Source organism: Enterobacter sp. RIT418, from assembly GCF_003057745.1.
GTDB lineage: Bacteria > Pseudomonadota > Gammaproteobacteria > Enterobacterales > Enterobacteriaceae > Enterobacter.
On record NZ_QBJD02000020.1, the window covers coordinates 1 to 57,671 of the forward strand.

Sequence of the window (57,671 nt, forward strand, 5' to 3'; positions counted from 1 at the left end):
ACTGCCAGGCATCAAACAAGTGAAGAGGCCATCCGGAAGGATGGCCTTTTTGCGTTTTTGAACCTCCAGGCTTTGTAGAGCGTATAAGCCGGCACTGCCGTCCTGCAAGTCAGATCGCACGCCACTTCACAATAAACTCCGCAATCTCATCCACATCATTCAAATCCAGCATTGGAACTTCAAGCGGCAACACGACATCGCTGGCCACTGCAATCACATGCTCATCAAGCGTTAACTCGCAAGCGTCATGCCCTGCATCGCTTCTGAATAGCAGGATCTTAGGCACGGTCTCATGCTTAAACCCCTCAACCAGCACCAGATCCAGCGTGGAATGATCCATCCTGCTAACCAAATAATTAAGATCTAAAGGCATCTCGTCCGGTGTCTCGGTCATTAATGCCCAGCGCTGGCTGCTCGCTACCATCGTTTGAGCAGCGCCCGCCTTACGAAGCTCAAAGCTGTCCTTACCCGGCTTATCGACATCCATATTATGATGAGTGTGCTTTATCAACCCAGGACGTAGGCCTCTGACGCAAAGTGCGGGTATCAGTTTTTTGAGAAGCGTTGTCTTACCAGTGCCGCTCCAGGCGGAAATCGCTAAAACGGGCGTCATTGTTTCTCCTGCATCATTTGCAAATCTTCAGTGGTATTCACATTCAAAAATGCTGATTTTAGATCGCTAAAATCTACGGAATGACCGCCAGACCGGCGCATAAATACCATCACGCGCCGTTCGCCGGATGTAAGATAGTCTTGTAAACCCTGTATTAACGAGTTATGCACTAAAGCAATCGTCGGATGGTCGCGTTCGCCGTCATGCACCCAGACGGCAGGCGCATCACCACGCTGCTCTATCAGACGTCCTACCAGACACGATGGAATAAACGGCGTATCGCATGAACAAAAGAGAAACCACTCTCCCTGGGACTGCTGCATGACCGAGAGCATTCCAGCCAGTGGACCTGGAAAATCAGCAAGACTGTCGTGATAAACGGGATACCCGCTTTGCTGATAAACGTGAATGTGACGATTGGCGCTGATGGCCATTTCCGATACCTGATCTGCAAGTTTATCAGCGACATGCTGCCATAACGGCTTACCGTTCAATATCTGCAGACCCTTATCTTTTCCGCCCATACGCGTTGCTCTTCCACCTGCCAACACGACGCCGATGATTTCCCGGTGCTGATTCACGAATATCGCCTCTTTTATTGTGGGATTGACCCTGCTAACGTGTCTCTCTAAATGAAAGGAGCACTACCATGAAATGTAAACGTCTGAATGAAGTTATTGAACTCCTCCAGCCCGCCTGGCAAAAAGAGCCAGAGCTGAATCTGGTGCAATTTTTACAGAAACTGGCGAAAGAGTCAGGTTTTGACGGTGAACTGGCAGACCTTTCTGACGACATTCTGATCTATCACCTGAAAATGCGCGATTCTGCCAAAGATGCCGTCATTCCGGGTATTCAGAAAGATTATGAGGAAGATTTCAAAACCGCGTTGCTGCGGGCGCGTGGCGTAATTAAAGAGTAAAAGCTTGTAAGCGGAGCCACCGATATCGCCACAAAATGATATCCTGAATCATTCGTATAATTTCCGGATGATCGGATGAACGACCAGGCTTTCACTTTCCAGACATTACACCCGGATACCATCATGGACGCTCTGTTCGAGCAGGGTATTCGGGTGGACTCCGGACTAACACCGTTAAATAGCTACGAAAACCGCGTCTATCAGTTTCAGGACGAGGAGCGTCAGCGTTTTGTTGTAAAATTCTATCGCCCTGAGCGCTGGACAGCAGAACAAATTCAGGAAGAACATCAGTTTGCCCATGATTTGCTGGATGACGATGTGCCCGTTGCTGCGCCCCTGAAATTTAATAACCAAACGTTGCTTACGCACGAAGGTTTTTTCTACGCCGTATTTCCAAGTCTGGGCGGCCGCCAGTTTGAAGCCGATAATATCGATCAGATGGAATGGGTTGCTCGCTATCTGGGGCGCATTCACCAGACGGGACGTAAAAAAAGCTTTATTGCCCGCCCGACTATCGGTATTCAGGAATACCTCACCGAACCACGACAGATATTCGAAACGTCGACGCTTATCCCGAAAGGGTTAAAGGTTAATTTCCTCAATGCGACTGACAAGCTTATCAGTGCGGTAAAGGCCTGCTGGCGCGACGATATTTCCACGCTACGCCTGCACGGCGATTGTCACGCGGGTAATATTTTATGGCGCGATGGCCCCTTGTTTATCGATCTGGATGATGCCCGCATGGGGCCGGCCGTTCAGGATCTGTGGATGCTGCTCAATGGTGATAAAGCCGAGCAACGCATGCAGCTTGAAACTATCATTGAAGCGTATGAAGAGTTTAGCCCCTTTAATTCAGACGAAATTGCACTGATTGAACCTTTACGCGCGATGCGTTTTGTTTATTATCTCGCATGGCTAATCAGACGTTGGGATGACCCCGCATTTCCCCGTAATTTCCCGTGGCTTACCGGGGAGGATTACTGGCGCAACCAGATATCCACATTTACCGAGCAGGTAAAGGTTCTACAGGAACCGCCTTTGCAATTAACGCCAATGTATTAATAGGACACACCAGGAGAGAGTTAATCATGAAAAAAGTATGGCTGGCGCTGGCAGGTATGATTCTGGCATTTAGCGCTTCCGCTGCGCAGTTTACCGACGGCAAACAGTATACCACGCTGGAGAAGCCCGTTGCTGGCGAGCCTCAGGTGCTGGAGTTCTTCTCGTTCTATTGCCCGCACTGCTATCAGTTCGAGGAAGTTCTTCATGTTTCTGATAACGTGAAGAAGAAGCTGCCTGAAGGCACCAAAATGACTAAATACCACGTCGAGTTCCTTGGCCCATTGGGCAAAGACCTGACCCAAGCGTGGGCGGTTGCGATCGCGCTGGGCGTGGAAGATAAAATCACTGCACCAATGTTTGAAGCTGTACAGAAAACTCAGACTGTGCAGACCACCGCAGACATCCGTAAAGTGTTCGTAGATGCTGGTATCAAGGGTGAAGACTACGACGCGGCCTGGAACAGCTTTGTCGTAAAATCCCTGGTTGCTCAGCAGGAAAAAGCCGCTGCCGATCTGCAGCTGCAGGGCGTACCGGCGATGTTTGTTAACGGTAAATACCAGCTGAATATGCAGGGTATGGACACCAGCAGCATGGATATCTTCGTACAACAGTACGCTGATACCGTGAAATACCTGGTTGAGAAGAAGTAAGTTGCCCTAAATAAAAGAAAACGCCGGTCACTGACCGGCGTTTTTGCATGAAGATTTTATGTGGTCTATCTGTTCGTCTTTATCTTTCCAGAGCGTATTGAGCCAAAGCTGGAAACGACGTTTAAAATGTTTATCGTTAACGTAATCGCCATGCAGTTCGCTAGCAATTGGCACGAGATTAACCCGTACCACAATACGCGTCAGCTTTCCGCGAAGCATATCGTAGAAGGGCGTCTTATCATTCTCCGGATAGCAGAGCGTCACGTTCAATAATTTATCGAACTGCTCCCCCAACACATTTAGCGCCATGGCGATACCGGCAGCCTTCGGAGGCAAAAGATTCTGATAAGGGGAACGCGTCTGACGGTGCTTCTCTTCAGTAAAGCGAGAACCTTCGACAAAATTGACGATCGTCGTTGGATGTACGCGAAACTTCTCACAGGAGCGGCGCGTGGTTTCAACGTCTTTCCCGCGACGCTCAGGATGACGAAGAAGATACCCGCGTGAATAGCGTTTCATAAACGGCATATCCAGCGCCCAGCAGGCGAGACCGATAAAAGGCACCCAGGCGAGCTGCTGTTTCAGAAAATACTTATTCATCGGGATATGTTTGCGAAACAGCACGCATAAAACCACGATATCTGCCCAGCTATGGTGATTGCAAATCAGCAAATACCAGTTCTTCTTGTTCAATCCTTCCAGGCCTTCAACATCCCATTTGAGATGAGGATTCAGGCAAAGCAGAAGCGCGAGCCCCTCACACCAGCAGTACATCATGAAATTACAAAATGCAGAGACGGCGCGCCACACTGTAGGGATGGGAAGCAGCAGTTTAAATATCCCGGCGATAATGATCGGCACTGAACAGGCGATGGTAACCAGGATCGTTAAAATGATGCTTAAAGGTAGGGTAAATACAGCGAGCAGTCTCGACATGATGAGCTTTTTCAGATAGTTAGCTATAAATGAGCGACCCAGGAGACGCCGCAGGGCGCTGATTTTATCAGAAATAAGACAAAAAAATGGCGGTTTAAACCTGTTAATCGACGCTTTTCACGTTCACTTGACATTTCAACTCTTCAAATTGAGGGCGTAAGGCTTATATCCACACAGACTAAATAGCGAACAAGAGGCAATATTAAGATTGTTGAATTGTTAATTCATTGATTTATATTAATAATTTAATGGTGGGCTGACACGATGCTTACGTATTATTCTTCCGTATTGAAATTATTCACAAACTTATCCACAGTTTCAATTTTGCGATCGATCCTCACGATCGCAAAATCTTTTCCTGTAAAGGGCGCTAAAAACTGATGTTTTTATGCTTCTGTGGCATCCTTTACCCATAAATTGATTAAAGGCACGGACATTATGGTTCAGATCCCAGAAAACCCTCTTATTCTCGTCGACGGCTCCTCTTACCTGTATCGGGCGTATCATGCGTTTCCTCCTCTGACCAACAGCGCGGGAGAACCTACCGGCGCGATGTACGGCGTACTCAACATGCTGCGCAGCCTTATTCTCCAGTATAAGCCTACGCATGCGGCAGTTGTTTTTGATGCGAAGGGCAAAACCTTCCGCGACGAGCTGTTTGAGCATTACAAGTCCCACCGTCCACCGATGCCTGATGATTTGCGAGCGCAAATTGAACCGTTGCATGCCATGGTGAAAGCAATGGGTCTTCCGCTGATGGCGGTCTCTGGCGTAGAAGCTGATGACGTCATTGGTACGCTGGCGCGAGAGGCCGAAAAGCTGGGGCGTCCAGTGCTGATCAGTACCGGTGATAAAGATATGGCGCAGCTGGTGACGCCGGGAATCACCCTGATTAACACCATGACCAACACCATTCTGGGTCCGGAAGAAGTGGTGGCTAAATATGGCGTACCGCCAGAACTGATCATCGACTTCCTTGCCCTGATGGGCGACTCCTCAGATAACATCCCCGGCGTACCGGGCGTGGGCGAAAAGACGGCGCAGGCGTTGCTGCAAGGTCTGGGTGGCCTCAATACGCTGTATGCCGAATCGGACAAAATCGCCGGGCTCTCTTTCCGCGGTGCGAAAACCATGGCGGGAAAACTGGAAGAGAACAAAGAGGTGGCGTACCTCTCCTACCAGCTGGCCACCATTAAAACCGACGTGGAGCTGGAATTGACCTGCGAACAGCTTGAAGTCCAGGAGCCCGCCGCGGATGACCTGCTTGGCCTGTTTAAAAAATACGAATTTAAACGCTGGATCGCGGATGTGGAAGCCGGCAAATGGCTGCAGGCAAAAGGGGCAAAACCTGCTGCAAAGCCTAAAAACACCATTGTGATTGATGCTGAAGAGCTGGTTGAAGAAGACGCGACGGAGCTTTCGTTCGACAACTATGAAACCATCCTCGAAGAGCCGCAGCTGCTCGCATGGATCGAGAAGCTGAAAAAAGCGCCGGTGTTTGCTTTCGACACGGAAACCGACAGCCTTGATAATATTTCGGCCAATATGGTGGGCCTGTCGTTTGCGACAGAGCCTGGCGTTGCGGCGTATGTTCCCGTCGCGCATGACTACCTTGATGCGCCGGATCAGCTCTCACGCGACCGCGTATTAGAACTGATGAAGCCTCTGCTTGAAGATGAAAAGGCGTTGAAGGTAGGTCAAAACCTCAAATACGATCGCGGTATCCTTCAGAACTACGGCATTGAGCTTCGCGGGATCGCTTTCGACACGATGCTGGAATCCTACATTCTGGACAGCGTGGCGGGCCGTCACGATATGGACTCTCTCTCCGATCGCTGGCTGAAGCATAAAACTATCACTTTTGAAGAGATTGCAGGCAAAGGCAAAAATCAGCTGACCTTTAACCAGATAGCCCTGGAAGAAGCGGGCCGCTATGCGGCGGAAGATGCTGACGTTACGCTTCAGCTGCACCTTAAAATGTGGCCAAAGCTGCAAAAGAACGAAGGTCCGTTAAACGTATTCCAGCATATCGAAATGCCGCTTGTTCCGGTGCTTTCCCGCATCGAACGTAACGGCGTAAAAATCGATCCAACGGTACTGCATAACCACTCCGGCGAACTTGCGCAGCGTCTGACCGAGCTGGAGCAAAAAGCGCACGAGCTTGCCGGTGAGCCGTTTAACCTTTCATCACCAAAACAGCTGCAGACTATTCTGTTTGAAAAACAGGGCATCAAGCCGCTGAAGAAAACCCCTGGCGGTGCGCCGTCAACGTCTGAAGAGGTGCTGGAAGAGCTGGCGCTGGACTACCCGCTGCCAAAGGTTATCCTCCAGTACCGAGGCCTGGCGAAGCTAAAATCGACCTACACCGACAAGCTGCCGCTGATGATTAACCCGAAAACCGGGCGCGTTCATACCTCCTACCATCAGGCCGTTGCGGCCACGGGGCGGCTTTCATCCACCGATCCTAACCTGCAAAACATCCCGGTACGTAATGAGGAAGGCCGTCGTATTCGCCAGGCGTTTATCGCTCCGGATGACTACCTGATTGTCTCAGCGGACTACTCGCAAATCGAGCTGCGCATCATGGCGCATCTGTCTCGCGACAAAGGTTTGCTGACGGCGTTTGCCGAAGGGAAAGACATCCACCGTGCGACCGCGGCGGAAGTTTTCGGGCTGCCGCTTGAGAGCGTGACGAACGAACAGCGCCGCAGCGCTAAAGCCATCAACTTTGGCCTGATCTACGGGATGAGCGCCTTTGGCCTGTCGCGCCAGCTCAACATTCCGCGTAAAGAGTCGCAAAAATACATGGATCTCTACTTTGAACGCTACCCTGGCGTGCTGGAGTATATGGAGCGCACCCGTGCGCAGGCGAAAGAGAAAGGCTATGTCGAAACGCTGGATGGTCGTCGTCTCTATCTGCCGGATATTACGTCCAGCAACGCTGCACGCCGTGCAGGGGCGGAACGCGCGGCGATTAACGCGCCGATGCAAGGTACGGCTGCGGACATCATTAAACGCGCGATGATCGCCGTGGACGCCTGGCTGGAAAAGGAAAAGCCTCGCGTGCGCATGATCATGCAGGTTCACGATGAACTGGTGTTTGAAGTACATAAAGACGATCTGGAACCTGTCTCTAAAAAGATCCACGAACTGATGGAAAGCAGCATGAAACTGGACGTGCCGTTGCTGGTGGAAGTTGGCAGCGGTGAAAACTGGGATCAGGCTCACTAGAGGTTATAGGAATAACGCCCTTTTTATGTAAGTTAGCAACATAACTTAGGGCGTTTTGTGACGATCATTAGATTTCCCTATGTAAAGAGTGAAAAAAAACTACAAAAAGTGCTTTTTCTGCGGTTAAAAAAGCGGTAGAGTTAACGACGTAGGGTACAGAGGTAAGATGTTCTATCTTTCAGACCTTTTACTTCACGTAATCGGATTTGGCTGAATATTTTAGCCGCCCCAGTCAGTAATGACTGGGGCGTTTTTTATTGCGGCAAAGAAAAAAAACGCGGTCATTGCCGCGCTTGGTATTACTCTTCTTCCGCTTCCGTCGCGGGTTCAAGCTCATTAAACCAGCTGTCGAGCTTCTGGCGAAGCTTATCCACACCCTGCTTTTTCAGTGAGGAAAAAGGCTCGACCTGCACATCACCATTAAAGGCCAGCACCGCTTCGCGAACCATATTCACCTGCGCTTTACGTGCGCCGCTTGCCAGCTTATCGGCTTTTGTCAGCAGCACCAGAACCGCGATATCGCTCGACACGGCCCAGTCAATCATCTGCTGATCGAGATCTTTCAGCGGGTGGCGAATATCCATCAGCACCACCAGACCTTTCAGGCACTGGCGCTTTTCAAGGTATTCACCCAGCGCGCGCTGCCATTTGATCTTCATCTCTTCGGGCACCTGCGCGTAGCCATAGCCCGGCAGGTCGACGAGACGTTTGCCGTCTGCCACTTCAAACAGGTTGATCAGCTGCGTGCGGCCAGGGGTTTTTGAGGTGCGCGCCAGGTTTTTCTGGTTTGTCAGCGTGTTAAGGGCACTGGATTTCCCCGCATTGGAGCGGCCAGCAAATGCCACTTCAATACCCGTATCGGAAGGTAAGTGGCGAATATCAGGCGCACTGGTGACAAAATGCGTCTGTTGATAGTTCCAGGTAGTCACGTGGTCGTCTCCAAAATCGTAAGCTGTGGGGGATTATACCTGAATGCGGGCAAAAGGCTTTTCCCATCGTAACGGGCCTGTAGGTTAAAACCCTTCTGTCTGTAAGAGATCTGCCATAAAGTCTATGGGAGATTTAAGAGAAATCGCAGGCGTTAAATACAGCAATGTATTTAAAATCAAAAGGTTGATTTAGGGTAATTATCTGAAAATTGATTTTTGTTCCTTTTGGTTGCTTGTTACTTTAACGGAAAAAGGTAAAGTGTGCGTCAAGGCGAGGATGCCACAGGATAACGACTTAAGGACAAGGGTCAGGAGCGCCAGGAGGCGAAGACTCAGGATTGTCAGGATGACAAGCGCCTGGAGGCGTTAAAACAGGAAATGGAACCGTATCACGGACGGTATCAGCCAAGGGATAAACAGGGTTTGTTGTTGGCAAACATGGAATGTCTGGCCCGTTAAGGGTTGTGAGTCAGGAAAAAAGGCGACAGATTGCTCTGTCGCCTTTTTTCTTTGCTTGCTTTCTGCTAGATTTCGCCGCAATTCTATACTGAAGAAAACGACTTAAAGATAAAACATCATGAAAAAACCGACTACCGCAGCGGGCGCTAAACGTCCTGCAAAAGCACGCCGCAAAACGCGCGAAGAACTGAACCAGGAAGCGCGCGATCGCAAACGCGATAAAAAGCATCGTGGTCATGCTCCGGGCAGCCGTGCAGGCGGTAGCGGTGCTGAAGGCGCGTCTGCAAAAAACAAAGCGCAGAAAGATCCGCGCATCGGCAGTAAAACTCCCATTCCTCTGGGCGTGACAGACACCCCGGTCACTAAGCAGCACAAACCAAAGAGCGAGAAACCTATGCTTTCACCGCAGGCTGAGCTGGATTTGCTGGAGAACGATGAGCGCCTGGATGCGCTGCTGGAACGTCTTGAAGAGGGCGAGACCCTCACCGCAGAAGAGCAGTCATGGGTTGATGCCAAGCTGGATCGCATTGACGAGCTGATGCAGAAGCTGGGCCTGTCTTACGACGATGAAGACGACGAAGAAGAAGACGAAAAGCAGGAAGATATGATGCGTCTTCTGAAGGGTGGAAACTAACGTTTGCATCCGGCAGGCACGCTCGTCCTGCTTATAACCCTTCCGGTTATATGTTATCTGGTGTGGTTATTCGTTAAACTACGGCGGTTGTCGCGGCGACAGAAGTGGCTGCGCACCCGAATGATGGCCCGCAATGGGGCCAGAAAGGGCCGCCGTATACGAACGCGACACCAACGGAAGGAGTGAGCATGTCTGTACCATCTATCGACTGGGATTTGGCCTTAATCCAGAAATATAACTATTCCGGGCCGCGTTATACCTCATACCCCACCGCGCTAGAGTTTTCTGATACCTTCGGCGAGGCGGATTTTCAGCAGGCCGTTGCGCGCTATCCCGAGCGCCCGCTATCGCTCTACGTCCACATTCCGTTCTGCCACAAGCTCTGCTACTTCTGCGGCTGCAATAAAATTGTGACCCGCCAGCAGCACAAGGCCGATCAATATCTGGATGCGCTCGAGCAGGAAATTCTTCACCGCGCGCCGCTGTTTACGGGCCGTCACGTCACCCAGCTTCACTGGGGCGGCGGTACGCCGACCTATCTCAATAAAGCGCAAATCAGCCGTTTGATGACGCTGCTGCGCGGGAACTTCACGTTTAACGACGACGCCGAAATCTCGATCGAAGTCGATCCGCGGGAAATTGAGCTGGACGTACTGGATCACTTACGCATCGAAGGCTTCAACCGCCTGAGCATGGGCGTGCAGGACTTCAACAAAGAGGTGCAGCGCCTGGTGAATCGCGAGCAGGACGAAGAATTTATCTTCGCCTTACTCAACCGCGCGCGCGACATTGGATTTACCTCGACCAACATCGATCTTATCTACGGCCTGCCGAAGCAGACGCCGGAGAGCTTCGCCTTCACGCTGAAGCGCGTGGCGGAGCTTAATCCCGATCGCCTGAGCGTCTTTAACTACGCGCACCTGCCGACGCTGTTTGCGGCACAGCGCAAAATCAAGGATGCGGACCTGCCGTCTGCCCAGCAAAAGCTGGATATCCTGCAGGAAACCATTACTTCCCTGACCGAAACCGGCTATCAGTTTATCGGTATGGATCACTTTGCCCGCCCGGACGACGAGCTGGCGATCGCCCAGCGTGAAGGCATGCTGCACCGCAATTTCCAGGGTTACACCACCCAGGGCGACACGGATCTGCTCGGCATGGGTGTTTCCGCTATCAGCATGATCGGCGACTGCTATGCGCAGAACCAGAAAGAGCTTAAGCAGTATTATCAGCAGGTTGATGACTGCGGTAACGCCCTGTGGCGCGGGATCGCATTGACCCGCGACGACTGCATTCGTCGCGACGTGATAAAAGCCTTAATCTGCAACTTCCGCCTCGATTTCAGCGACGTGGAAATGCAGTGGGATCTGCACTTCAGCGATTACTTTGCGGAAGATATGAAGCTGCTGGCGCCGCTGGCAAAAGATGGGCTGGTGGATATTGCTGACGGTGCAATTGAGGTGACGCCAAAAGGGCGCCTGTTGATTCGTAACATCTGCATGTGCTTCGATGCTTACCTGCGCCAGAAAGCGCGTCTGCAGCAGTTCTCGCGGGTGATTTAAGCGGTTTTGCCGGGTAAAGCTAAGCCTTCACCCGGCACAGAAAAATTACTCCATCCCCAGCTCTTTCAGCTTGCGCGTCAGGGTATTGCGCCCCCAACCGAGCAGGCGCGCGGCTTCCTGCTTGTGGCCCTGCGTATGGCGCAGCGCGGTGGTCAGCAGCGTCCGTTCCAGCTCCGGCTGGGCCTCCGAAAGCAGGTTTTGATGACCGGAACGCAGCGCGCGGTCGGCCCACTGCGCCAGCAGCGTCGCCCAGCTGTCCGGCAGCGCGTGGCCGGTGCTGCTTTCAGGCACGGTCGCTTCAAACAGCTCACTCGGTAAATCCTGAATCAGCACCTCCTGTCCGGCGGCCATCACGGTCAGCCAGCGGCAGGTATTCTCAAGCTGACGCACGTTGCCCGGCCATGCCAGGCGGGTGAGGGCGGCGTCGGTTTCCGGATGCAGCTGTTTCGCTTCGACGCCCAGCTCGCGGGCAGCCACCTGCAGGAAGTGGCGCGCCAGGCGCGGAATGTCTTCGCGACGCTCGCGCAGCGGCGGCAGATGCACGCGGATAACGTTCAGGCGGTGGAATAAGTCTTCACGAAATTTTCCCTCCTGCACGCGCAGCTCCAGGTTCTGGTGCGTCGCGGCGATAATGCGCACATCCACCTTAACGGGCGCGTAGCCGCCCACGCGGTAAAACTGCCCGTCGGCCAGCACGCGAAGCAGGCGCGTCTGCACGTCCAGCGGCATATCGCCAATTTCATCCAGAAAAAGGGTGCCGCCATCGGCCTGCTCGAAACGCCCCTGACGTATGGTATTCGCCCCGGTAAACGCCCCTTTCTCATGGCCAAACAGCTCGGACTCAATCAAATCCTTCGGGATCGCCGCCATATTCAGGGCGATAAACGGCGACTTTGCGCGCGGGCTATGGCGATGCAGCGCGTGCGCAACCAGCTCTTTACCGGTACCCGACTCACCGTTTATCAATACGCTGATCGACGAGCGCGACAGGCGGCCAATAATGCGAAAAACGTCCTGCATCGCGGGCGCTTCGCCGATAATGTCCGTCGTGGGCCCAAACTCCGGCGCGTTGCGCGGCTGCTGCTGTTCCTGATAGTGGCTAATGGCGCGCTCGACCAGGGCAACCGCCTCGTCGATATCAAACGGCTTAGGCAGGTAATCAAACGCGCCCTGCTGGTACGCGCTCACGGCGGCATCCAGGTCTGAGTGGGCGGTCATTATGATGACCGGAAGCATAGGATGACGCTGTTTGATCTGCTTGAGCAGCGCCAGCCCGTCCATGCCCGGCATACGAATGTCTGACAGCAGCACGTCCGGCGTTTTGGTGGTGAGTGCGTCGAGCACCTCGCTGCCGCTCTCAAACGTTGTGCAGCTTAATCCGGCCCCCGTAAGCGCGCGTTCAAGCACCCAACGGATGGAGCTATCGTCATCGACTACCCAGACTATCCCTCGTTGCATACTCGTCACCTTTATTTTTTAATCGGCAGGAAAACCGAGAACTCGGTATGTCCCGGCCAACTGGTAAATTCAATTTTGCCTGAGTGTTGGTCAATCAGGCTGCGGGCAATGGATAATCCCAGACCAGTACCGCCTTCGCGCCCGCTCACCATCGGGTAGAACAGCGTGTCCTGCAAATGCGGTGGAATGCCCGGCCCGTTATCCTCAACGTCGATGCGCGCCGCCAGGCGGTAGCGCACGCCGTGCAGCGTGAGCTGGAACGCCGTGCGGGTGCGCAGAATAATTTCGCCCCCTTCCGGCCCCAGCGCCTGCAGCGCGTTACGCACGATGTTCAGCAGCACCTGTTCAATCTGGTCAGGATCGTGCGCCAGCTCCGGCAGGCTGGGATCGTAGTCGCGCACCAGGGTGACGTTTTCCGGCAGCTCCATCGACACGAGCTTCACCACGCGCTCCGCCACCTTGTGAATGCTTTCTGAGACATGCATACCGGGGTGCTGCGGCCCTAACAGTCGGTCTACCAGGTTACGCAGTCGATCCGCCTGCTCGATGATGACGTTGGTGTATTCCGCCAGCGAGGGGTCGGGCAGCGCTTTGGTTAACAGCTGCGCCGCGCCGCGCAGGCCACCCAGCGGATTTTTGATTTCGTGGGCCAGGCCGCGCACCAGGTCGCGAGCGGCTATTTGCTGCGCATGCTGAAGCTGTTCCTGGCTCAGGCGGCGCTGGTTGTCCATCGGCGCCATCTCCAGCAGGATCATACCGTCAGGAAGACGTTGCGCCGTCAGGGAGAGAATGTGCGAGCGCCCGTCAATCACCAGCGTCACTTCGTTGTCGGTAAACCCCTGACCGGCGAGCAGGCTTTCGCGCATCAGCTCAACGTTCAGCGAGAAATAGCTCAGCAGCTCCGGGAGCGGGGTGCCAAACAGCTTGCGCGCGCTCTGCGCCAGCAGCTGCTGTGCCGCCGGGTTGGCGTAATGCACGGCCAGCTCGTCATCGACAAGCAAAATGCTGGTAATCAGGGAATTGAGGATCTGCCCAGCATCGGGCAGCGTGCCGGTTGCCATTCAGCAGTCTCCTGGAGTTGATTGCACTAATTTAGTGCAGTATAGCTTTTTGTCGTCAAAAAGCGCGAGGAATCAGGCCGTTGGCGGAGAAAAAAGCCCATCCGAAGATGGGCCAAAAAGTTTCCACGGCAACTAAAACCTGCGTCTTTCTCGCTACAGCCGCGTTGCTGTAGCAAGAAATCCATTGGTTTTTAACACTCTCACGATGCATCGTGCAGAGTTTTCATTCTGCTTTAAACGCTGTAGTAAAGCTCGAACTCAACCGGGTGCGGCGTCATGCGTACGCGGTCGTTTTCTTCGGTGCGCAGCGCGATGTAGGCGTCGATCGCTTCATCGGTGAACACGCCGCCCGCGGTCAGGAACTCACGGTCTGCGTCCAGCGCCTGCAGGGCTTCTTCCAGAGAGCCTGCAACCTGTGGGATCTCTTTCGCTTCTTCTGGCGGCAGGTCATACAGGTTTTTATCCATGGCTTCGCCTGGGTGGATCTTGTTCTTGATACCGTCCAGGCCGGCCATCAGCAGCGCGGCGAAGCACAGGTATGGGTTAGCCGCCGGGTCCGGGAAGCGCACTTCGATACGACGCGCTTTCGGAGAGGCAACCACCGGGATACGGATAGAAGCAGAACGGTTACGGGCAGAGTAGGCCAGCATGACCGGCGCTTCGTAGCCTGGGACCAGACGCTTATAGGAGTTGGTGGTTGGGTTCGCCAGGGCATTGATCGCTTTCGCGTGCTTAATCACACCGCCGATGTAGTGCAGCGCCTGCTCGGACAGACCGGCATACTTGTCGCCAGAGAACAGGTTGGTGCCGTTCTTGGACAGGGACATGTGGCAGTGCATACCGGAACCGTTGTCGCCAAACATTGGTTTTGGCATGAAGGTCGCGGTTTTACCGAAACGGTGCGCCACGTTGTGCACAACGTATTTGTAGATCTGAATCTCATCCGCTTTCTTGGTCATGGTGTTGAAGCGGGTTGCGATTTCGTTCTGACCAGCGGTCGCGACTTCGTGGTGATGCGCTTCAACGACCAGGCCCATCTCTTCCATGATCAGACACATGGTGGAACGGATGTCCTGTGAAGAATCGACCGGAGGAACCGGGAAGTAACCGCCTTTCACGCCAGGACGGTGACCTTTGTTACCACCTTCGTATTTGGTGGAGGAGTTCCATGCGCCTTCGATGTCATCGATAGCCACGTGGGAACCGGAAATCGTCGCGCCGAAGCGGATGTCGTCAAACAGGAAGAATTCTGGCTCTGGCCCGAACAGCACGGTGTCCGCGATGCCGGTAGAACGCAGGTACTCTTCAGCGCGTTTCGCGATGGAGCGCGGGTCGCGGTCGTAGCCCTGCAGCGTGCCTGGCTCAAGGATATCGCAGCGGATGATCAGCGTAGACTCTTCGAAGAACGGGTCAATGAGCGCGGTAGAGGCATCTGGCATCAGAACCATGTCGGATTCGTTAATGCCTTTCCAGCCGCCGATGGAGGAGCCGTCAAACATTTTGCCTTCTTCAAAGAATTCGGCGTTCACCTGATGAGCAGGAATTGTGACGTGCTGTTCTTTACCTTTGGTATCGGTGAAGCGCAGATCAACAAACTTCACTTCATGTTCGTTCAGCATCGTCAAAACGTGTTCAGCGGACATACTTACTCTCCAGATTGGTCATTGTCGTCGTGGTAACGAGGTCTTCAAATCGGCCGTGCTGCCATTTTTTTACTGTATTTCTGTAAAGCGAAAACTGTGCCAACTTTTAAAACACCCCAAAAAGGCGTTATCATGCGCACCATAGTGCAAAAGTGCTGCACTACAATGGATTTGTTGCACCAGTATAGTGCTTCAATGTGAACATTGAGCACCATATTGGTGCAATTTACGTTAAAGTGCCCTTTTACCGCTCCGTGAAAGCGATCACAAAGCATCTCTGCAATACTTGTTTGCGGGGGATGTTTGTGATCCTGTTTTGTAGTGCGATTAATCCGTGTACAATAACGCGCTATTTCTAAATGCCTGAGGCAAAGTTGTGATCGAAAAATTGCGTAACATCGCCATCATCGCGCACGTCGACCATGGTAAAACTACCCTGGTTGATAAGCTGCTGCAGCAGTCCGGTACGTTTGATGCTCGTGCCGAAACTCAAGAACGCGTGATGGACTCCAACGATTTGGAGAAAGAGCGTGGGATTACCATCCTCGCCAAAAACACCGCCATCAAATGGAATGACTACCGTATCAACATCGTTGATACCCCAGGCCACGCCGACTTCGGTGGTGAAGTTGAACGTGTAATGTCCATGGTAGACTCCGTTCTGCTGGTCGTTGACGCAATGGATGGCCCAATGCCGCAGACGCGCTTTGTGACCAAAAAGGCGTTTGCCCATGGTCTGAAGCCAATTGTTGTTATCAACAAAGTTGACCGTCCTGGCGCGCGTCCTGACTGGGTTGTTGATCAGGTATTTGACCTGTTCGTTAACCTTGACGCGACCGACGAGCAGCTGGACTTCCCTATCGTTTACGCTTCTGCGCTGAACGGTATCGCCGGTCTGGACCACGAAGACATGGCTGAAGACATGACCCCGCTGTATCAGGCGATTGTTGACCGTGTACCGGCTCCAAACGTCGATCTCGACGGCACCCTGCAGATGCAGATCTCTCAGCTGGACTACAACAACTACGTTGGTGTTATCGGCATTGGTCGTATCAAGCGCGGTAAAGTTAAGCCTAACCAGCAGGTTACTATCATCGATAGCGAAGGCAAAACCCGTAACGGTAAAGTCGGTAAAGTCCTGACTCACCTGGGTCTTGAGCGTATCGAGAGCGACATCGCTGAAGCGGGCGACATCATTGCCATCACCGGTCTGGGTGAGCTGAATATCTCCGACACCATCTGCGACCCGCAGAACGTCGAAGCGCTGCCGGCCCTGTCCGTTGATGAACCAACCGTATCCATGTTCTTCAACGTCAACACCTCTCCGTTCTGCGGTAAAGAAGGTAAGTTCGTTACCTCTCGTCAGATCCTTGACCGCCTGAACAAAGAGCTGGTACACAACGTTGCGCTGCGCGTTGAAGAAACCCCAGATGCGGACGCCTTCCGCGTTTCCGGTCGTGGTGAGCTGCACCTGTCAGTTCTGATCGAAAACATGCGTCGTGAAGGTTTCGAGATGGCGGTTTCCCGTCCGAAAGTTATCTTCCGCGAAATCGACGGCCGTAAACAAGAGCCGTTCGAAAACGTGACGCTGGACGTTGAAGAGCAGCATCAGGGTTCTGTGATGCAGGCTCTGGGCGAGCGTAAAGGCGACCTGAAAAACATGAATCCAGACGGCAAAGGCCGCGTACGTCTCGACTACGTGATCCCAAGCCGCGGTCTGATCGGCTTCCGTTCAGAGTTCATGACCATGACCTCTGGTACCGGTCTGCTGTACTCCACCTTCAGCCACTACGACGATGTTCGTCCTGGCGACGTGGGCCAGCGTAACAACGGCGTTCTGATCTCTAACGGTCAGGGTAAAGCGGTTGCGTTTGCACTGTTCAGCCTGCAGGACCGCGGTAAGCTGTTCCTGGGTCACGGTGCAGAAGTGTACGAAGGCCAGATCATCGGTATTCACAGCCGTTCTAACGACCTGACCGTAAACTGCCTGACCGGTAAGAAACTGACCAACATGCGTGCGTCCGGTACGGACGAAGCAACGGTTCTGGTTCCACCGATCAAGATGACCCTGGAGCAAGCTCTGGAATTCATCGATGACGACGAACTGGTAGAAGTGACTCCACAGTCAATTCGTATCCGTAAACGTCACTTGACCGAAAACGATCGTAAACGCGCTATGCGCGGTGCGAAAGAAGAGTAATACGGTCAATCCGTAGGCCGGGTAAGCGCTTGCGCCACCCGGCAGGTAAAAAGCCGCTGATTTCTCAGCGGCTTTTTTATTAGAACGAATACCGTAATCCCAAGCGAATACGGTACTGCTCGCGGTTGTAGTCATTCCATCTGTCCAGCCACTGCAGTTCGAGGTACGGCAGCCAGTTTTTGTCGATCTTATAGCTGAACTTATTGGTGATTTCCCAGTGGTGGTCTTTGCCATTTTTACTGTGGTAATCATTCGCGCGCTGGAAAAAGTGTGGTTCAAAAGTGTAGAAAAACGCATCCGTCACTTTGAAGTTCCAGTAGTTGGCAAATTCGTGCGTGTCGTTCTTATCCATCTGCCCGTTATAGTCCGGCGTATCGTAATTGTTATGGTTATAGCGATAGCGAAACGTCAGGTTAAACCAGTCGATAAATTTATAGTTGGTATCCAGGTAAACGGCCCCGCCGGAGCCCGCGCTGCTGTCGTTAATTAACCCACCGGGCTGGAACGTCAGTTTGTCAGTGGGCTTAAAGAGCGGATACCACCCCTCAATTTCGTTATAGCTGTGCTTTAGCTCATCCCATTTCCCAACGTTATAGGCGTTGGTGAACATCAGCCCCGCGCCCATATCGAAGTTATAGCCCGCGCGAAGGATCACTTCGTGCAGCTCAGAGGCCGTGTTGTAGGCTTCACGGGTTTCCACATACGCACCGGCAAATGCGGTGCAGGACACAGACGACACGATAAGTGTAGTAATGATTCTTTTCATAATTTGTCCATGTATCAGGTACAGAAGGGCCGCCCTTCCTGTAGACAGGAAGGGCGAGGTGGCCAGATTTATAGTTATAAAGTGACTGCTGACGCTTTATTGTGGGTAGTTATCTCAGGGGTATTTGCTGAATCTCTTTTCCGTTGTCCAATCTCCTCGATAATAAAGGCGAAGCGCGCTTCGTTGAGTTTATAAAAGAGTCCCATCGTGATGGCGGCAATAATGGCCAGGCCGCACGGCCAGAGGAAAATTAGCTGGCGCAAGCCCAGCAGCGTGCTGGCGCTCTGTACCGCGTGGGGAATATAGCCTATCTGGGTCAGCATAATTCCCGGCAGGAATCCGGCGAGCGCGGCGGAGATTTTGCGCGAGAAGGTATAGCCGGTATACACCGATCCTTCGGCGCGGATACCCGTTTTCCACTCGCCGTAGTCGACGGTATCCGGCACCAGCGCCCAGTTGAGGCTATTCACAAACGCCGTGCCAAAGAAGGCCATGCAGGAAAAGAGCACGAACAGCAGGGAGCTGGTTCCCCAAAAGAAGTTCAGCACGTCGCCTACCGCCCACAGCGCCAGCCCGCCCAGATAAACTGGCTTCTTGCCAAAGCGCTTCACCGCGCCCGGCACCAGAAACACGCCTACCAGAATGCAGCCCATGCTGAAAAAGCCCATCCACGACAGCAGATGAAGATCGTTCAGCACGTACTGGGTGTAATAGACCTGAATCGCCAGCTTGATGTTAAACGCGGCGAGGGTACAGAGATTAGCGATGCACAGCACCAGCAGCGGCGGATTGCGAAAAATCGCGCAGAACGATTTCAGGATGCCGGGCTTGTGGTGATCGGGCGTGACCTCAACGTAGCGCTCCTTCACGCCGCTGTAGCACCACCACATGCAGAACAGTCCGCCCGTGACGAAAATCAGCGCGGCAACCAGATAGCCGAGAGAGGGCTGGTGGACGAACAGCGCCTGAATGGGCATAAAGCCAACGGTGCAGAGCAACAGCCCGACCGTTGCACCGCCCTGACGCCACGCCGCCAGCTGCGCGCGCTCGTTGGGGTTTTTGGTGATAGCGGGCACCATCGCGCCATACGCGCAGTTCATCAGGCTATAGCACAGCCCGAACAGCATAAAGAGCGCGGTGGCAAGCGCGGTTTTTACCGTCAGGCTAAAGTCGTTGGCCATAAACTGCGCCGTCGCGACCAGCGCGACCGGAACGGAGGCGTAAAGAATAAACGGCCTGAATTTTCCCCTCGCACCGATGTTGCGCCGGGAGTCCAGCAGCACGCCGGTCAGCATGTCGGTAAACGCGGTAAAGAATTTCGCGACCAGGAAAATAATGCCGCCATAGAACGCGGGCATGCCCAGCTCGTCCGTGTAAAACTTCAGCAGATACAGCGTGCCAATACACAGCATCAGGTTCGAGCCAAAATCGCCCATCCCGTAGGCGCACTTCTCGCGCAGGCTCAATTTCAGGGTTAACGGATCAGTATTGTGTGTCATGGTCGATCCCCGGAGCGCCCCGAAGAGCGCTCGCTCAAATCATTCAGGCCGTACGTTTGCGCAGCTCAATCTCTTCGACGATGCGCACATACATCTTCTCGTTGAGGTTGTAGAAGCAGCCCATCGCCACGATGGTGATGACCGCCAGCAGGCTTGGGTAGATAAAAATCAGCTGCCGCAGCCCCTCAACCGTGCCGGCGGATTGCACCACGTTGGGCACATAGCCGATCTGCGTCAGCATAATGCCGGGGAAGAAGCCCGCTAGCGCCTGGGAAACCTTTCTGAAGAAGGTGAACCCGGTATAGACCGTCCCCTCGGAGCGCACGCCGGTGCGCCACTCGCCGTACTCCACGGTATCGGAGACCAGCGCCCAGTTCAGGCTGTTCACAAACGCGGAACCGAAGAACGCCAAGCAGGAGAACGCCACGAAGCTCACCGAGCCGCCGCCGAAGAAATAGTTAAGCAGATCGCCCGCCACCCAAATGGCCAGTCCGCTGATATAGACTTTCTTCTTGCCGAAGCGTCGCACCGCCCCCGGCATCATAAAGACGCCGATAAAAATGCAGCCCATGCTGAAGAAGCCCATATACGACAGCAGGATCGGGTCGTTCAGCACGTACTGCGTGTAGTAAACCTGAATGGCGAGCTTGACGTTAAACGCGCCCAGCGTGCACAGGTTAGCGATGCAGAGGATAAACAGCGGGCGGTTCCCGGCGATGGCGCGAAACGACTGCAGCAGCCCCGGCTTTTGCGCCGGATTAGCGGGCTGTGCCTCAACGTAACGCTCGGTCACCCCTTTGTAGCACCACCACATAAAGAACAGCCCGAACAGCGAAAACAGGGTCGCGGCAAAGATGTAGCCAAGCTGGTCGTTGCCCTCAATCAGGTTCATCACCGGCACAAAGCCGACGGTGCACAGCAGCAGGCCGAGCGTGGCACCGCCCTGGCGCCAGGCGGCCAGCGAGGCGCGCTCGTCCGGGTTTTTAGTAATCGCGGGCACCATCGCGCCGTAAGAGCAGTTCATCATGCTGAAGAACAGGCCGTACAGCATAAACAGCACGGTTGCCATCACCGTTTTGCCGGTCACTTCGAACGGCGTGCCGACGAAGTTGGCAATCGCCAGCAGGGTCACCGGGAACGCCGCGTACAGCACGAACGGCCGGAACTTCCCTTTCGGGCCAATCTTGCGCCGGGAGTCGAGCATGATCCCGGTGCCCATATCGGTGAAGGCGGTAAAGAACTTGGCAATCAGGAAGATGATCCCGCCGTAGGTGCCCGGCAGCCCCAGCACGTCGGTATAAAATTTCAGCAGGTACAGGGTGCCGATATCCAGCAGGATATTAGAGCCGAGGTCGCCCATTCCGTAGGCGAGTTTTTCTTTAAACGGCAGGCGTAGGGTTGCCGGATCGGAAGTATGTTGACTCATTATTGTTCTCCGTCTGCCCGCAGGTTTCCCCGCGGGCGAGCCTTATCAGATATGACGTAAGGTGCTAAACAGATCTGCCCATTCGCTGTGCTGGCGATAGAAGACCGGCGGCTTGCCGAGCGGAGCATCAACGGTCACGTCGCCGCCCTGGCAGCACTCCCCGGTCCACGCATTCACCCAGCTGTCCTGCGGCAGATAGAGCGTCCAGTCCGTGCGCCCCTCTTCGTGAACGGGTGCCACCAGCAGATCGCGGCCAAACAGGTACTGATATTTCAGCGTGTAGGCGCGCGCGTCGTCCTCGTAGTGCAGGAACAGCGGGCGCATTACCGGCAGGCCGCTTTTGGCGTTCTGCGCGACGGCGGCTTTGATATACGGCTTCAGCGTGGTGAACACGGTGGTCATGCGCGCGAAGTGGGCGATGGTTTCCGCGTCGCCGTCGAACTGCCAGTTATCGCCAGGGCGGTTGCCTTCGTGCGTGCGCATCATTGGCGTGAAGGCGCTGAAATCGCACCAGCGCAGCAGCAGCTCTTTGCTGCGCTTCATCTCGAATAGAGTGGTATAACCGCCGATGTCGCTGTGGTGCAGGCCGTGGCCGGTCATCGCCAGAGACAGCGCCGCGGGTATGACCGAGGCCAGGCCGTCGTCGAGGCTCCAGTCGACGTTCTGATCCCCCGCCCACATCATCACGGAATGCTTCTGGCTGCCGGTGTAGCCTGCACGCATAAAGAACAGGATCTCGCCGAGCTTGCCGGTCTCCTCCAGCGCCTCGTAGTTACATTTGGCCCACAGGGCTGGCCACGCGTTGTGCATGATCTCCGCGCTGACGCCGTTGTGCAGGAAGGTATCGGTCGGCAGATATTCACCGAAGTCGGCCATCCATCCGCCGCAGCCCAGTTCGATCAGGTTCTTTTTGATGACCTCTTTGTACCAGTCGTAGGCTTCAGGGTTGGTCAGGTCGATAACGCCCGCATAGAACTCGCCGAACTCGACGTGGTAGTCCTCGCCGTCGGCATTTTTGGTCAGATAGCCGCGCTTCGCCGCCTCTTCGCAGAGATCTCTGTCGCTGGCGACGTACGGGTTGATGTAGGAGAGGAACTGCACGCCCTCCTGCTTCCACTGCTGAATACGCTCATCAAGCTGCGGATACAGCTCGCTGTTCCACTTCCAGTTCCACATCACGCGCTTGCCGAAGGAGGTCATGCGGATGCCGGACCAGTCCTGCGCCCAGATGCCGTTCACCTTCACGCCGCCTTTGCGCATAACGTCGAGCTTCTGCTGACAGACCTCGGTGCCGCCCTGAATACCCAGCGTCACGCCGTCGTAAACCCAGTCAGGCAGTTCAGGCTGGCGCCCCAGCAGTCCGGTGAGTTTTTCCAGCAGATCGATGTAGGTTTCCGCACAGTCGAAGCGCAGCGTGGCGTTATCTTCCCAGAACGCCAGCTCGTGGAAGTCCGGCGCGCTGAAGTCAAAATTCATGTAGCAGCTGTTGTCCACGTGGCAGTAGTACTTCTGCGTGCTCACGAAGGTGGGCTGTGGGAAGAAGGTCCAATAGTAATCGCCGCCCGCGTTCTCCTTGCAGTCGGCCTGCCAGGTCACGTAGGTTTGCTTGTTGCGGCCCACGCCCTGCTCGCTGGTCCACAGCGGGAACGGCTTGCCGCGCAGATCGAAATAAGAGAACTGCTCGCCGCAGCCGTAAATGTGATCTTCAGGCTGGGCCGCCAGCCGCAGCCAGATGCGGTTATGGCGGTGGGCATCGTTTTTAAGCTTCAGCTCCAGACGGCCTTCCGCATCCACGCCCACCAGCAGCGTGGCGCTGACCGCATCGCCGCGGGTAAAGCGGATCGCCCAGCCCGCGCTTTGCTGCGTGACGGTCGCGTCCGTCAGCGCGATCTTTTCGTTCAGTTTGTCCTTGATGCTGAAATTGCCGCGAAACATCTCAATATCAGCCTCACCTGCGCCGATCCACAGGCAGGGCGCATCCGCGGTGTGGGACAAAATCAGGCGGTTCTCCCAGCTGAGGGTGAAACCATTTTCATTATTTTCCAGATTTATATTGTGTAGGGTACGCATAAAAACTCCGTCTTTATTATTCGGCAAGGCTATCCAGTAATCCGGCGGCTACGGCAGGGGCTAAGCCCGGTGCCAGCGGCAGGCGGGGGATCACCAGGCAGTGCAGCAGATGGTAAATATCCTGCTTGCCGTCCCAGACTTTGGTGGTCACTTCGTTATTGGTATCCAGCTCCTGCCACCAGGAACCGTTCTCGTAGTCCATCAGGTACTTGATGCAGTAATCCCACCACGTCTGATACCAGGCTTCGTACTGCGCCTCGCCGGTGACCGTATACAGCGCATAGGCCGTGCCCATGGCCTCGACGATCGGCCAGCGCACGCGCTCGCGCACGATGGGCTTGCCGTCCCAGCCCACGGAGTAGACAAACCCGTCTGCGCCGTCCGGTGCCCAGGCGTCGCGAATGGTGGCGTGGAACAGCCCTTTGGCATCTTCCAGCAGCCACTCCGGCGGGGTTTCAAAACGGGCTTCCAGCGCGGCGCGCAGGTGCAGCATCAGGCGGCCCCACTCGATCCAGTGGCCCGGCGTGCCGCCGTAGGCGCGGAAGCGGTGGGCAGGATTGTCGATGTTGTAATCGCGGATCGGGTTCCAGTCAGTGTCGAAATGCTCGTTAACGCGGTACTCACCCTTGCGCGCCACGTCGTGAATAATCACCGAGGCGATGCGCAGGGCGCGGTCGAGCCACTTGCGGTCGTGCGTGACGTCGTAAACGATCAGGAAGGCTTCCACGGCATGCATATTGGCGTTGCCGCCGCGGTAATCCTCGGTTTTGCTGAAGGCCTCATCCCAGGATTCGAGGCACATTTGTTCCTCTTCGCTCCAGAAATAGCGCTCGATCACCTCAATCGCATCGTCCAGCAGCTGGCGCGCCTGCGGGTGGCCGGTGGTCACGGCGCTTGCCGCGCCCAGCAGCACGAAGAAGTGCTGATAGCCCTGCTTGGAGGCGTCAATCACCCCTTCATCGTTCACGCAGGCGTACCAGCCGCCGTGCCGCTTGTCGCGCAGCGGGCCGTTGAGGGCGTTAATGCCGTGCTCAACCAGGGCGTACGCGCCGGGGCGACCCATGTTTGCCGCCACCGCGTGCACGTGCAGCATGCGGGCGGTGATCCACAGGTGCGTGCCCATGTCGCTGCGCACCTGCCCGTTATTGCCCAGCCAGCCAAAGCCGGTCGGTACGGCGGCGTTTTTGCCGAAGTCGAAAATGCGGTCAGTCTCGTGTTCGAGCCAGCGGTTGTGGCTCAGCGTGTTAAACCATTTCATGTTCAGATCCTTTCTTAACGGCGAGCCATCATTTCGTCGACGATCTCACCCAAACGCTGCAGTTTCGGCACGGAGACGTCGCGCAGCATCATGTCGGTATCCGGCAGGCCCACCACGGACGACCATACGGCGCGACCGGCTAAAAAGCCTGACGCCCCCGCCTGCATGGCAACCTGCACCGCGCGCGGGAAGAGCTTGTCGTCCACGCCGGAGGAGAGGATCACCCACGGCATGTTGATTTCCGCGTTCAGCTTCTGCGAGGCGGCCAGCAGCGCCTGCTGCGTGCCTTTGCCATAGAGCGGCATTTCCACTTTGTAGAGGTCCGCGCCGCTGTCGCCTAGCTCTTTTGCCGCGTCGATAATCGCCTGCTCGCGGTCAAAGGCGGCACCGCGACGCGGCGGGCGTACCACCGGCTCAATGATGCTAAGCAGCCCGTTGCTGTGGCACAGCGTATTGAACGCCTTCACCATCTCCAGGCGCTGCTGCGGATCTTCGTCGCTGCGCCACAGCACCAGCAGCTTCAGCGCCTTGCCGCCGTCGCGTTTGACCGCCTGCGCGTCGATGTTCTTGTCAATCACCACGCTGTCCACCGGAATACCGTTCCCCGGGATAAACTCGTCGGCCGCGACAATCATCGCGCAGCTTTTGGCAACGGCCTGCTGTTCCACAATCTGGCGGTAGCAGAACTGCTGGTCAACGAGGATCGCAGAGGCGTACGGAGACAAAATTTTCGCCGCGCTGACCTTAAAATCCGTCAGGTGCTGGTCGGTTACCGGCACCTGCGCGCCCGCAGCGGCAAACATCAGGCGCATCGCTTCGCGCTGGTCCACGGCCAGCATCGCAAAACCGCCGGAAGGTCGGGTGATATCTTTCAGGGTGTACATCGTCATTCCTCAGTCCTTTTCGTATCAGTGTGATTTTTTCAGCCCGGCGGATGCGCGAACCTGTTCAAGAATGGCCGTCCAGTCTTCGCGACCGCGCCCGGCGGCGCGGGCCTGGTTGTAAACTTCGCGGGAAGCCGCGCCCAGCGGCATCGGAACGTGGAGCTGGTTGGCCACGTCGAGCGCGATCCCCAGATCCTTATGCGCCAGGTCGATCATGAAGGCGGGTGAGAGATCCCCTTTCAGCACCTTGTTCGGCCACGAGGTCGTGAAGTGGCCTTTGCCCGCGGGCGTGCCGCTCATCACCTTCAGCGCCACGTCGAAGGAGAGGCCGAGCGCTTCGCACAGCACGGCGGCTTCGGCGGAAAGCGCATTCAGGGCAATGCTCATATAGTTATTGATAAGCTTCACGCGGATGCCCATGCCCGGCCCGCCGGCGTTAATCAGCTCGTTGCCCATCGCCATGAGCACCGGCGTGGCGCGCTCAACCTGCTGGGCCGTGCCGCCCGCCAGCAGAAGCAGGGTTCCGGCGATGGCGTGATCGGACGTACGCCCGACAGGCACGTCCATCATGCTGAAGCCTTGCTCTGCCATGTCGCGGATCAGCGCGTCGGTTTGCAGCGGATGAATGGTGGACATATCTATCACCAGCGCGTCGCGGGATAGCCCTTCGCACACGCCGTGCTCGCCGAAGAGCACGCGGCGCACCAGATCACCGTTTGGCAGCATGGTAATGACGAATTCGGCGTCCGTTGCGGCCTGAGCGGGCGTAGCCGCCGCCCGTGCGCCGCTCTCCACCAGCGCCTGAACCGCCTGCGGGTTCACGTCAAAAACCTGTAGCCGGTGGCCGTGCTTCAACAGATTCTTCGCCATTGGCGCGCCCATCTGCCCTAAACCGATAAATGCGATTGCTGACATGCTTCTCTCCTGTCACATCGTGTCAATTTCTGCGCGTTTTTGTTGTCTGTTTTTGATCGTATTTGTAATTTATAGTCAAAAAATAGACATGGGTCACTTTTTAAACATTTGGTGAAATTAAAATGAGCACATCAGAAAACGCAGAAGGAATTACCATGACTCGCATCGTTTGTGTCGGCATTACCGTGCTGGATCGCATCTGGTATCTCGATGATTTACCAAAGGAAGGTGGGAAATATGTCGCGAAAGACTATACGGAGGTGGGCGGCGGCCCGGCGGCAACTGCGGCGGTGGCGGCGGCTAAACTGGGCGCAAGCGTGGATTTTATTGGCCGCGTGGGGGACGATGAGACCGGCAGAAGGCTGCTCGCGGAGCTGGAATCCCTGGGGGTGAACACCCGCTACACGCGCGTATTCAAAGGTGCCCGCTCGTCACAATCCGCGGTGCTGGTGGACGCAGGCGGAGAACGAGTGATTGCCAACTACCCCAGTCCCGATCTGCCCGCCGGGGCAGACTGGCTGCATGAAATCGACTTCTCCCAGTGGGATATTGTCTTAGCAGACGTGCGCTGGCATGACGGGGCAAAACAGGCATTTACCCTGGCCCGTCAGCAGGGCGTACCGACGTTGCTTGATGCGGATGTCACCCCGCAGGACATTGGGGATCTGATTGCCTTAAGCGATCACGCGGCGTTCTCCGCGCCCGGGCTACGGCGCCTTACGCAGCTGGATGAAACAGAAGAGGCGCTGAAAAGAGCACAAACGCTCACAAATGGACATGTGTATGTCACGCAGGGACGAGACGGGTGCTTCTGGCTTGAAAACGGCGCGGTGTGTCATCAGCCCGGTTTTGAGGTCGACGTCGTTGATACCACCGGTGCGGGCGATGTTTTCCACGGCGCGCTGGCGGTCAGTCTGGGGCAGCAAACGCCCGCCGCCGACGCCGTGCGCTTTGCCAGCGCCGTTGCCGCCCTGAAATGCACAAGGCCCGGCGGACGCGCGGGGATACCTGACTGTGATCAAACCCGCTCTTTTTTGTCACTTTTTGTATAAAATGCGGGGCGTGATGGTTTTCAGAGGACAGCCCATGAGCCTTACCGAACTGACCGGTAACCCGCGTCACGATCAGCTGCTGACGCTGATTGCCGATCGTGGCTATATGAATATTGATGAACTGGCGCAGCTGCTGGACGTGTCGACGCAGACGGTGCGCCGGGATATTCGCAAGCTGAGCGAGCAGGGGCTGATCACGCGTCATCACGGCGGCGCGGGCAGGGCATCCAGCGTGGTGAACACGGCATTTGAGCAGCGTGAGGTTTCACTGACCGAAGAGAAGCGGGCGATTGCCGAAGCGATTGCGGATTATATTCCCGATGGCTCAACCATTTTTATCACTATCGGGACGACCGTGGAGCACGTGGCCCGGGCGCTGCTGAACCACAACCATCTGCGCATCATCACCAACAGCCTGCGGGTGGCGCATATTCTTTATAAAAATCCGCGTTTCGAAGTGATGGTGCCCGGCGGCACGCTGCGCGCGCATAACGGCGGGATTATCGGCCCGGCGGCGACGGCCTTTGTGTCCGGCTTCCGGGCGGACTACCTCGTGACCAGCGTCGGGGCGATTGAACACGACGGCGCGATGATGGAATTTGACGTCAACGAAGCCAGCGTGGTGAAAACCATGATCGCCCACTCGCGCCACATTTTACTGGCGGCCGATCATACGAAATACCATGCCTCCGCGGCGGTTGAAATTGGTAACGTGGCGCAGGCCACCGCGCTCTTCACCGATGAACTGCCGGGCTCGGCGCTGCAAAATCACCTCAAATCCAGCAAGGTCGAAGTGGTTGAAGTCCATTCCGGAGAAGAACAGCAGGCGGGTTGACCTACCTTTGGCCCGTTTTTTTCAGTCGGGCCTTTCCTTTCTTTAAGCTGAATCTGGCGCATAGCCAAACCTTCTCTTTCCCGCTACAGTTAATTTTCCACGGCGAAAGGAGATAAACATGCTTTATATCTTTGACTTAGGAAATGTCATCGTCGACATCGATTTTAACCGGGTACTGGGCGCATGGAGCGATTTTAGCCGTGTTCCGCTGGCGACGTTAAAACAGAATTTCGCAATGAGTGACACCTTCCATCAGCACGAACGCGGTGAAATTAGCGATGAAGCGTTTGCAGAACGCTTCTGCCAGGAAATGGGGCTCTCGTTAAGCTACGAGCAGTTTTCCCACGGCTGGCAGGCGGTATTTGTCGCGATCCGCCCGGAAGTCATCGACATTATGCAGAAACTGCGCGAACAGGGGCATCGGGTTGTGGTGCTGTCGAATACCAACCGCCTGCATACGACGTTCTGGCCTGACGAGTATCCCGAAGTCCGGGCGGCGGCGGATAAGATCTACCTCTCTCAGGAGATGGGGATGCGTAAACCCGAAGCGCGGATTTATCAGGCCGTACTCCAGGCTGAAGGATTTAGCGCGGCCGATGCGGTCTTTTTCGACGATAACGCCGATAATATAGAGGGAGCTAACCAGTTAGGTATCACGTCAATTCTGGTGACCGGGAAAGAGACGATACCGAACTACTTTGCGAAGCAGCTATGCTAAAAACCGTTCATCAAAAAGCCACGCACCACACTCGACCGCTGCGTGCGTGGCTGAAACTCCTCTGGCACCGTATTGACGAAGACAACATGACCACGCTGGCGGGGAACCTCGCCTACGTGTCGCTGCTTTCGCTGGTGCCGCTGGTGGCCGTTATCTTTGCGCTGTTTTCCGCCTTCCCGATGTTTGCGGACGTGAGCGTGCAGCTTCGCCACTTTGTTTTCGCGAATTTCATCCCCGCGACCGGCGACATCATCCAGAACTACATTGAGCAGTTTGTGGCCAACTCCAGCAAGATGACGGCGGTAGGTGCGTGCGGGCTTATCGTCACGGCGCTGCTGCTGATGTACGCCATTGATAGCGCGCTCAACACCATCTGGCGAAGTAAAAAAGCGCGGCCCAAGGTTTATTCGTTCGCCGTCTACTGGATGATTTTAACGCTCGGCCCGCTGCTGGCCGGGGCAAGCCTCGCCATCAGCTCGTACCTTCTTTCGCTGCGCTGGGCGAGCGATCTGAATACCGTGATCGACAACGTTCTGCGCATCTTCCCGCTGATTTTGTCGTGGCTCTCTTTCTGGCTGCTGTACAGCGTGGTACCAACCACGCGCGTGCCCAACCGCGATGCTGTGGTAGGGGCGCTGGTCGCGGCGCTGCTCTTTGAGCTGGGTAAAAAAGGCTTTGCCCTCTACATCACCATGTTCCCGTCCTACCAGCTGATTTACGGCGTGCTGGCGGTGATCCCCATTTTGTTTGTCTGGGTTTACTGGACGTGGTGTATCGTCTTGCTTGGTGCAGAGATTACTGTCACTCTCGGCGTATACCGTGAACTCAAAAAAGCAGCAGAAGCTGAAAAACGACAAGAAGCAGACCAACCATGATTGCATTGATTCAGCGCGTAACCCGTGCCAGCGTCACCGTGGAGGGCGAGGTGACGGGTGAAATTGGCCCAGGACTTTTGGTGTTGTTAGGTGTCGAAAAGGATGACGACGAACAAAAGGCGAACCGCCTGTGCGAGCGCGTGCTGGGCTACCGCATCTTTAGCGATGCGGAAGGCAAGATGAACCTGAACGTTCAGCAGGCGGGCGGCAGCGTGCTGGTGGTGTCCCAGTTTACGCTGGCGGCGGATACCGAGCGCGGCATGCGGCCGAGTTTCTCCAAAGGCGCCGCGCCGGATCGCGCAGAAGCGCTTTACGACTATTTTGTTGAGCGCTGTCGCCAGCAGGAAATGAATACACAAACCGGACGATTCGCCGCGGATATGCAGGTATCGCTGGTGAACGATGGCCCCGTGACGTTCTGGCTCCAGGTATGAGCCAGCTGGCGGCGTGGCCGCGGGTAACAAGAGAGAGTACAGCTATGTATCACCTTCGAGTACCGCAAACGGAAGAAGAGTTAGAAGCGTATTACCAGTTCCGCTGGGAAATGCTGCGTAAGCCACTCCACCAGCCGAAAGGCTCGGAACGCGACGCCTGGGACGCCATGGCGCACCACCAGATGGTGGTGGATGAAGAGGGCAACCTCGTCGCCGTCGGTCGCCTGTACATCAATGGCGATAACGAAGCCTCGATTCGCTTTATGGCGGTACACCCGTCCGTTCAGGATAAAGGGCTGGGCACGCTGATCGCCATGACGCTTGAGTCCGTCGCCCGCCAGGAAGGGGTTAAGCGCGTCACCTGTAGCGCCCGTGAAGACGCAATGGATTTTTTTGCCAAGCTGGGCTTCGTGAACCAGGGCGAAATCACCGCGCCGCAAACCACGCCGATTCGTCACTTTTTGATGATCAAACCGATCGCCACCCTGGACGACATTCTTCACCGCGCCGACTGGTGCGGGCAGCTGCAGCAGGCCTGGTACCAGCACATTCCGCTGAGCGAGAAAATGGGCGTGCGCATCCAGCAGTACACCGGGCAAAAGTTCATTACCACCATGCCGGAAATCGGCAATCAGAACCCGCACCACACGCTGTTTGCCGGTAGCCTGTTCTCGCTGGCGACCCTCACCGGCTGGGGTCTGATCTGGCTGATGCTGCGCGAACGCCACCTTGGCGGCACCATCATCCTGGCGGATGCCCACATTCGCTACAGTGCGCCTATCAGCGGCAAGCCCAGCGCGGTGGCCGATCTCGGCGCGCTCGGCGGCGATCTTGACCGTCTGGCCCGCGGCCGCAAGGCACGCGTGCAGATGCAGGTTGAGCTGTTCGGCGATGAAACGCCGGGCGCGGTGTTTGAAGGCACCTACATCGTCCTTCCCGCGAAGCCCTTTGGCGCGTTTGAGGAAGGGGGGAATGAGGAGGAGTAATCTTCTCTTTGTTATCGCCGGGCGAGGTTAATCCGCCAGGCGATATCCCGCATAAGGTCACGTGCTGAGGGGCTAATTCCCCCAAGCTGGAAGAAGCCGTGGATGACTCCCAGCCATCGCTGGGCGGTACATGTTACGCCTTGCTCTGTCAGGCGCTGATGGAGCGCTTCGCCTTCATCGCAAAGCGGATCATACTCAGCGGTAATAATATGCACAGGCGGTAGGCCGTGAAAATCATCGCGCCACAGGGGGCTGGCTTCTGGGTGACGACGGCCTATCTTCGCAAGATACATCTCATAACCACTGAGCAGCGTATCACGGGTAATTACGTAATCTTTTCCATTCAGGGAATAACTTTCAAAACTCGCAGTGGCGTCAAGCATAGGATAGATAAGAATAAGTTGTGCAGGTTGCCAGAGCGCTTTTGCTTTGAGCCGCAGCGACGTTACCAGCGCCAGATGTCCTCCCGCACTGTCTCCGCAGAGCGTAATTTGATTTTTATCCACGCCTAGCTGGTCTGCATAATGCCAGACAAGATCTGCACCTTTCTCTGCATCATCGTGGGCGGCAGGGAAAGTATGTTCGGGCGCAAGCCTGTACTGGACTGCTATAACGCGGCAATTGCCATAGCACGCCAGCTGACGAAGTTGATTATCGTGCGTTTCAAAACCGCCGCTGACAAAGCAGCCGCCATGATAGTAGATGACAGCCGGTAGTGCCGTGGGGGCATTCAGAGGTGAAAAAACCTTAACGGTAAGATCTTCCAGTTTTAGCGTTTCCACTTTTACCCGCTGCTCGGTTTCTCCGGCAAGCGCTATACTGGCAACATACCCCGATCGTCGATCTTCTATGCTCATAAGGCGTGAAGAGGGCCGACCAGCAGTGATGAAATCCTCAACCAGGTTATAAATCCCTTTTTCCAGTGTCATAGTTTTGTTCTCATGCCTGTATAGATACACAGGTTTATAACGCTCTTTGTGGCAGATGAAAAGTGAGGGTGAGGATAAGGATTCAAAACTGGAAAGCGGCTCGCAAGATTTCATTCCCTGAAAATATTTACCGAGATTATTTAATATGAGCTGTTACAGCCTGTTGTATTATTTTTACGAGCCGCCTCGCATTTATTAAACGTTTCCCGTAACGCAGTGCTGTATCTTTATCCATAGAGGTATAATGGGCGCAGGAAAAATCAGCAATACAGGCTGTGAATAATATGTAGTGAAAGTGAAACGGTATGAACGCGGTATAAAGGTGTTGACGCACCGATATACCGCTAACCACAAACAACTAATGAGGAGTTGATTATGGCTGCGAAGAATTCTATGCCAGAGCGGGCTATTGCCCAAACAGAAATTGCAGTATTTGAGAGTGATAACGATATTCGCGAGCCGGTGCACAAAAAAGATGCCCGTCGCCTCCATGGCAAGCGGACTGATGCCGCTTCTTTACATCCCAGAGCTGAAACGCCGGAGGACAGTTCGGCCTGTTGTGAACTCTATTCCCGGATGGACAGAAACTACCTTCCCCTTAGCGGGCAGTGGTTGTCGAACGCAGGTTTCATTGATGGCATGCCGGTGAAAATCCGTGTGATGAAGGATTGCATCGTGATCACGCCACAACATACACGCGAACTATGGGGTTGCCTGGAAGGTATGAGTATGGTGTATATAAATAAACAAAAAGTGGCTGACTGGTTGAAGACGTTTCCTGGGGCGCTGAATGATTTAGGTGATGTGCCAGTGATTAAGCGTGGTAATTGACACTTAAAAGAGAGATCCCGGCTCAGTGGCCGGGATTTGATGTGCTATCTTTTTTTTCTATGACTGTACCGTCGATAATGAATCCATCCACAACTAGACCCTGCAAGAAGTCCACAAAAGATACCTGATTTTATTGCTTTCATAAAATTAATATTTGAGAAGCTAAATTTTCCTGAATAAAATAACTCAGACCTAATTTGGACGAGTATAAACCATAATGAGAAAACGAGCATTAGAGTGAAAATGAGATACAAGAAAGTAAGTAGAACCTTAAAAATATTATTCCTCATTCCCCCCCCCTCCGCGTACTTTTTAACCCACTTACCTGCCTGATCATTCGAAAATTCATATGTGCCAGAGCCAAATATAATTCCAGTTGTGCCCGGTAAGGGATCTATTGGTAAAGGTTTTGATACTCCCATCCCAACATCAGTCCAGATCCAGTCTTTCCACGGTTTCATTGGATTAAAGACTTTATCAAATCGTCCCTGAATTAACTTTCCGACACCATAGCCTAACCCTGATGCCGCTCCGCTGATTACCCCACCTTTCATCGGGTCATCTCCTGCTTCAGGTCATAACGGCCATACCATAGCGCTTCCCATTGCAGCAACGGCTGTTTCACACGAAACTGGGGTACTGCCGCTACAGGCTTCCTTAATCGCAGCCTGTTGTTCTTCCTGCCATTTCTCTACTGTTCCCGGTTTGTTCGCTTCAGCTGCTGCCAGCACATGCACCAGCGAGTTATTCTCAACAACAAAGTCATTAATCAGACATAGCTACCGACAAAAAACAATATTAATTCTTTTGGAATAAATAAAATAAGGTATCCATATAACAACACCAAATATTCCACTCACTAGTAATCTGATATTTCCTGAATCCAGCTGTACATCAAAAAGAATAGCCGGTAATACAGTAAGATAGAGAGCAACAATCAGTCCTGTTGCATAATAAGTGATCATGGCTTTTCGAGTTCCAATCTTGCGTCTAAAAAACAACCACGTTGCATAAAGGGAAACAATGAATCCACATATCAGAAACGCAAATGCCCCCATAGCGTAATAAGATAAAAAGCCAGTTCTATGGAAATAATTGAATGCGGTCATGGTGAAGCTGTAAAAATCAATAGCACTACCAATAACACCCAGGAGGAGCCCCAGAGCAGGAAGATATAATAGTCCATTAATTTTACTTAACTCCTCGTTTTCACAAACATCACACAATCCAGACTCTTTGTTTGCTTCTAAACCTTTACATTTTATACATTCCATTTTTTGTTCCATCTTTCATTCATGGTGTGACGATCATGTTTGGTTTTCTAAACACCCCACCACATAGATGGGGATTATTACTAATTTCAATCAGGATCTGAAGGTGGGGGAGATTTTCGGGCTTTGCGTTCGTCCAGCCAGGCAAAAAACCATGTTCTTGAACCCGCAGCAAGCCCAACGATTCCGCTAATCACAAGTAAATCAGTAACATTTTTTTTAGTAAAAACAAAACCGCTTTCATACCAAATTCTAATCGCACAATCAGCAATAAAAGCAAACACTAAAAATGCCACGAAATAATACGCAGTACTTCCCAGAAACATCCATAAAGACGGTTTTGTCATTTTCTTAATCTTCATTCCTTCTTCCCTGCATCTTTCACTTTGTTGCTGATAAATTCACCGCCAAAAGCACCAAAAATATCGTTAACTTCGCTTGAGAATGGACCAAATTTTCCAAATGTACCACCTGACCATGCACTGAGTCCGGCTCCCGCGATAGCTGCGCCATTTGGTCCATCTGTAAATACTGCCCCGCCCATTGCAATACCCGTATTTGCCCATATACCGCGGCCCGGAGCAAGTGTCCCCATAGTGAATGAGGTGGCACTTCCCAGGTAATCCCACGATTTACCTTCATTTCCCGGCTTGCTCAGATCATAGTATTGATAGCCACCGTTAGCTGTCAGACCAAGAACTCCACCACCAATAACCTTACCCGCCGTTGCTGCCGGACCCAGATACCAAGCCCCGGCAATCATCACACCATCCTGATAACCTTCCACAATAGCCTTCGTGATATTCGCCCCTTCCGGTAAATCACCTTTGGCTATTTTATCCAGCCCGGCCTGTTTCTCTTCAGCCGACAGCCCGTTAGTTTCTGCGTAATGATTCCACGAGGCTGCTGCCTGTCCGTAACTCATCATTCGTGACGGCAGACTCAGCGCATTATTCTCAACCACCGTCTTCCCGGCCTGCGCCCCCGCAATGGCGCTTGCCGTGCCGTCTTCTGCATCCCCGCCCGCACAGCATTGGCCACCATGTGGGTGGCAGCTTTTTTCTACCTCATTACCTCTTTCTTCAGTTCCATCCGGTGCTTGATATTCTCCTCAACATACGGTGCGGTGACCATGTGACCATGTGACCATGTGACCATGTGACCAACTGATCGACTATCTCCTTCGGATTATTAAAGAGCTAATACCTCCTAGACTCCCTCCGAATAGTCCAATTTTTAAACTTAATAAGAGTGTTTCCTCTAAAGGAAATGCAAGGTGATTAATCCAGCAAATCAGAAAACGCCCTAAAAAAACAAATAAAAAAAGGAGTATGCTTCCTACAAAAACCATGTATGCAATTATAAGTAATTCTTTTTTCATTTTGATTCTCCATTATTTTTTAACTCAATGAGCTTTGGTCCACCTTGTGCAACTCCTTCGGTGGCAGAAGAACTAAAAATACCACCCCATACTGCAGGGCGCACATCAAATAGCATTGGCTTACTTATACCCATATCCATGCTGACCCACTCATAACTTTTCCATGAAGGGTTTAATATTTTATTTAATGGGGTTTGAATAAGGTATTTCCCGCCTAAATAACCAGCACTTGCACCTAAAGCTCCCCAGGCTGCACCTGTAAACGGATCATCTCCTTTAAAATAATTTGATGTTGCACCACCTGCCGCGTTCCAGCCTACAGTTCCCCAGCCTCCTGTATTTGCAGTAAATGCTCCTACATAACTTGCTATCAGGACATCCGTTGGATTTATTTCACCATTAACAAGGTATTGCACTCCGGCATTAGCGACTCCACCAATACCTGAAGTCACCTGCATTCCTCCTGGCAAATAAATAAGCCCTGCTGATGCCATTGCAAATGCTACCGCATTGGCTTCGTTCTGTGCTTTCTGGCATTCAGTCCCGGAAGGATTATCGGAACATGTCGTCATATTCGTTCCGTGCTGTTGTAGCCACGCAACCTGTGCATCTTCACTCCCGGCCATCAGGTTATTCTCAACCACCGTCTTTCCGGCCTGCGCCCCTGCAATGGCGCTTGCCGTGCCGTCGCCTGCAACGCCGCCCGCTATTCCTGCTGCAAGTGTCGCCAGCGCGCTGATGGTCTGCTTCTCCGTCTCATCAAGCTTGTCCAAATCCTTGTCATACAGCTGCAGAGCAATACTGCCCGCCAGCTCCCCGGCCAGCGCACCCGCCGCGCCCGCGAGCGCGTCCTTGCCCTGCATCGCCGCCAGCACGGCGTTCGCCACCGCATGGGCGGCGGCCTTTTCGGCCTCCCTGCCTTTTTCGTCCAGCCCCATCCCGTGGCCGATGATTTTCGCCACGTACGGCGCGGCGGCTCCGGCCAGCGCGGCGGTCATGTCGCCGCCCGCCAGTCCCTGGGCTGCCGCGGTGGCGGCCTGGATGGCGCGCTGCATGTCGCTGCCCGTGCCGTACTGCTCCATCGCCGTGCGTCCGGCCTGTTCGGCTATCTCCTGCGGGGTCGGGTTGCTCTTGCCCCCGGCCCTCAGCTTCTCCTCCGCGGCGCTGAGCGCGGCAGGGTCCTTCATGGCCTCCTGCTTCGCGATTCCACCCTGCGTTTTAGCGATATCCGCCATCGCCTGATTCTTACCGGACAGGTCGCTCAGCGCCTTGCTACAGTAGCTATCGCCCGCCGCACAGGCAGCCAGCGCCATGGCCGCATCAGCTGCATAATCTGCTGAACCTAGTGCCGCATCACCCGTATCAGCAAGGCCATTGATAATGGCGTTTGCGATAGCAGATGTTGTACCTTCACCCAGCTTTTCCCTGATCTGATTTTTTAGAGATTCAGCAGCCTGTTTTGCTGCTTCGCGAGCCTTATCACCGGATAGCTAGTTATTCTCAACTAAAATCCTTTCATCTTAAAAAGATATAATACAACCCAACCCAAACCCAATATAAGGCCACCTACTCCCCCTAGCTGCGCTGCATAAAAAATATCGCTCCACAATATTTCAAAAAAACCGCTTTGAAACCATGATAACGAGATAAACGCTAGCTTCGTTGTTATGCCAACTAGGATCATGCCAATACAGCTGAAAAAGAGAATTGATCCGCATATAATAAACTTACCAATTAATACACGAGAAGAAGATTTCATTTCTTAAGTTCCTCTGATACTTTTTCTGTTGCTTTTCCTCCTAGCTCGGATCCTACAGAACCACCTATATCTCCAGCCATTCCCGGAATATTGCTCGTTTTCATGCCTTCTCGAATGATATCGTTACGATTTACTTCAGCATATTTTATCCACGTAGGATCGTACTTAGGATTCCAGCCATTTGTTACCCATTTCCCTACTGCATTTGTAATCTTATCTACACCCCAAGTCATCCCCTTGCCGATACCATACCCAGTAGCAGAACCAATACCATTTGAAATTGCACCAGAAAGCGGATCTTTATTGTCAATCCAGTTACCCAACGCACCACCCGCCGCATTCCAGCCAACAGTACCGACAATTCCGTTCCCCACACTGAATACGTTTACCCAACCAGCAATGGCGGCATTCGCTGGATCAATTGCGCCATCTGCCCAGTAACTGACCCCGGCATTAGCACCAGCACCAAGCCCCCACATTACCTGAGCACCACCGGGCAATAACGCCACGCCACCGCTTGCCAGTGCCAGTCCGACGGCATCCCGTTCATTCATTGCTTTCTGGCAGCTTGCTGAAGAGGGGGCGTCTGCACAGCTCGCCATATCAGTTCCGTGCTGTTGTAGCCACGCAACCTGTGCATCTTCACTCCCGGCCATCAGGTTATTCTCAACCACCGTCTTCCCGGCCTGCGCCCCCGCAATAGCGCTTGCCGTGCCGTCTCCCGCTACGCCGCCCGCTATCCCTGCGGCAAGGGTTGCCAGTGCGCTGATGGTCTGCTTCTCCGTCTCATCAAGCTTGTCCAAATCCTTGTCATACAGCTGCAGAGCAATACTGCCCGCCAGCTCTCCGGCCAGCGCGCCCGCCGCGCCCGCGAGCGCGTCCTTGCCCTGCATCGCCGCCAGCACGGCGTTCGCCACCGCGTGGGCGGCGGCCTTTTCGGCCTCTTTACCTTTCTTCTCCAGCCCCATCCGGTGGCCGATAATCTCCGCCACGTACGGCGCGGCGGCTCCGGCCAGCGCGGCGGTCATGTCGCCGCCCGCCAGACCCTGCGCGGCCGCGGTGGCGGCCTGGATGGCGCGCTGCATGTTGCTGCCCGTGCCGTACTGCTCCATCGCCGTGCGTCCGGCCTGTTCGGCTATCTCCTGCGGGGTCGGGTTGCTCTTGCCCCCGGCCCTCAGCTTCTCCTCCGCGGCGCTGAGCGCGGCCGGGTCCTTCATGGCCTCCTGCTTCGCGATTTCCCCCTGCGTCTTAGCGATATCCGCCACCTGCATGCCGATTTCCGCGATAAGCTGCGCCTCCTCCATCCTGCGCTGCTCCTTCTCCCTGTCGAAGATGGCGTCGATGCTGCCGTTGGCGTTTTCCGTGTCGCGGCTCAGGTCCGCCACGTCCTGCGTCTGGCTTGTGGTATCGCGAACCACCACCGTGCCGTTTTCAATGGCCGCGCGCGTGGTGCCCTCCGCGCTGCCGCTGCTGTCCGCCCCGACCAGCAGGTTGCTCGCCATGTTCCCGGCGAACTGCCCGGCGATGCTGCCGCCGGTGCTGATGCCCGCGCTCTGGTGCTGCACGTCGTATTCGGCGGCGTTATGGATGTCGGTCCAGCCGAGCGTGCCGGTGTCGAGACGGTTCCTGTCCGCGGCGGCGGTGGAGGCGATAACCGCGCCGTCGAGCTGGGTGTGGTCGCCGACGGTGATGTCGAACCCGCCGGTGCCCGCGAAGATGCCGGTCTGCTCCTTCACGGAGGCATAGTCGCTGGTCATTTTATCGCGGCTGTAGCTGACGCTGGCGGAGCCGCTCATGGAGCCAATAATGTTGAAGCTGCCGCCCGCGCTGGCGTTCTGCTGTTTGCTGTCGTAGCTGTCGGTGTCCTGTTCGCTGGCGAGGGTCAGGTTACGCCCGATATCCGCCACCACGGTTTTGCCGCTGGCCTGCGCCCCGGCGAGGGTGGCGTCGCGTCCGCTGACGATGCTGAGCGTCTCTCCGGCGTTCAGCATGGATTCGGTGTGGGTGGTGCCGTTGCCGCGTTCCGTGCCCTTGCCGCCGTTGACGCTGGCGGAGACGCTGAAGCCAACGCCGCCGGAGCCGTAGCCGATGCCGACGCCCGCGCTGCCGCCGTGGCTTTCGTTTTTGCCGTCGAGCGTGGAGGTGTTGAGGGCGGAAATCAGGTTCACGTCGCGGCTGGCCTGTAGCCAGAGGTCGTTCTGCGCGTCAAGCTGGCTGCCGTGAACCAGCAGGTCGCCGTCGGTAGCCACCACGGTGAGGTTGTTCCCGGCGGTGAGGCTGCTGCCTCTGGCGGTGGTCTGGGTGCTGGTCTGGGTGGAGGTCGACGACTGGCTGCCGTAGGAGAGGCTGACGCCGACGGTGTCGTCGTTGCCCTTCTGGTTGCCGGTGGCCTGGTCGAGCAGGACGGACTGGGCGCCCTGTCCGATGGTCAGCGCGCCTTTCACCGCCTGCAGGGCGGCGAGGCGGTCGTTGCCGGTTTCACCGGCCTGCTTCAGGGTGCGGACGCTGCTGTCGAGCGCGCCGCCCGCAGCGCCGGAGAGCGCGAGGGTCAGGCCGGAGGTTTTTTGCTCGACGGTGTGGGTCTGGGTGCCGCTGTCGGCGGCGGCGGTGATGCTGACGTTTTTCCCGGCGAGCGTCATGTCCTGCCCGGCAATCAGCTCGGAGCCGTGGACGCTCAGGGCGTTGCCCGCGCTCAGGGTAACGCTGCCGTTAACGGAGCCGAGGGTGCTGCCGAGATGGGTGGCGTCCTGCGCGGTGTCGGTAATTTTCAGGCTCTGCCTGCCGTAGCTGACGCCGATGCCGCCCGTGCCGGACAGGCCGGTTTTTTTCTCCTGGCGCCAGTGGAGTTCCTGCGAGGACTCTTCGGCGGTGGTCACCGACAGGTTATTCCCGGCGGCAAGCGCCACGTCCTGCGTGCCGATGACCTGGCTGCCGCTGACGGTGAGGTCCCGGCCGCTGACGATGGTCACGCTGTCGCCGCCCAGGCGGGAGGCGGTGGCGCGGTTGACCAGGGTCTCGTCGTGGGTCTCCAGCGATTTGCCCGAGAGCAGGCCGCTGCTCTGCTGCTTGCTGTGTTCGGTGAGGTGGTAGCCGCTCCGTCCGGCATTGATGGTGACGTCGTTGTCAGCCTGCACCATCAGCGCCTTCCCGGCGTCGAGCGCGGCGGCGGTGGCGATCAGGTTATTGCCCGCCGCGAGCGTGAGGTTGCCGCTGGCCGTGATGCTGCTGCCCGCATCCTCATGCCGGGTCAGGGTGCGCCAGGTGTCCTTGCCGAAGCGGCTGTCCTCGCTGTGGGTCAGCGTCTGCACGCCGAGGGTGATGTCGTGCCCGGCCTGCAGCAGGGCGTCCCCCTGGCTGTTGACCTGGGTGGCGTCCAGGCGAATGTCGTTGCGCGCGGCGAGCTGCAGCGTGCCGTTCTCGTTCTGCACGAACACCGTGGCCAGACGGTCGATGTACTGGCCGTCGGCGTTGGTGGTGATCGTGCTGCGGCTGATGATGTCCCGCCCGGAGAGCTGTCCGCCGGTGTTGATGATGTCATCCCGAGCGGCGAGGCTGAGCGCCCCGGCGTCCATTCGCCCGGTGTTGCTGATGTTCTGCGCGGAAACCTGCGCGCGCTCGCGCCCGGCGAGGGTACCGCTGTTGGTCAGGTCGCCCGCCACGTCCAGCGCCATCTGGCGTCCGGCGAGCAGCGCGCCGCTGCCGTCAACGTCGCCGGGCTGCACGCGGGCATACACCTGCGGCACCAGCACCTCTTCGCGGCTGCCGTCCGGCAGGGTGACGGTCTGCGTCACCATCCACACCATGTCGGTGGTGAGCTGGGCCATCTGCTCCGGCGTCAGGGCGACGCCCGGCACCAGGTTGTACTGGCGAGCAAAGGTGACGCCGTTGTCCATCAGCGCCTGATACTGAGCCTCGTCGCTGGCGTAATTCCCGAGGAAACGCTGCCCCGTCAGGGCCATAACCTGATCGCGGATCAGCTTCTGCTCGTAGTAGCCGTCGCCGAGGCGACGCAGGATCCGGTCCGGGTCGCGGGTCAGCTGGCTCATCATATAATCCGAGCCGAGCCATTCGCGGTTGTTCGCGAAGCGCGGATCGGTCTCCACCAGGTAACCCGCGCTGCTTTCCGGGTGCACCACGTACAGGCTGCTGTCCGGCAGGCGGACGTCGGGGGTCTGCACCCGGATTTCACGCGGGGTTTCGCCGCTGGCGGTGACCGGAACGATAACGACCGGGGAGACGCTGCTGTCGCCGCGCGCGCTGTCCGGCCCGTTGATCTGAACGTCGTCCCGGGCGGTAATCACGGTGCCCGAGCCGGTCACGCTGGCGTTGCCCTGCCAGGCGAGAATGCCGAGGTCAATCGTCTCCGTCAGCGGGGCCGGTGCGTAGCTGCTCCGGTCCTTGCCCTGGGTCGTTTTGGTGCCGCCTATCTTTTTCTTCTTCTTTTTGGCGTACCAGCGGGTCTGGGTGCCGGTATCGGTGGTGATGCGCACGCCGGTGGTGGCTTCGTTATCAATCCGGTCTGCAAGCGCGCTGAGCGTGCCGCCTGCCACAATCTGGCTGTCGCGGTTGGTTATCTGTCCGGCGGTGATGGCCATGTTGCCGCCCGCGATAATCTGGCCCGGATCGCTGCGGGTGACCTTCGTCTCCTGCACCTTGCGGGTGTAGTCGTACTCGTAAAACTCCTTGCCGCCTTTCCCGTCCGGCGTCTGCGCGTCGTGGACGCCGTACTTATCCTTTTTGCTGAGATCGACCTCGCTCCAGTCGTAGCGCACGATGTCGCCCTGGTACGTCATCTCGTGACGCTTGCTGGTTTCGGTGGTGACGATTTTCGTGGTCAGGTGGTCGTTAATGTTGTTCAGCGTGGCGACGTCAAGCCGCAGGCTGCCGCCGGCCTCGATGCGCGCGCTGTGGTTGTCGATCAGCTGCGCCTGCCCGCTGGCCGTGTGGTTCTTATCAAGCGTACCGCCGATCGCCATGTCGCCGTCGCTGTAAATCAGGCCGTGCTCCACGTTGGTCACGGTCTGCGCCCCGATGTCCAGCCGCGACCGCGCGGCGATGACCGGTGCCTTTTTGCCGTTGCCGGAATTATTCAGCGTGCCGGTGGCGATGGCGACGTGGTCGCCGTAGATGCGCCCGGAAGGGGCGTTGGTGAGCGAGCCGCTCTCAATCCAGGTGAGGCCGCCGTCGAGCAGGCCTTTGTTGGTTACGGCGTTCTTGATCGCAAGATGGTTTTCACCGGCGCTGATCTCGCCGTCAGCGTTGTTGGTCAGCTTGTTCGCCGCGAGCGTCAGCGTGCCGCCCGCCTGAATCTGCGCGTTATTGCTCACCGCCTTGGCAACGCTGATGTCGGCGTTGCCGACCGCGATGATCCGCCCGCTGTTGGTGAACGCCTGAGCAAGAGTCAGAGCGAGATCGCCCAGAGAGAGGATTTCGCCGTCGCCGCTGAGGTCGCGGGCGGTGAGGCTCACGCCTTCATCGGCGATCAGCGTGCCGCCGGTATTGGTAACGCTGAGCGTTTTTCCGCCGCTGACGTCCAGCTGCCGTTCGGCGGAGAGCAGGCCGAGGGCGTTATTGAGCGCGGTGGTCACGTTGAGGGCAAGCTGTCGGCCAGCCCGCATGGCTCCGTCCGCGTTGCTAACGGTCTGGCTGACGATGCTGACGGTATCGCCCTCAATGCCCCGATCTTCACCGGAGGTGGCGTCGTTCAGCAGCGACTGCGCGGTGACGGACAGCGTGCCGCCGCTGCGCATCAGGCCCGCGGTGTTGTCCGTCAGTCCGGCGGCAATCAGGATATCGCCCGGAGAGAGCAGCTCGCCGTCCTGGTTGAGCAGGGCGGTGGCCTGAACGTCGATCGCGCCGCCCGCTATGCTGCCGCGGCGGTTGTCCAGCTCGCTGACGCGAAGCGCGGCCTGCCCGGCGGCCTGAATCGCGCCGTTCTGGTTGTTGAGCGCCTGGCCCTGCGTGTCGATGCTGACGTCGCCGCCGCCCGCGATGAGGCCCTGCGCGTTATTCAGCTCGCCGCTGTGGAGCGTCAGGCTGCCGCCGCTGAAAATCCCCCCGCGCTCGCTGCCCTGCTGGTTGATGAGCGTTTGCCCCTGCGTGTCGAGCGTGAGGGCGGCGTTTGTCTGGATCAGGCCGTCGGTGTTGTCGAAGGCGGCGCTTTTCCCGGTCAGCGCGCCGGCGGCGGCGAGGGTGCCCTGCCGGTTGTTGACCTGCGCGGCGCGGAAGGTCAGGCCGCCGTTCTGCGCAATAATCTGCCCGTCCTGGTTATCCAGCCCGCCCCGCAGGGTGAGCGACATTGCGTCGTCGCCGAGCTGCAGCATTGTCCCACTGCGGTGCGACAGGCTGTCGGCATCGACGGTCAGCCGCTGTGCCTGGGTAACGCTGTCGTCCATCTGCAGCTGGCCCGCGCGTAACGTCAGGCTGCCGCTGCTGAACAGGTCGCCGCCGTTGCCCTGTACGCTGCTGGCGGAAACGGTGAACTGCTCGCCGCCGTGCAGCAGCTGGCCGCGCGTGTTGTTCAGGGTTGCCGTGTCGATGGTGAACCGCTTTGCGTTGCTGCTGATGGCGCCGTCCTGGTTATCCAGCCCGTCCCGCAGGGCGAGCGTCATGTCGCTCGTGCCTGTCTGCACCAGCTGGCCCCCGGCGTTGAGCAGGCGGCTGGCATCAAGAGTGAGCGTCTCGCCGCCGAGCGCGCCTCCGCGGTTGTCCACCGTGGCGGCCTGCTGTACCGCCAGCGTCTGCCGCGCGCTGACGGTAGCCTGCGCGGTGGTGACGTCCTTGCCCTTTGCGTTCAGGGTGACGTTGCGCCCGGCGGTCCGGCTGCCGTGCAGATCGAGGCTGCTGCCGGTCAGGCGCGCGTCGCCCGCCGCCTGGTGCTGCCCCTGCAGGCTCAGCAGGCCGCGGCTGGTGACGGTCAGGTCCCCGCTGTCAGCAACGCTGCCGTCAGCGTTGAGTCCGGCCGCCAGCACGCTTTGCGAGGTGCCGTTAACGCGGTCTGCTTCAACCTTCACGCTGCCCGCCCCGGCCAGAAAACCGTCGTGGTGCAGCGCGCCCGCAGCCGTTACCGTGGCGTTGCCGCCTGCGTAAACCGTGCCGCTGCTGTTAAGGCTCTCGTTCGTGGTGAGGCGGATATCCTGCCGGGCGGTGATGTTGCCGCTGTTTTCAATGCGTCCGTCGGCGGAGAGGGTGACCGTCCCGGCTTCCGCGCCGATATTGCCCGCGTTGCGTACCCCGACGCCTTTTTCCGTGCCGAGCAGGCGGATTTTTCCGGCGTACATGCCGCCAACCTGCGCGACGTCCAGCGCCAGTACGGGTTTTGCCGAACCGCCACCCGCGAGGGCCGTGACCTTTTCATGGTCCGCATCCACCGCGTTGCGCCCGGTGGTGACGCGCAGATCCTGCGCGTGGATGGCGGCGTTCACCTGTACCGCCCGGGCGATGATGTCGGTGTGCTCCTGCCGGGAGGAATCCAGCCCGCTGCCGTTAACGATAATGTCACCGCGCTCCACCTGATACCCGGTTATCCGGCCGTCCTGCATCTGCGCGGTGCCTGTGGTCAGCGTGGCGCGCCCGGCGTTGATAAAGCCGCAGCCGTCGCAGGTGATGCCGGACGGGCTGGCGATGACCACGTCGGCCTTCTGTCCGGCCACCTCAATGTAGCCGTTGAGCTGGCTCGGGTTGCGCGCGTTCACCTCGTTGAGGATGACCTTCGCCTCGCCTTTTGCCAGCCACGGGTTGGCGGTCACCATGCCGCCGATCTGGGTTGAGGTGTTTTTATGCGAGTTGTTGAGGATCACCCCATCCCGGCCCACGTCGAACTGGCTGTAGGTATTGCGGGAGACGCCGCCTGCCGACGGGGTCTGGATATTCACCTGCGTCGTACCGTTCGCGCTGCTGATGACGGTGGGCTGTTGCTTCGCGGGCGCGGAGGCGTCCGCCACGATGCCCGCGGCCTGTACCGCTATCGCGCCGGAGGCCAGCCACAGGGCGAGGCTGAGCGCCCCGACGCGGCAGACAAGGCGCTGAAGGCTGCGTCCGATCCCGGAAGAGGGCGAGGTGCCCGAGCAGCCCCGGGCAAGCTCGGAGACGACCATCAGCATGCCGCGGGCTTTGTTAAAGACGATACGGTACAGGCGTTTGTTCATGGTAAATCCTTTTATTTTTTGTCCGTGCGGTGGGCAATGGGCTGAGCCGTCAATTCCCCCTCGCGCACGATCAGAAATCCATATTCAGGTTGAAGCCGAAGGTTGCCGGGCTGGTTTTAAAGCCGTCGGGGCGGGAGAAGGGCACGCCCGCGAAGGCGTCATATCCCACTTTCCAGAGCGCACCGCGCAGGCCCGCGGCGCCACCGGCCAGGTGGGCGCCCGTGAGGTATTCCGTCCCTTTGCCTGCGACCTCGCCGTAGTCTGCCGCCAGGTAGAGCTCGGTTCCGGCAAGCGGGGTCTGCCAGGAGAGATCGTTGCGCACCAGCCAGCCGCGATCGGCGTTAAGCGTGCGTTCGCCGTCAAAGCCGCGCACCGTCCAGCGCCCGCCGATGGAGAACTGATCCTGCGAGGTGAGCGGCGTGTTGCTGGTCTGACGCTGCCATGCCACGTCGTAGCGCAAGCGCTGCGTACTCAGCTCAAACGGCAGGCTCAGGCGCGCGTTGGTGCGAAGAATGCGGCCTAGCGCGGTGGCTTCTTCGAACGTCTCTTCAGGGGCTGGCTGTGCGCCAAACCACCGCGTGCCGCGCTGGTAGCTGATGCCCGCATCGAGCGTGGCGGGGCCGATATAGTGGCGATGCTGAAGCCCGGCCTTCCAGGAGGAGACGTGGCGGCGCTGCACCTCCACCTCGGTGTCGTCGATGTAGTTTTTCGTTATCCGGCTCTCTACGTCCCAGGTGAAGGTGGTTTTCTGCGCGCTGCTGCGGTGCAGCACCCGGCTGGCCTGCGCCACCAGGCTCTGGCTTTTACCGCTGTAGCGAATGTCGCCGTTAAGGCCAGCCACTGTCTGGTGGTAGTGGTAATCGCTGCCGGTGAAGGAAAATGCCCACCAGCCCACGGGAACGGACCAGTGGGCGCTCAGGTTCTGGTTGCCTTTTTCCGGCCCGGTTTGAAGGTCATGGTTAATGGAGAACCAGAAGAGATCGCTCAGCGCCAGCGGGTTATCCAGCGAAAGCGTCATTCCGCCCTGATAGCGGCCCGTGGACGAGGTGCCGCTATCATCAAGCGACAGGCCAAGCCGCCAGAACTTGCCTTGCTGGCGGGTAATCACGATATCGCTCTCGCCCGGACGTTCAGCCGGAACGATATCCATCTCGACCTTCACGGTGGGCAGGCGCTGAAGGTTCTCCAGGCCCTGCTCGATATCCCGCAAATCTAATAGGTTGCCGTCGTGCGCCGGGAAGGCGCTGTACAGCCACAGCCAGCGGCTGCTGTCGTCGGTTAACCTGACGTGGCGGATCTTCCCCGGAATAACGGCCAGCGCCAAATGCCCGCTTTTTAAATCCTGCGCGGGAGCCAGCACGCGCGCCGTCGTCCAGCCGTGGGAGATCAGCCGGTTTTGCAGCAGGCTCATGACGCGGTTGATACCTTTCGCGCCAAGGCATTTCCCCACGGCCTGATTGGCCATGCGCTGTAGCGGCACCCAGTGCGGAAGCGCGTCCTGTCCCGTCAGCGTGACGTCACGGATCGTGAAGCAGGGCGTTTCGGCCGCAAACTCCCCGCTATCGTCAGTTTTTGCCGGAGAGGGCAGCCGAACGTCGGGCGCTGGAGGCGTCAGCTGGGCCTCCAGCGCCTGCTGGCGCTGCTGTTGCAGGATAAATTGCTCGTCGCCCGGCGCGGCGGCGGCGGCCGAAGAGAGGCAGAGAAAAACGCAGCTAAACGAAAAGCGCGTGAGGGGCGCTAAGAATCGAAATTCCATTTCGACATATTCCCTTGCAGTTTGTCATGTTTTGTTAAGGCGGGAATAGTGGCGAAGAAAGGTCGATTTATCTACGTGAGGAGGGGTAAACGAAATCCGAAAATGGAGCGAAACGGCTGGGAATTAGTGCGGAAACGGAACGTGGCTCGCAAAAGTACGAGCCACTACAGGAGATTACTCCCCTTCACCCGGGAACAGGAACGGGTTGATCGAGCTGCGGGCAAAGCCCTCTTGCTCCATCTTTGCGTCCAGGATCAGCGAGGCGAGATCGTCGGCCACGGCTTCGACTTTCGGGTCTTTTTCCTGATAGAGGATCTTCAGGTAGGTCCCGCAGTCGCCGCAGCTTTCGGCTTTCACCGCCGCGTCTTCGTTTTCCAGCGACCAGTAGTTGAGGTCGCGGGTCTGCTCGCAGTTGCTGCACTTGATACGCACCACGTGCCACTCGGTTTCGCACAGGTTGCAGTGCAGGTAGCGCAGCCCCTGGGTGGTGCCAATCTGCACCATGCTGGAGACCGGCATGGAGCCGCAGACCGGGCAGAACTGACGCGCTTCGCCGTACTCGGCGCGCGCTTTGCCGGGGATCAGGCTCGCCATTTGCGCCCAGTAGAGCGACAGCGCGGCCCAGATAAACGGCGCTTTATCGCTGCTGACCAGCGAGAAGTCGGACGCAAACAGCGCGCTCGCCATCTCTTCCAGCTCCATGTCCGACGCTTTTTCCAGATTCTCGATCACCGCCAGCGCGGTGCCGCTCATCTCCGGCTTCAGCTCGGCAATCAGCGAATGCAGCAGCTTTTGCCAGTGCTTGTCGCGCGGCAGAACGTGAATATCCAGCGGCGGTTTGCCCTGCTCGCTGGCTTCCTTAATGCGCGCGGTGAGGTCCATGTTCAGCGGGTGGTCATAGAGCACCACTTCCTGCGCATGGGCAACCAGCGCCGCAAAGCGCAGAAAATCGCCCAGCGGGTTGCTCTCGGCCAGCTCGCGCAGACGCTCCGCGCGGCGGTTGTAGAGGTTCTTGAGTCTGGGGAATAACAGCGGCGGAATGTAATCCGCCGTGCGTTTCTCGCTCGAACCCAGCTCATCTTGCGGGATTATGCGAATACTCATTCAGATGACTTTTCCTGTTTCTGGCGGACTTCTCGGTACCAGCGCGGGTGATGTTTCTTCGCCCACGTTTTAGTAACCCAGCCTTCCACCATCGCGGTAATGGTGCCTTTCACCCAGAGGGCGGCGTAAATATGCACCATGATAACCACAATTAACGCCACTGCGGCAAATGAATGCAGCATCAGCGCGAATCGGATCACCGGGATTGAGAAAGCAGGCGCAAAGTACGGACGCCAGATGATCACGCCGCTCACCAGCAACAGGACCAGGAAGATAATCGCCGCCCAGAATACGCATTTCTGGCCGAAGTTATAGCGCCCGGTGTCACCCACTTCCTCGTTGACGACGATCTTACGAATATTCTTCGCCCAAAAGATATCATCCCGATTGATTAGGTTATGGTGCCAGTAGCGGAAAAACATGATGATGAACGACGCGAACATGATGACGCCAACAAACGGGTGCAGTATACGCGCCAGCTGCGGTGTCCCCATGATCTGCATCAGCCAGTTGAAGGACGGGAAGAAGAACCCCAGCCCGCTTATCGCCGCCAGCATGAAGCAGAAGGCGGTGACCCAGTGGTTGATGCGTTCCGGCGCGGTGTAGCGCACGATGGTGTCACGTTTTCTCATTTGCGCACCTCGTCTTTCTCTTCATGCAGGTTGTCGTCTTCCTCTTCCGCGCGGTTCGGACCCACGCCGACGTAGTGGAAGATGCTCGCTGCGAAGGTGGCAGCAAAGCCTACCGCTGCCAGCGGTTTCCAGATGCCTTTCCAGAACTTCACGGTAGCGCTGATTTCCGGGTTCTCCGGCAGGCCGTGGTACAGGTTCGGCTTGTCGGCGTGGTGCAGTACGTACATCACGTGCGTACCGCCAACCCCGGCCGGATCGTACAGGCCCGCATTGTCGTAACCGCGGGTTTTCAGCTCGCCCACGCGCTCGGCCGCCAGCGTTTTCATATCCTCTTTGGAGCCAAAGTGGATAGCGCCCGTTGGGCAGGTCTTCACGCATGCCGGCTCCTGGCCGACGGTAACGCGGTCTACGCACAGCGTGCATTTGTAGACGCGGTTGTCTTCCGGGTTCAGGCGCGGCACGTCGAACGGACAGCCCGCGATGCAGTAGCCGCAGCCGATGCACTGCTCGGACTGGAAGTCGACGATGCCGTTGGCGTACTGAATGATGGCCCCTTCCGACGGGCACGCCTTCAGGCAGCCCGGGTCCGCGCAGTGCATACAGCCGTCTTTGCGGATCAGCCATTCCAGCTTGTCGTTTTGCTCCACTTCCGAGAAGCGCATCACCGTCCAGGACTTGGCGGTCAGGTCCGCGGGGTTATCGTACACCCCGACGTTATGACCCACTTCGTCACGCAGGTCGTTCCACTCCGAACAGGCCACCTGACAGGCTTTACAGCCGATGCAGGTGGTCACGTCGATAAGCTTCGCCACTTCCTGCTGGTGGTCCCGCGCCTGAGGCGCGGGGGTGAAACCGTTAGTCGCGGAACGACGGATAATGTCTTGAGATTGATAAGCCATAGGTCGTCTCCGTTACACCTTTTCCACGTTCACGAGGAAGGCCTTAAACTCCGGCGTCTGCGTGTTCGCATCGCCGACGAACGGCGTCAGGGTGTTCGCAATGAACCCTTTCTTCGCCACGCCCTCGTAACCCCAGTGAATCGGGATACCGATGGTATCCACCTGCTGGCCGTGAACGTTCAGCGTGCGAATACGCTTGGTCACCACCGCCTTGGCCTTGATGTAGCCGCGGTTGGAGGAGACCTTCACGGTATCGCCATGGGCGATGCCGAGCTTGTTCGCCAGCTTCTCGCCGATCTCCACGAACTGTTCCGGCTGCGCGATGGCGTTAAGCAGCGCGTGCTTGGTCCAGTAGTGGAAGTGCTCGGTCAGACGGTAGGTGGTGCCCACGTACGGGAACTTGTCTTTTTTACCCAGCGCTTCAAAGTCGCCCTTGAAGATACGCGCGGCCGGGTTAGAGACCACGTTCGGGTGCAGCGGGTTAGTGCCCAGCGGCGTTTCAAACGGCTCGTAGTGTTCCGGGAACGGCCCTTCCGCCATCTTATCGATAGCAAACAGGCGGCCCATCCCTTCAGGCTGCATGATGAACGGCCCGACGTCGCTGCCAGGTGCGGCAGTGCTGTAGTCCGGAATGTCCACGCCGCCCCACTTCGCGCCGTCCCACTTCAGAAGCTGACGCTTCGGATCCCACGGGTTGCCCTGCGGGTCAGCGGAGGCGCGGTTATAGAGGATGCGGCGGTTGAGCGGCCATGCCCAGGCCCAGCCCAGCGTATTGCCGAGGCCCGACGGGTCGGCGTTGTCGCGGTTAGCCATCTGGTTGCCCTTCGGCGTCCAGCTGCCGGCAAAGATCCAGCAGCCGCTGGAGGTGGTGCCGTCATCGCGCAGGTGCGCAAAGGTGCTGAGCTGATCGCCTTTCTTCGCCAGCACGGTGCCGGTGGCCGGGTCGATAACGTCCGCCAGCGCCTTACCGTTGCTCTCCATCGCCACTTCTTCCGGCGCTGGGTTTTCCGGCGTCGAATAGTTCCAGGTCATGTTCAGCACCGGTTCCGGGTTCGCGCCGCCTTCGGAGGCGTACATCTTACGCAGGCGCAAGAAGATACCGGCCAGGATCTCGCCGTCGTTCATGGCGATGCCCGGGGCGTCCGCACCTTTCCAGTGCCACTGCAGCCAGCGGCCGGAGTTAACGATAGACCCGTTCTCTTCCGCGAAGCAGGTGGACGGCAGGCGGAACACTTCGGTCTGAATCTTCGACGGATCAACGTCGTTCGACTCGCCGTGGTTCTGCCAGAAGGTCGAGGTTTCGGTATTGAGCGGGTCAATCGTCACCAGGAACTTCAGCTTAGAGAGCGACTCAACAACCTTGTTCTTGTTCGGGAACGAGGCCACGGGGTTAAAGCCCTGGCAGATATAGCCGTTGACCTGGCCCTGGTGCATCATTTCGAAGTACTGAAGCACGTCGTAGCCTTTGTCCCACTTCGGCAGCCAGTCAAAGCCCCAGCTGTTTTCCGCCGTCGCCTTGTCGCCGTAGAAGGCTTTCATCAGCGAGACGAAGAACTTCGGATAGTTGCCCCAGTAGTTCACCTGGCCTTCGAGCAGCGGTTTTGGCGTGCTGGCCGTCAGGTAGGTTTGCAGGTCGGTTTGCTTCTCGCTCGGCAGGTTCATGTAGCCCGTCAGGCTCTGCGACAGCAGGCCGAGGTCGGTCAGACCCTGAATGTTGGAGTGGCCGCGCAGGGCGTTCACGCCGCCGCCCGCCATGCCCATATTGCCGAGCAGGAGCTGAACCATCGCCATGGTGCGGATGTTCTGCGCGCCGATGGAGTGCTGCGTCCAGCCGAGCGCGTACAGGAACGACGCGGTTTTGTCTTTAGCGCTGGTTTCCGCGATCATCTCGCAGACCTTCAGGAAGTCCGCTTTCGGCGTGCCGCAGATGTTTTCGACAACCTCCGGCGTGTAGCGGGAAACGTGCTCTTTCAGCAGGTTCCACACGCAGCGCGGGTGTTGCAGGGTGGTGTCGCGCTTCGCAAAGCCTTTTTCGTCCAGCTCGTAGTTCCAGCTGGTCTTGTCGTATTTGCGTTTTTCCGCGTCGTAACCGCTGAACAGGCCATCTTCGAAGTGGTAATCCTCACGCACGATCAGGCTGGCGTTGGTGTAGGCTTCGGTGTATTCGCGGTTGTATTTTTCGTTGGTCATCAGGTACAGCAGTACGCCCGACAGGAAAGTGATGTCAGTACCTGAACGAATAGGGGTGTAGAAATCCGCCACTGACGCCGTGCGCGTGAAGCGGGGATCGATCACAATCAGCTTCGCGCCGTTGTGGATTTTGGCTTCCATCGCCCAGCGGAACCCGACGGGGTGAGCTTCAGCGGCGTTACCGCCCATCACCACGATAAGGTTGGCGTTCTTGATGTCGACCCAGTGGTTGGTCATCGCACCGCGACCAAATGTTGGAGCAAGACTTGCTACCGTTGGTCCGTGTCAGACGCGCGCCTGGTTGTCGACCGCGAGCATACCGAGTGCGCGCGTGAATTTCTGGGTTAAATAACCGGTTTCGTTGCTGGACGCAGAGGCGCACAGCATCCCGGTGGAGAGCCAGCGGTTGACCGTGACGCCGTCAGCGTTCTTATCGATAAAGTTGGCATCGCGGTCTTCTTTAATGAGTTTTGCGATGCGGTCAAACGCCTCTTCCCAGCTGATTTGCTGCCACTTATCGGAGCCTGGCGCGCGATACTCCGGGAATTTCAGGCGGCTTTCGGAGTGGATAAAGTCCACCAGACCGGCCCCTTTCGGGCACAGCGCGCCGCGGTTAACCGGGTGATCCGGGTCGCCTTCGATGTGGAAAATAGACGCTTTGGCGTTTTTTGCACCGTCGCCGAGGCTGTACATTAACAGCCCACAGCCAACGGAGCAGTACGTGCAGGTGTTACGGGTTTCGCGGGTGCGCAGCAGCTTATACTGCCGCGTTTCCGCCAGCGCTACGCCTGGGGCAAAGCCCAGCGCCGCCGCCGTCGTGCCTGCCATACCGCCAGCGCAGATCTTAAAGAACTGCCTTCTGCTGACCTGCATGGGTCACTCCTTGGTTCATTTCGACATTGCTTTTCGTTTTTACGCTGCGGTTAAACGGTAACCACAGCGCTTAAAATTTGCGTTAAACCCTCAATTCCGCGAGGGATATATCCAGAATACCACAATGTCGGTAAGACTGTTCTTATCTGGTTAAAACAAAGTGAACGTATTATCACGGCATTGATTATAAAATGTGATAACGATCACTTTAATGCCCTTACATGTTAAAGGGGTGTAGCGGCGTCCGCATTGCACCTCTCCTTAGTGAGTAGGTAAACTTGACGGGGATGGGTGACGAAAAGTTGATCCATACTATGCGCAGGGCCTGTGGTTTATGGTGCAATAGCAGGCTCACCTCCGTGGTTGTTCAGGAATACCGCTGTGTCTAAACAAAACCGTGTTAACCGTCCGTCGCCGCTGCCCGCGGGCATTGTCGAGCTGCCGGTTCACAGGCCGCCCCGCGTTAGCGATGCCATCCCCGATTTTCTGGCGCAGGAAGTTCCCGTTGCGCTGGTCTACAACGGCATTTCGCACGTGGTGATGATGGCCTCGCCCAAGGATCTGGAGCTGTTTGCCGTCGGGTTTTCCCTTTCAGAAGGCATCATTGAACATCCGAAGGAGATCTACGGCATGGAGGTGGTGCAGGCCTGCAACGGGCTTGAGGTGCAGATTGAGCTTTCAAGCCGACGCTTCATGGGGCTGAAAGAGCGCCGCCGCGCGCTGGCCGGACGCACCGGCTGCGGCGTATGCGGCGTGGAGCAGCTTAACGACATCGGCAAGCCCGTGTCGCCGCTGCCGTTCACGCAGACGTTTAACCTGGCGAACCTCGACCGTGCCCTTGAGCACCTGAACGACGTCCAGCCCATCGGCCAGCTGAGCGGCTGTACGCACGCAGCGGCCTGGGTATTGCCGTCGGGCGAGATTATCGGCGGACACGAAGACGTGGGGCGCCACGTGGCGCTGGACAAGCTGCTGGGGCGCAGGGCGCGTGAGAGCGAGGTTTGGCAGCAGGGTGCCGCCCTGGTCTCCAGCCGCGCCAGCTACGAGATGGTGCAAAAGGCGGCGATGTGCGGCGTTGAAATCCTGTTTGCCGTCTCGGCGGCCACCACGCTGGCCGTTGAGGTGGCCGAGCGCTGCAATCTGACGCTGGTCGGTTTCTGCAAGCCGGGAAGGGCGACGGTGTATACGCATCCGCAGCGCTTAATTGTTGATCAGTAAATTTGAATGATTTCTGCAAATCCTTCCGCTTTTAGTTGTTCGTGTTGAGGTCTACTATTTATCTCAACAAGGCAATACGCCTTATCCAAACAACTAATTGAAAGGGTTTATCTCATGAAAAGCATCAAAACTTTTGTCGCTGTAATCGCTCTGGCTGCTTCATTTGGTTCTTTCGCTGCGCAAACCGTAACCGCATCCGCCTCTACGCTGGACGGTGCTGAAGCGAAAATCGCCGCACAGGCTCAGGAAGCGGGCGCGTCTTCATACAAAATTACCCAGGCATTTACCGGTAACCGCGTGCACATGACCGCTGAACTGAACAAATAAGCCAGTCGTCACACCGTCGAAAGAGCGCCCCAGGGGCGCTTTTTTTATTGCAGCCCCGCCAGGCGCAGCAGCGCGGTAACGACCGCCGCCGCTACGATCACCACAATTAACGGCATTTTGCGCCAGGCCAAAAACACCGCAAACGCCACGCCCAGCACCCGCGCCATGCCGGCGAAATGCTCACCTTCATAAAACGTTGTCGCCAGCGCCACCGAGAACAGCAGCACCGTTGCTGCATCCGACAGCAGCGCCTGCGAGCGCTCCGAGAGCGCCAGCCGGTTGCCAAGCTTCGCCCCGCCGAGGCGCATCAGATAGGTTCCCGCCGACAGAATGGCGATGCCCAGAATAAAGACCGTCATGTTTTCCATTATTTCTTCCTCGCGGCCAGGCCAAGTAAAGAGAGCAGAACCGGCAGGCCCACCGGCGCGAACGGCACGGCGGCCAGGGACAGTACCGCGCCGCTGCAGGCGCGGATCAGCGTGGTGCGGTTTTTAAACGCCGGCACCACCAGCGCCAGCAGGATGGCCGGGAACACGGCGTCCAGCCCGATGGTTTCCGGGTCCGGCAGCAGCTTTCCGACCATCGCCCCCAGCAGCGCGCCGAGCGGCCAGATAATCGCCACGCCCAGCCCGCACAGCCAGTAGGCGGCCTTGCGCTGCTCCGGCGTTTTTTGCGACAGGCCAAACACCACGCTTTCATCGTTCATGATGTGGCAGCCTAAAAAGCTCAGGCCGCGCTTGCCCACCAGCTCGCGCACCGTGACGCCAAACGGCACGTGGCGCGCGTTAACCAGCAGCCCGGCCGCCGCCGCCGCGAGCGGATTCCCACCGCTGGCCACGATGCCAATGAACATAAACTCAGAAGCCCCGGCCAGCACGGTGATGGATAGCACAAAGGGAACCCAGACCGGAAAACCGTAGGCCATCGCCAGAGAGCCATAGGACATCCCGACGACGCCCACCGCCAGGCAGACCAGGATGATTGCTTTTATGGTGTCGCCTTTCAGGCAGGAGAGATGATGCGTCATACAATTTTAGCCATATCGAACGAGTTTCCATTATAATGAACGCAACAGAATGGTTTTACAAGACGAACGAATCGTTCGATTTAACAAGATTAAGGGGCGTTTATGACGCAGCCAATTAGCGTGATCGCCAAAAGCCTGGTGCGTGAGCGCCTGAGAACCGGCCTTTCGCTGGCGGAAATCGCCCGCCGCGCCGGGGTCGCCAAATCGACGCTTTCGCAGCTGGAGTCCGGCAACGGTAACCCTAGCCTGGAAACGCTGTGGTCGCTGTGCGTGGCGCTGGATATTCCTTTTGCGCGCCTGTTCGAGCCGCAGCAGCCGACCACGCAGGTGATCCGTCGGGGAGAAGGGACAAAGGTGGTGGCCGGGCAGGCAAACTACGAGGCGATTTTACTGGCGGCGTGCCCGCCGGGCGCGCGGCGCGACGTTTATCTGCTGCTGACCCAGCCGGGCGCGGACAGGATCTCCCAGCCGCATCCGCCGGGATCGGTGGAGCATATTATCGTGACGCAGGGGCGGGCAATGGTTGGCTTACTCGACGCGCCGGTAGAGCTCGGGGAAGGGGATTATATTTGCTACCCCGCCGACCAGCCGCATATCTTTAAGGCGCTGGAGCCGGATACGCACGCGCTGCTGGTGGCGGAACAGAACTAGCGAAGGTACAGAAGCTAAAAGGCATTGCAAAATAATCTGGGCTGTCTGTCACTCCTGCCAGCAGCTCCGTTTTCACCTTTTTTTATGCTGTAGCGCGTTCATTCCACGCGTCACTATGCTGGATGTTGCCGTCAACAATGCGCCAGGTAATTTTCTCATACTGCAAGCTGACGCTTTCGACGTGATTGATTTTGTCGTTGGCCGCAATTTTCACGTTTGGGACGCTACAGTTAACGCCGGTAACCTTCACGTTCTCCATCAATACGGTGTAGTAACACGCTTCCTGGCCTGCATCGTTGATGTGATAGAACTTAATTTCTGCGCTTTTCAGCGCCTGACCGGTGGCGGCGGCTTTATAAAGATAGGGGGTAGAACTATCCACTTCCTTTTCGATCCTCATTGAGGAGTGCTGACGCGTACCGGTGATCGCTCCGTTAGCACTGTCCACCGGCAAATTAATGCCATGACTCAGCCCGATGATCTCAATGCTTCCTTCGCGGTCTTTGACATCTACCGAGCCTTTAATATCCGCGCCGCCATCGTCTTTGAGCCACATATAGGGAGGAATCGGCATGTCATTTGTTCCTTATTTTTTTTAATAACGTCATTGTTAAAAGATAAAGGAGCGTTGTAATGAGAAGGATGGTTATCAACCCAATATAGGTATAAACCTCATAAAGACGGTCCTGACCTATCTCACTGCGGCCAGAAAACACTTCGCCGATCCGATGTGCAAATTCATAGTCAAACCAGCCTTCAGCAGGACCCAGGGTGCGTCCTACCGGAAAGGATAACGCGATAAAGTAAATCGTCTTTGCAACCCTACGAGCAAGTTTTGGTAAAGCCACCGTCAATTACCTCTATCCATCCTCTAGCCATAAGAAAACGCATACAGGGTACCTGTATTGACGTTGTGTTCATCAGTGCGTCTCTTATCATCCCGTAGTCGGAATTATGTGCAATAGTGATACAACCCTCAGATATCGTACCTGGATGAAGCCTGAATAAGCCTCTGTGAACGTGATCAATCCATGTTCCATCGTCTATCCCAAAGTCATCCCGGTATAAAGCAAACCATTCATCCCGGTTGAACTCGGCACCATAAAAATACCGATTAACGAGATCTTGCGATTTCGCTTTTAACGTGGAGACGAAGCCGCCGTTTCCACGCTCAATGATCCAGTATTTACCTGGAGGCAATGGGCCTCGCGTGGGGATAGCAGCGCAGTTGGCATTATTTCGAAAGGTACCTTGCCCTGAGTGGGCCATAAAAACGCCGACCCCATAAAGATTGAAGGGTGCATAGTCTGCGCCATTCAGTATCAACGTTCCGTGTAAGGCCATATTTATCTGTCTCTTATCACTTCAAGTAACGACACTGCTATTACAGCGTTTGAGAATTTCATTCCTGTTCCATCCTTGCCGCAAGCTTGTTCGTTCCAGCATATGCCCGCTGCCGTTTCGGAATTTCAGGCGCGATCGTATTTACGCGCTATCAATGTATTTTGAGACATTGACCAGGCATTTTTTAACCAAATTAGGGGGAAGTAAAATTCCGGAAAAGTGCCGTATTTCAACGGGATCTTTCAGCATGATAGTGC

The 57,671-nt window shown here is 56.6% G+C and carries 47 protein-coding genes and 1 pseudogene; 17 read left to right on the forward strand and 31 right to left on the reverse strand.

Annotation, left to right across the window (positions count from 1 at the left end; all coding sequences use genetic code 11):
• Positions 1-109: 109 nt before the first annotated feature.
• Both mobB and mobA read right to left on the reverse strand, forming a co-directional pair.
• On the reverse strand, positions 110-613 hold the full coding sequence (gene mobB, locus DBY73_RS19315; RefSeq protein ID WP_112012667.1) for a molybdopterin-guanine dinucleotide biosynthesis protein MobB: 504 nt from the start codon (positions 611-613) through the stop codon (positions 110-112).
• Positions 610-1,194, reverse strand: coding sequence for a molybdenum cofactor guanylyltransferase MobA (gene mobA, locus DBY73_RS19320; protein ID WP_112012669.1), 585 nt, complete (start codon positions 1,192-1,194; stop codon positions 610-612). Before mobA ends, mobB begins: the two co-directional genes overlap by 4 nt.
• Before the next feature lie 68 nt (positions 1,195-1,262).
• Between mobA and DBY73_RS19325 the strand changes: the two genes are divergently transcribed.
• The 3 genes from DBY73_RS19325 to dsbA all read left to right on the forward strand — a co-directional run bounded on the left by DBY73_RS19325 (position 1,263) and on the right by dsbA (position 3,244).
• The gene (locus tag DBY73_RS19325; RefSeq protein WP_112012670.1) at positions 1,263-1,532 is read left to right on the forward strand and encodes a YihD family protein; all 270 of its coding nucleotides are present in this window, start codon (positions 1,263-1,265) and stop codon (positions 1,530-1,532) included.
• Positions 1,533-1,607: 75 nt separating this feature from the next.
• A complete protein-coding gene (locus DBY73_RS19330; RefSeq protein WP_112012671.1) occupies positions 1,608-2,594 on the forward strand; it encodes a serine/threonine protein kinase in 987 nt (328 codons plus the stop codon).
• Between the two features lie 26 nt (positions 2,595-2,620).
• Positions 2,621-3,244, forward strand: coding sequence for a thiol:disulfide interchange protein DsbA (gene dsbA, locus DBY73_RS19335; RefSeq protein WP_112012673.1), 624 nt, complete (start codon positions 2,621-2,623; stop codon positions 3,242-3,244).
• A gap of 27 nt (positions 3,245-3,271) precedes the next feature.
• On the opposite strand, the gene DBY73_RS19340 is transcribed toward dsbA, so the two are convergent.
• The gene (locus DBY73_RS19340; RefSeq protein ID WP_112012675.1) at positions 3,272-4,180 is read right to left on the reverse strand and encodes an acyltransferase; all 909 of its coding nucleotides are present in this window, start codon (positions 4,178-4,180) and stop codon (positions 3,272-3,274) included.
• A gap of 438 nt (positions 4,181-4,618) precedes the next feature.
• Here DBY73_RS19340 and polA point away from each other — a divergent pair, with 438 nt between their 5' ends.
• Positions 4,619-7,411, forward strand: coding sequence for a DNA polymerase I (polA, locus tag DBY73_RS19345; protein WP_112012677.1), 2,793 nt, complete (start codon positions 4,619-4,621; stop codon positions 7,409-7,411).
• Between the two features lie 299 nt (positions 7,412-7,710).
• On the opposite strand, the gene yihA is transcribed toward polA, so the two are convergent.
• Positions 7,711-8,340, reverse strand: a complete 630-nt coding sequence (gene yihA / locus DBY73_RS19350; protein ID WP_112012678.1) for a ribosome biogenesis GTP-binding protein YihA/YsxC — start codon at positions 8,338-8,340, stop codon at positions 7,711-7,713.
• 577 nt (positions 8,341-8,917) lie between these two features.
• Here yihA and yihI point away from each other — a divergent pair.
• Complete coding sequence (yihI, locus tag DBY73_RS19355; RefSeq protein WP_112012680.1) at positions 8,918-9,433, forward strand: Der GTPase-activating protein YihI; 516 nt, start codon at positions 8,918-8,920, stop codon at positions 9,431-9,433.
• A 188-nt stretch (positions 9,434-9,621) separates the two neighbouring features.
• Positions 9,622-10,995 (forward strand): oxygen-independent coproporphyrinogen III oxidase, encoded by a 1,374-nt coding sequence (hemN, locus tag DBY73_RS19365; RefSeq protein ID WP_112012683.1) that lies wholly within the window; start codon positions 9,622-9,624, stop codon positions 10,993-10,995.
• 45 nt (positions 10,996-11,040) lie between these two features.
• Here the strand turns inward: hemN and glnG are convergent, their stop codons facing one another.
• The 3 genes from glnG to glnA form a co-directional block, all read right to left on the reverse strand.
• Positions 11,041-12,453 (reverse strand): nitrogen regulation protein NR(I), encoded by a 1,413-nt coding sequence (gene glnG / locus DBY73_RS19370; RefSeq protein WP_112012685.1) that lies wholly within the window; start codon positions 12,451-12,453, stop codon positions 11,041-11,043.
• Between the two features lie 11 nt (positions 12,454-12,464).
• Positions 12,465-13,514 carry a nitrogen regulation protein NR(II) gene (glnL, locus tag DBY73_RS19375; RefSeq protein WP_112012687.1) on the reverse strand — a complete coding sequence of 350 codons (1,050 nt, stop codon included), beginning with the start codon at positions 13,512-13,514 and terminating at the stop codon, positions 12,465-12,467.
• 233 nt (positions 13,515-13,747) lie between these two features.
• On the reverse strand, positions 13,748-15,157 hold the full coding sequence (gene glnA, locus DBY73_RS19385) for a glutamate--ammonia ligase (RefSeq protein WP_112012689.1): 1,410 nt from the start codon (positions 15,155-15,157) through the stop codon (positions 13,748-13,750).
• A 376-nt stretch (positions 15,158-15,533) separates the two neighbouring features.
• Between glnA and typA the strand changes: the two genes are divergently transcribed.
• The gene (gene typA, locus DBY73_RS19395; protein ID WP_112012691.1) at positions 15,534-17,357 is read left to right on the forward strand and encodes a ribosome-dependent GTPase TypA; all 1,824 of its coding nucleotides are present in this window, start codon (positions 15,534-15,536) and stop codon (positions 17,355-17,357) included.
• A gap of 79 nt (positions 17,358-17,436) precedes the next feature.
• Here the strand turns inward: typA and ompL are convergent, their stop codons facing one another.
• The 7 genes from ompL to yihU form a co-directional block, all read right to left on the reverse strand.
• A complete protein-coding gene (gene ompL, locus DBY73_RS19400; RefSeq protein WP_112012693.1) occupies positions 17,437-18,123 on the reverse strand; it encodes a porin OmpL in 687 nt (228 codons plus the stop codon).
• Between the two features lie 74 nt (positions 18,124-18,197).
• The gene (locus DBY73_RS19405; RefSeq protein WP_112012695.1) at positions 18,198-19,622 is read right to left on the reverse strand and encodes an MFS transporter; all 1,425 of its coding nucleotides are present in this window, start codon (positions 19,620-19,622) and stop codon (positions 18,198-18,200) included.
• 43 nt (positions 19,623-19,665) lie between these two features.
• A complete protein-coding gene (locus DBY73_RS19410) occupies positions 19,666-21,048 on the reverse strand; it encodes an MFS transporter (RefSeq protein ID WP_112012697.1) in 1,383 nt (460 codons plus the stop codon).
• Between the two features lie 45 nt (positions 21,049-21,093).
• Positions 21,094-23,118, reverse strand: a complete 2,025-nt coding sequence (locus DBY73_RS19415; protein ID WP_112012698.1) for an alpha-glucosidase — start codon at positions 23,116-23,118, stop codon at positions 21,094-21,096.
• Between the two features lie 16 nt (positions 23,119-23,134).
• A complete protein-coding gene (gene yihS, locus DBY73_RS19420) occupies positions 23,135-24,376 on the reverse strand; it encodes a sulfoquinovose isomerase (protein WP_112012699.1) in 1,242 nt (413 codons plus the stop codon).
• A 14-nt stretch (positions 24,377-24,390) separates the two neighbouring features.
• A complete protein-coding gene (gene yihT / locus DBY73_RS19425; RefSeq protein WP_112012701.1) occupies positions 24,391-25,266 on the reverse strand; it encodes a sulfofructosephosphate aldolase in 876 nt (291 codons plus the stop codon).
• Positions 25,267-25,284: 18 nt separating this feature from the next.
• Complete coding sequence (yihU, locus tag DBY73_RS19430) at positions 25,285-26,175, reverse strand: sulfolactaldehyde 3-reductase (RefSeq protein WP_112012703.1); 891 nt, start codon at positions 26,173-26,175, stop codon at positions 25,285-25,287.
• A 155-nt stretch (positions 26,176-26,330) separates the two neighbouring features.
• Here yihU and DBY73_RS19435 point away from each other — a divergent pair, with 155 nt between their 5' ends.
• The 6 genes from DBY73_RS19435 (at position 26,331) to fabY (ending at position 31,075) form a co-directional block, all read left to right on the forward strand.
• Entirely contained in the window at positions 26,331-27,227 is an 897-nt protein-coding gene (locus DBY73_RS19435; protein ID WP_112012704.1) for a sugar kinase, read from the forward strand.
• 34 nt (positions 27,228-27,261) lie between these two features.
• A complete protein-coding gene (locus tag DBY73_RS19440) occupies positions 27,262-28,062 on the forward strand; it encodes a DeoR/GlpR family DNA-binding transcription regulator (RefSeq protein WP_112012706.1) in 801 nt (266 codons plus the stop codon).
• Positions 28,063-28,180: 118 nt separating this feature from the next.
• Positions 28,181-28,780, forward strand: a complete 600-nt coding sequence (gene yihX, locus DBY73_RS19445) for a glucose-1-phosphatase (protein ID WP_112012708.1) — start codon at positions 28,181-28,183, stop codon at positions 28,778-28,780.
• On the forward strand, positions 28,774-29,655 hold the full coding sequence (locus tag DBY73_RS19450) for a virulence factor BrkB family protein (protein WP_112012710.1): 882 nt from the start codon (positions 28,774-28,776) through the stop codon (positions 29,653-29,655). Before yihX ends, DBY73_RS19450 begins: the two co-directional genes overlap by 7 nt.
• The gene (gene dtd, locus DBY73_RS19455) at positions 29,652-30,089 is read left to right on the forward strand and encodes a D-aminoacyl-tRNA deacylase (protein WP_112012711.1); all 438 of its coding nucleotides are present in this window, start codon (positions 29,652-29,654) and stop codon (positions 30,087-30,089) included. Before DBY73_RS19450 ends, dtd begins: the two co-directional genes overlap by 4 nt.
• 44 nt (positions 30,090-30,133) lie before the next feature.
• Positions 30,134-31,075 (forward strand): fatty acid biosynthesis protein FabY, encoded by a 942-nt coding sequence (gene fabY, locus DBY73_RS19460; RefSeq protein WP_181573264.1) that lies wholly within the window; start codon positions 30,134-30,136, stop codon positions 31,073-31,075.
• Positions 31,076-31,086: 11 nt separating this feature from the next.
• Here the strand turns inward: fabY and DBY73_RS19465 are convergent, their stop codons facing one another.
• Positions 31,087-32,004, reverse strand: coding sequence for an alpha/beta hydrolase (locus DBY73_RS19465; RefSeq protein ID WP_112012715.1), 918 nt, complete (start codon positions 32,002-32,004; stop codon positions 31,087-31,089).
• 375 nt (positions 32,005-32,379) lie between these two features.
• Here DBY73_RS19465 and DBY73_RS19470 point away from each other — a divergent pair, with 375 nt between their 5' ends.
• Positions 32,380-32,835 (forward strand): SymE family type I addiction module toxin, encoded by a 456-nt coding sequence (locus DBY73_RS19470; RefSeq protein WP_112012716.1) that lies wholly within the window; start codon positions 32,380-32,382, stop codon positions 32,833-32,835.
• Between the two features lie 44 nt (positions 32,836-32,879).
• Here the strand turns inward: DBY73_RS19470 and DBY73_RS22195 are convergent, their stop codons facing one another.
• From DBY73_RS22195 to fdnG, 11 genes and pseudogenes are all read right to left on the reverse strand, one after another.
• On the reverse strand, positions 32,880-33,389 hold the full coding sequence (locus DBY73_RS22195) for a hypothetical protein (protein WP_181573265.1): 510 nt from the start codon (positions 33,387-33,389) through the stop codon (positions 32,880-32,882).
• A gap of 225 nt (positions 33,390-33,614) precedes the next feature.
• A complete protein-coding gene (locus DBY73_RS19480) occupies positions 33,615-34,121 on the reverse strand; it encodes a DUF2569 domain-containing protein (RefSeq protein WP_258458749.1) in 507 nt (168 codons plus the stop codon).
• 74 nt (positions 34,122-34,195) lie between these two features.
• Positions 34,196-34,468, reverse strand: a complete 273-nt coding sequence (locus DBY73_RS19485) for a hypothetical protein (protein ID WP_112012717.1) — start codon at positions 34,466-34,468, stop codon at positions 34,196-34,198.
• Positions 34,465-35,121 (reverse strand): annotated as a pseudogene (locus DBY73_RS19490) (VENN motif pre-toxin domain-containing protein); the annotation flags it as partial. The gene DBY73_RS19485 and the pseudogene DBY73_RS19490, both read right to left, overlap by 4 nt.
• Positions 35,122-35,483: 362 nt before the next feature.
• The gene (locus DBY73_RS19495; protein ID WP_181573266.1) at positions 35,484-36,800 is read right to left on the reverse strand and encodes a VENN motif pre-toxin domain-containing protein; all 1,317 of its coding nucleotides are present in this window, start codon (positions 36,798-36,800) and stop codon (positions 35,484-35,486) included.
• Between the two features lie 442 nt (positions 36,801-37,242).
• Positions 37,243-45,393 (reverse strand): hemagglutinin repeat-containing protein, encoded by an 8,151-nt coding sequence (locus DBY73_RS19505; protein ID WP_112012722.1) that lies wholly within the window; start codon positions 45,391-45,393, stop codon positions 37,243-37,245.
• A gap of 70 nt (positions 45,394-45,463) precedes the next feature.
• Positions 45,464-47,149: a ShlB/FhaC/HecB family hemolysin secretion/activation protein gene (locus DBY73_RS19510; RefSeq protein WP_112012724.1), complete on the reverse strand. Its 1,686-nt coding sequence runs from the start codon at positions 47,147-47,149 to the stop codon at positions 45,464-45,466.
• Positions 47,150-47,323: 174 nt separating this feature from the next.
• The gene (fdhE, locus tag DBY73_RS19515; protein WP_112012726.1) at positions 47,324-48,253 is read right to left on the reverse strand and encodes a formate dehydrogenase accessory protein FdhE; all 930 of its coding nucleotides are present in this window, start codon (positions 48,251-48,253) and stop codon (positions 47,324-47,326) included.
• Positions 48,250-48,885, reverse strand: a complete 636-nt coding sequence (gene fdoI / locus DBY73_RS19520; RefSeq protein ID WP_003861958.1) for a formate dehydrogenase cytochrome b556 subunit — start codon at positions 48,883-48,885, stop codon at positions 48,250-48,252. The genes fdhE and fdoI overlap by 4 nt, the downstream gene beginning before the upstream one ends.
• The gene (gene fdxH / locus DBY73_RS19525; RefSeq protein WP_008501831.1) at positions 48,882-49,784 is read right to left on the reverse strand and encodes a formate dehydrogenase subunit beta; all 903 of its coding nucleotides are present in this window, start codon (positions 49,782-49,784) and stop codon (positions 48,882-48,884) included. Before fdxH ends, fdoI begins: the two co-directional genes overlap by 4 nt.
• A gap of 12 nt (positions 49,785-49,796) precedes the next feature.
• Positions 49,797-52,847, reverse strand: a complete 3,051-nt coding sequence (gene fdnG / locus DBY73_RS19530; protein ID WP_112012728.1) for a formate dehydrogenase-N subunit alpha — start codon at positions 52,845-52,847, stop codon at positions 49,797-49,799.
• Positions 52,848-53,228: 381 nt separating this feature from the next.
• On the opposite strand from fdnG, the gene fdhD reads away from it, so the two are divergent.
• Complete coding sequence (fdhD, locus tag DBY73_RS19535) at positions 53,229-54,065, forward strand: formate dehydrogenase accessory sulfurtransferase FdhD (protein ID WP_112012730.1); 837 nt, start codon at positions 53,229-53,231, stop codon at positions 54,063-54,065.
• 114 nt (positions 54,066-54,179) lie between these two features.
• A complete protein-coding gene (locus DBY73_RS19540) occupies positions 54,180-54,392 on the forward strand; it encodes a DUF1471 domain-containing protein (protein WP_015569916.1) in 213 nt (70 codons plus the stop codon).
• Between the two features lie 44 nt (positions 54,393-54,436).
• Here DBY73_RS19540 and DBY73_RS19545 read toward each other — a convergent pair whose 3' ends face one another.
• Together DBY73_RS19545 and DBY73_RS19550 are read right to left on the reverse strand one after the other, a co-directional pair.
• Positions 54,437-54,760 carry an AzlD domain-containing protein gene (locus tag DBY73_RS19545; RefSeq protein ID WP_112012732.1) on the reverse strand — a complete coding sequence of 108 codons (324 nt, stop codon included), beginning with the start codon at positions 54,758-54,760 and terminating at the stop codon, positions 54,437-54,439.
• Positions 54,760-55,419 carry an AzlC family ABC transporter permease gene (locus tag DBY73_RS19550; protein WP_112012734.1) on the reverse strand — a complete coding sequence of 220 codons (660 nt, stop codon included), beginning with the start codon at positions 55,417-55,419 and terminating at the stop codon, positions 54,760-54,762. The genes DBY73_RS19545 and DBY73_RS19550 overlap by 1 nt, the downstream gene beginning before the upstream one ends.
• A 102-nt stretch (positions 55,420-55,521) precedes the next feature.
• Between DBY73_RS19550 and DBY73_RS19555 the strand changes: the two genes are divergently transcribed.
• A complete protein-coding gene (locus DBY73_RS19555; RefSeq protein ID WP_112012736.1) occupies positions 55,522-56,070 on the forward strand; it encodes an XRE family transcriptional regulator in 549 nt (182 codons plus the stop codon).
• Positions 56,071-56,152: 82 nt separating this feature from the next.
• Here DBY73_RS19555 and tssD read toward each other — a convergent pair whose 3' ends face one another.
• Genes tssD through DBY73_RS19565 form a run of 3 tightly spaced genes read right to left on the reverse strand, consistent with a single transcriptional unit; the run spans position 56,153 to position 57,414 of the window.
• Entirely contained in the window at positions 56,153-56,644 is a 492-nt protein-coding gene (gene tssD / locus DBY73_RS19560) for a type VI secretion system tube protein TssD (RefSeq protein WP_112012737.1), read from the reverse strand.
• A 1-nt stretch (position 56,645) separates the two neighbouring features.
• Positions 56,646-56,918, reverse strand: coding sequence for a hypothetical protein (locus DBY73_RS22145; RefSeq protein ID WP_146745796.1), 273 nt, complete (start codon positions 56,916-56,918; stop codon positions 56,646-56,648).
• A complete protein-coding gene (locus tag DBY73_RS19565; RefSeq protein WP_112012739.1) occupies positions 56,893-57,414 on the reverse strand; it encodes a DUF2778 domain-containing protein in 522 nt (173 codons plus the stop codon). The genes DBY73_RS22145 and DBY73_RS19565 overlap by 26 nt, the downstream gene beginning before the upstream one ends.
• Positions 57,415-57,671: the final 257 nt, after the last annotated feature.

Coding starts and splice junctions, on each gene's coding strand:
- DBY73_RS19470 (WP_112012716.1), top strand. CDS start 32,380: ATGGCTGCGAAGAATTCTATGCCAGAGCGGGCTATTGCCCAAACAGAA.
- DBY73_RS19495 (WP_181573266.1), bottom strand. CDS start 36,800: ATGGCGCTGGCTGCCTGTGCGGCGGGCGATAGCTACTGTAGCAAGGCG.
- DBY73_RS19555 (WP_112012736.1), top strand. CDS start 55,522: ATGACGCAGCCAATTAGCGTGATCGCCAAAAGCCTGGTGCGTGAGCGC.
- ompL (WP_112012693.1), bottom strand. CDS start 18,123: ATGAAAAGAATCATTACTACACTTATCGTGTCGTCTGTGTCCTGCACC.
- DBY73_RS19450 (WP_112012710.1), top strand. CDS start 28,774: ATGCTAAAAACCGTTCATCAAAAAGCCACGCACCACACTCGACCGCTG.
- tssD (WP_112012737.1), bottom strand. CDS start 56,644: ATGCCGATTCCTCCCTATATGTGGCTCAAAGACGATGGCGGCGCGGAT.
- DBY73_RS22195 (WP_181573265.1), bottom strand. CDS start 33,389: ATGAAAGGTGGGGTAATCAGCGGAGCGGCATCAGGGTTAGGCTATGGT.
- fdxH (WP_008501831.1), bottom strand. CDS start 49,784: ATGGCTTATCAATCTCAAGACATTATCCGTCGTTCCGCGACTAACGGT.
- DBY73_RS19325 (WP_112012670.1), top strand. CDS start 1,263: ATGAAATGTAAACGTCTGAATGAAGTTATTGAACTCCTCCAGCCCGCC.
- yihS (WP_112012699.1), bottom strand. CDS start 24,376: ATGAAATGGTTTAACACGCTGAGCCACAACCGCTGGCTCGAACACGAG.
- DBY73_RS19405 (WP_112012695.1), bottom strand. CDS start 19,622: ATGACACACAATACTGATCCGTTAACCCTGAAATTGAGCCTGCGCGAG.
- polA (WP_112012677.1), top strand. CDS start 4,619: ATGGTTCAGATCCCAGAAAACCCTCTTATTCTCGTCGACGGCTCCTCT.
- DBY73_RS19440 (WP_112012706.1), top strand. CDS start 27,262: ATGAGCCTTACCGAACTGACCGGTAACCCGCGTCACGATCAGCTGCTG.
- fdhE (WP_112012726.1), bottom strand. CDS start 48,253: ATGAGTATTCGCATAATCCCGCAAGATGAGCTGGGTTCGAGCGAGAAA.
- DBY73_RS19465 (WP_112012715.1), bottom strand. CDS start 32,004: ATGACACTGGAAAAAGGGATTTATAACCTGGTTGAGGATTTCATCACT.
- glnL (WP_112012687.1), bottom strand. CDS start 13,514: ATGGCAACCGGCACGCTGCCCGATGCTGGGCAGATCCTCAATTCCCTG.
- DBY73_RS19550 (WP_112012734.1), bottom strand. CDS start 55,419: ATGACGCATCATCTCTCCTGCCTGAAAGGCGACACCATAAAAGCAATC.
- mobB (WP_112012667.1), bottom strand. CDS start 613: ATGACGCCCGTTTTAGCGATTTCCGCCTGGAGCGGCACTGGTAAGACA.
- dtd (WP_112012711.1), top strand. CDS start 29,652: ATGATTGCATTGATTCAGCGCGTAACCCGTGCCAGCGTCACCGTGGAG.
- DBY73_RS19435 (WP_112012704.1), top strand. CDS start 26,331: ATGACTCGCATCGTTTGTGTCGGCATTACCGTGCTGGATCGCATCTGG.
- DBY73_RS19505 (WP_112012722.1), bottom strand. CDS start 45,393: ATGAACAAACGCCTGTACCGTATCGTCTTTAACAAAGCCCGCGGCATG.
- fdoI (WP_003861958.1), bottom strand. CDS start 48,885: ATGAGAAAACGTGACACCATCGTGCGCTACACCGCGCCGGAACGCATC.
- DBY73_RS19510 (WP_112012724.1), bottom strand. CDS start 47,149: ATGGAATTTCGATTCTTAGCGCCCCTCACGCGCTTTTCGTTTAGCTGC.
- yihU (WP_112012703.1), bottom strand. CDS start 26,175: ATGTCAGCAATCGCATTTATCGGTTTAGGGCAGATGGGCGCGCCAATG.
- yihT (WP_112012701.1), bottom strand. CDS start 25,266: ATGACGATGTACACCCTGAAAGATATCACCCGACCTTCCGGCGGTTTT.
- DBY73_RS19330 (WP_112012671.1), top strand. CDS start 1,608: ATGAACGACCAGGCTTTCACTTTCCAGACATTACACCCGGATACCATC.
- DBY73_RS19415 (WP_112012698.1), bottom strand. CDS start 23,118: ATGCGTACCCTACACAATATAAATCTGGAAAATAATGAAAATGGTTTC.
- DBY73_RS19540 (WP_015569916.1), top strand. CDS start 54,180: ATGAAAAGCATCAAAACTTTTGTCGCTGTAATCGCTCTGGCTGCTTCA.
- yihI (WP_112012680.1), top strand. CDS start 8,918: ATGAAAAAACCGACTACCGCAGCGGGCGCTAAACGTCCTGCAAAAGCA.
- DBY73_RS19480 (WP_258458749.1), bottom strand. CDS start 34,121: ATGGAACAAAAAATGGAATGTATAAAATGTAAAGGTTTAGAAGCAAAC.
- glnG (WP_112012685.1), bottom strand. CDS start 12,453: ATGCAACGAGGGATAGTCTGGGTAGTCGATGACGATAGCTCCATCCGT.
- DBY73_RS19410 (WP_112012697.1), bottom strand. CDS start 21,048: ATGAGTCAACATACTTCCGATCCGGCAACCCTACGCCTGCCGTTTAAA.
- dsbA (WP_112012673.1), top strand. CDS start 2,621: ATGAAAAAAGTATGGCTGGCGCTGGCAGGTATGATTCTGGCATTTAGC.
- fabY (WP_181573264.1), top strand. CDS start 30,134: ATGTATCACCTTCGAGTACCGCAAACGGAAGAAGAGTTAGAAGCGTAT.
- glnA (WP_112012689.1), bottom strand. CDS start 15,157: ATGTCCGCTGAACACGTTTTGACGATGCTGAACGAACATGAAGTGAAG.
- hemN (WP_112012683.1), top strand. CDS start 9,622: ATGTCTGTACCATCTATCGACTGGGATTTGGCCTTAATCCAGAAATAT.
- DBY73_RS19485 (WP_112012717.1), bottom strand. CDS start 34,468: ATGAAGATTAAGAAAATGACAAAACCGTCTTTATGGATGTTTCTGGGA.
- DBY73_RS19545 (WP_112012732.1), bottom strand. CDS start 54,760: ATGGAAAACATGACGGTCTTTATTCTGGGCATCGCCATTCTGTCGGCG.
- yihX (WP_112012708.1), top strand. CDS start 28,181: ATGCTTTATATCTTTGACTTAGGAAATGTCATCGTCGACATCGATTTT.
- DBY73_RS19340 (WP_112012675.1), bottom strand. CDS start 4,180: ATGTCGAGACTGCTCGCTGTATTTACCCTACCTTTAAGCATCATTTTA.
- DBY73_RS19565 (WP_112012739.1), bottom strand. CDS start 57,414: ATGGCCTTACACGGAACGTTGATACTGAATGGCGCAGACTATGCACCC.